The organism is Alkalibacter mobilis (assembly GCF_015594845.1).
In the GTDB taxonomy this organism is placed as follows: Bacteria; Bacillota; Clostridia; order Eubacteriales; family Alkalibacteraceae; genus Alkalibacter; species Alkalibacter mobilis.
The window spans coordinates 1-57,671 of sequence record NZ_JADNRK010000001.1; the positions used below are offsets into that span (position 1 = coordinate 1).

Below are 57,671 nucleotides of genomic sequence, written 5' to 3' on the forward strand. Positions count from 1 at the left end.
ATGACCTTATAGGTCTTTAACTGCTCTTGCGACAAAGTGATCCATCCTTTTTTCATATTTTCAGTTTAATAGAATGTGACATTTTATCAAGTGAATCTAAAGGTGACATTATCACAAGTTAACAACAATGTCTTCAAGCTGTCTTGACACAAAACATTACTCATGATAAAATCATGGAGTACTTAAATTTATCCAAATAGTATTAACATCAATTATCATTTTAATTGGAGCTCGTATTAAACGCAGTGCTTTCCTGATTAATGAATTGTGTGTTATCTGTTTTGATTAGATTTAGGAATCAAAATATTAGGAGGTACTCAATATGAGCGGTACAGTTAAATGGTTTAATTCAGACAAAGGATTCGGATTTATCACAGGAGATGACGGAAACGACGTTTTCGCACATTACTCACAAATCAATGTAGATGGTTTCAAAACTTTGGAAGAAGGACAAAAAGTTACTTTTGACATAGTTCAAGGACCTAAAGGACCACAAGCAGAAAACATTACAGTTGTAAGATAATTCAACTTATATATTTAAACGCTCCGTATTTATTCACGGAGCGTTTTTTTGTTTACTTTTCAAATGGAAATTTATGATCTAATCCCAGATCGTCTCTCACTTTTATCAATTCCTGCTGTACAGCCTCGCCTACCGGTACACCCTTGTCCTTTCTGTCCATCCAAGAAATATATTCTTTCTCTCCTGCGGTGTAGATCCTTTCTTCACCTGGAGCGACTTGAGATGATCTTAAACCTCTTAGTATTTCTCCAGCAGTTTTTTTGAAGGATTCCACCCCCATGAAAGCTTCTGTATCTATGGCTATGAAAAAATGTCCCAAGTGATAAGGTACTTTTTCTCCGGATTCTCCGATTCCGGTCAGCATTTTCATGTAACTTCCCGCTTGAAGCGCAGCTGACAAAATCTCAACCACTGTTGCATATCCATATCCCTTGTAACCGGCTAATTCTTCACCAATGCCCCCAAGAGGCGCAAGAGCCGCGTTTCCAGTTACCAGGTCTTCCAGTATCTGTTCACTGTCCGTAAGAGCACTTCCGTCTCTGCCGATGACCATACCTGCCGGCGTGTCCTTGCCTACTCTGGCAAAATATTCGATCTTTCCCCTTTGAGTTATGCTTGTAGCGCAGTCCAAGACAAACGGAAATTCTTCATCTGTAGGCAATCCAATAGTAAGCGGATTGGTACCCAACATGTTCTCTACACCAAAAGTCGGCGCAATGGAAGGGCGGGCATTTGTGCCGGTTATTCCTATCATTCCTGCCTTTGTAGCCATAGTGCTATAATATCCAGCAATCCCATAATGAGTTGAGTTCCTTACAGCAACCATACCCATACCGTATTTTTTTGCCTTTTCAATGGCCATCTCCATGGATTTATAACCAATTACCATTCCCATTCCGTCATGTCCGTCAACAACAGCGGTTGTAGGAGTTTCCCTGACTATTTCAAATTCCGTCTTTGGTTGTTGGATACCTGCATTGATCCTGTCAACATAAATAGGTTTGAATCTGTTGCATCCATGGCTCTCTATGCCACGTTTGTCACTTTCCATCAAAATGTCACTACAAATCCTGGCTTCGTCTTCAGGCACACCAAGTTTTACAAAAGCGGAAGTCATAAAATCATCTATTAGCTCCCAGCTTACATAAGGTCTTGTTTCCATTCAATCATCTCCTGTCGATTTTTTATTGTTCTTTGTTCTTATCTATTTTATCATCTTTTTTCATATATGCCTCAGCTTCAGACAATCTTTTAGTAACTTTATAAAATACGCTGCCTTCAGGATATTCGCCTTTTTCATTTTCTTCTCCTGCCGGCAAATCTGTCAGCAGTTCGATGCCTTCCTTGATCGTTTTTACAGTATAAATGTGGAATTTTCCTGCTTTGACCGCTTCAAGCACTTCATCTTTCAACATAAGGTCGGAAACATTTTCTTCAGGCAAAAGCACTCCCTGATCACCTGTCAAACCCTTAGAATTGCAAATGTCAAAAAATCCCTCAATTTTTTCTACTGCACCTCCAATAGGTTGTATCCTTCCCATTTGATCTACAGATCCGGTAACGGCAATATTTTGTTTGATTGGGACATCTGAAAGACTTGAAATTATCGCATACAATTCTGCACTTGAAGCACTGTCTCCGTCAACGCCCTGATAATTTTGTTCAAAAGTTATCTGGGCAGTCAATCCCATTTGTTTTTTTCGGGCAAAGGTTCCTCCAAGATAGCCTACAAGTGTATAAACACCCTTTGTATGTATACTGCCACTCATCCCTGTTTCTCTTTCTATATGGATAACTCCCGCTCTGCCCATATAAGTCCTGGCAGTTATTCTTGTTGGTATTCCAAAAGCATATCCGCTTAATCCTATAACAGAAAGACCATTGATCTGTCCAACTTCTCTACCGGTTGTTTGGATCCTAATTCTCTCGTTTGTAATATTTTCCTGAATTTTTTCTTCAAGTTTGTTGAGCCTGTACTTTCTCTCATCTATAGCTGTCTTAACATGCTTCGCAGTTACAAATTCGTTTCCGTTCATCTGAGCGAAAGCCGATGCCTCATACACAATATCCTTTATGTCATTGAATCTGGTCGAAAGTTTGTTTTGATCTGCTGCAAGCCGCGAACCGTATTCAACGATCTTTGCCAAAGCATCTCTGTCGAAGTGTTTCAATTTGCCCTCCTCGCACAAAGCACTGACAAATGATACGTATTGACAGACATTATCTTTACTGCGGGGCATCTCAATATCAAAGTCAACCTTCACTTTGAACAATTTTTCAAAATCTTCATCAGAACTGAAAATTGTATAGTATATGGGCGTGCCGATCAAAATGACCTTGACATCCAAAGATACGGGCTGTGGTTTCAGGGTAGTTGTTGGAACCAACCTGAATTGCTCTCCCATATTCTCAACCACAGCTTCTTTATATTTTAAAGCTTTCTTAAGAGCGTTCCATGACAGGGGATCCATCAGGAGATCCTTCGCCTGGATAATAAGATATCCGCCGTTTGCCCTCTGTAATGATCCTGCTTTCACCATTGTGAAATCCGTTGTCATGCTCATCATTTGACTTCTATATTCGATTTTGCCGAACAGGTTGTAGTAATTTGGATTAGACTCTATTACTACTGGAGCTCCCTTGGTCTTCTCGTTGTTTACAAATAGGTTGACCCGGTACTTTATAAATCTGAGCTCATTTTCGTCCATTCCGAAGCCGCCTTCTCCCATGAAAGATCCCCCTTGGAATGCTGCGGCGCCTTCTTGTTGATCATTTGGGATCCCTTCCAGCAAATGAGCTGAACTCCTGAAAATACTGTGATTTTCAACTACATCTTTTATGAACCCGTCCAAATATTCAATTATTTTTTGAATGTCACGATATTTTTCCTTTAATTTTTCAAAATAGGATTCAGCTGCAGAATAGGCGATTTTGCGTTCAAGTTCCAAGATCTGCAAATTGGCCTGTTTCTCCATACTTTGACCTTTTCTCATATTCTCATTAAAACCGTTTTGAAGTTCGTGCATCTTTTCTTCGATCTGTTTTCTTTCCTCCACGGAATAAGTCTCATATTCTTCCTGCTGAATAGGCTTCCCATTCTTGACAGGGAGAAATAGAACTCTTCCCTGCATTTGTTGCAGTGTGAAACCTTTTTCCTTGGCCTCCAACTCCATTTCATGATAGAGATCCATCAGGTTCTGCCTGACGCCTTGGACAATATTGTCACGTTGCTGTCTATACTCGTTGCTTTCAAATGCTTTTGGAATGATTATACGAAGTTCCAACACCAGGTTTTCAACGTCTTTTTTAAACACCTTGCCCATTCCGGCTGGAAGTGACACTACTATGGGATTATCCTTGTCATTGAAATTATATATATAACACCAATCTTTTGGTACGTCTTTCTTTTTAGCCATCTGAGATACGGCACTTTCAGTATAGGTACTCTTTCCAGTCCCTTGAGCTCCTGAGACAAATATGTTATAGCCCTCGGCTTCCATTCCCAGGCCAAATCCCATTGCTCTTACGGCTCTTTCCTGACCGATAAAGCTCTCGAAAGGAGCCACATCTTTGGATGAATTGCAAAAATCCAATTCATTTTCCTCTGAACATATTTTTTTAAGCCTCGCATAACCTATTTCAAACTTGCTTTCCTGACCCATTGTCTTACCTCCTCAACGTATTTGTGCAAAGTACAGTTCCTATATACCCATTTTGTCGAGAAATATTTAATTATTTCAACAAAAAAAGAATCCCCGCTACATAGAAGACAAATTTCCCACATTCACCTTCCCTTAGGGATTCTACAGACCAAATTATTTATTGTTAAATAATGCCCATCAATTTCAGCTGCTTAGAACAGCCAAAAGTTCGTCCATTGTCTTTTCCGATTCTACTCCGGTCAAAAAAGCCTGACCATTGATAACCGGCACTCCAAGATTTTCAAGGAGGTCGCAAGTTCCAACTATCACGTCCGGTCTTAAAGACCTGGCTTTGGATTCTGCCTCATCTGCAGTGCACTGAACTGTGGCACACTGAATTCCCTGTTGTTTGCACAAAGAACCAACTTTCTTTGCTACTATAGTTGAAGTAGCCATTGCAGTACCACATGCAACCAAAATCTTTTTCATTACCATTGGCATCACCTCGTAAACTTAGTTGAAATCGAATACATGTTAATAAATTATCGATTTCTCGTTTATATTTTAACATATATACAGGATATGTCTACAAGATTAGTATGTTTTTTTGTGTATTTTATTTAACCAGAGCATTTTCCATTGCCTTAAGGATGACCAGACTGCTGTACGTGGCACCAGAAACCGTATCTACATCCAAAGATTGAGCTTCCACCACCTTTTGCACAAGAATCTCAGCATCTTTTCCCTGACCGTTCTGATGCTTCGTGATTTGAACGTTGTCGATCTCATGGTCTGATACAGTTATCACCAGTTCAACGTCTATTGGAAAAACTTTGTAACTGCCTTTGTATTCCCCATCCTCCAACGTAGACAAATCAACATCTTTGATATCTTCTACAGACAGATTTTCAAAGTTTTTTTCTATGGACATGGTTGCAGCTTTTCCCGCTATAAATATTGCCATGGCCATGACCGCCACAACAATAAGAATTTTATTTCTTCTAGTTATTTTTTTCACTTGGCTCCACTCCTATTCTTTGTTTGAAATTGTATCTTACACCTAAATTCTATCCTTTTTTTTACAAAAGTCAATAATACTAAAATTAATTGATATTCAGCTCTCTTTCATTTCCTCAATTCTCTTATAAACTACTTTGTTTGACATATAAGCCCCGAAAACTCCCAGTAAATAAATCAATACGGAGAGCCCAATCAGAAACTTCCAGCCGCCACTCAACCTGTAAATTGCGTTTCCAGTGAAGTAATTTGAAGCTGCAGATGCACACAACACCGCTGATACAGGATATATTGCAACAGCTAATATGGATTTCTTTTCTGTCTCGTAATTTCTAAATATCAACCAGGCAACAAGTTCGGCGGTTATTCCGGCAGAAATTATTGCAATACTCATTATTAATGAAACCATGGACATCAACAGGCCAAAAACCAGATTAACAATTGTCATTACACCCATTTTCCTTATCTTCCTGACGGGAATGTACATCATAAAACTCAAAAAAGGTGCAAACACCACGAACTTGTACCCTGGTACCGGAAATAGACTTCCTGCAAGATAAAAAACATAGCCTACAACAACTGTTAGAGCTGCTACCAATCCGATCAAGGTTATATCTTTAACGCTGTACTTCATTCAAGACCTCCAAAATGATTTATTACTGGGTATAATTCTATCATATCTTTGAATCTGTCACTAGACTTACTCCTCAGTATTTATTACAATCTTATTAAGACAAATAACCTATGGGATGTGACAATAATGTTTATCTTAACGGACGTTCTATATAAAAATATTCTTAATATAAGACAACTAAATATTAAAAAAGGCAGCATAACCTGTATTGTAGGTGAAAGCGGAAGTGGGAAGTCAACTCTTATCAAGCTGTTGAACAATTTGATAAACATAGACTCAGGCGAGATCCTATACGACGAAAATTCCATTGACCAGATCGATCCAATAGAGTTGAGACGAAAAGTCGTCATGCTTCCCCAAACGCCTGCGATTTTTAATGGTTCCATTAGAGACAACATGCTTATAGGCTTGAAATTTTCTCAAAAGCCTATGGTCAAGGACGACGTTCTTAAAGATTTATTGAAAAAATTGAAATTGACTGCAAGTCTGGATAAGGACGCGGACCTTTTGAGTGGCGGCGAAAAACAAAGGATAGCACTCGCAAGAATATTATTGATGGATCCTGAAGTACTTCTTTTAGATGAACCTTCTTCTGCCCTGGATGAGATCACAGAGGAAATAATTATTCAAATACTGTTGGAATTTGCACGCGACAAGAACAAAACGATCATCATGGTTACTCACTCCAAGAAAGTTGTAAATCTGATTTCGGATAAAATAATCGAAATCAAAAGAGGAAAGGAAATATTTGAAGGAGGTGACGTGAAATGAACGGTGCGATGGATTTAAGCTTGTGGCAAATGGCTGCTTCATATTTGTTTATCGTAATTCTCCTTATCATCGTAAAGACCAGGGGAATATCAAGAGAAAGAGAAATTCTCATTTCTTCTGTCAGAATGACTCTGCAATTGGTCTTTACAGGATATGTGCTTGTCTTTATATTCGAAAATCCCAGCCCATTACTGACCGTTGCAGTAATAATTATTATGGAAATTTTTGCAGTAAACAACATATACAAGAGGTCAAAGAACTCTCTTTCTAGAAGCCTAAAAAGAATCATTGCATTCTCCATGGTATCAGGCACCATCTTCAGTCTCGTTTACTTCCTTCTTGTTGTCGTAAGGATCGCTCCATGGTATGATCCCAGGTACTTCATACCCATTGCCGGAATGCTGATCGGAAATTCAATGACCGGCATCAGTCTTGGAGTCAACAACATGGTCAGCAACATGTATACCCAAAGGCTATTGGTTGAATCGGCTCTGATGCTTGGAGCCACGCCTAAAATGGCCGCAAAAGAAATTACAGACACTGCTTTTGATTCTGCAATATTGCCTACCATTAACTCCATGTTGGGAATGGGAATCGTTTTTCTGCCTGGGATGATGACAGGTCAGATACTTTCCGGAACTTCTCCCGTCACTGCCATTGAGTATCAAATAGCAATAATGATGGGGATCTTGGGGAGCGTATCATTGAGCGTAATACTGTTCGTTCAGTTGGGATATGGGACCTTCTTCAACGAGAGGAGCCAGTTGGTCATCGAGAGAGAGGAGATCACTGAATAGATTCTTCACCGTGTTCAAAATGAAAACGGATCCTGCGTTTCGCAGGATCCGTTATTTTTTATTCTACTGTTACGGATTTGGCCAGATTCCTTGGTTTATCCACATCGCAACCTCGTGCAACTGACAAGTAATAAGCCAAGATCTGAAGGTAGACAACAGTTGCTATGGATGCTATGTCGTCTTCAGTATCTTTGATATAAAATACTTCGTCGGCTTCCTTCTCAATCGCTTTATTTTTCTCCTGTGCAAAAGCCAGTATGTATGCTCCTCTAGCCTTGACTTCCTTGATGTTGCTCATCATTTTTTCAAAAAGTTCTTCTTGGGTGCAAAGTGCAATTATGATAGTGCCATCTACCACCAATGCTATGGTACCGTGCTTCAATTCTCCTGCCGGGTATGCTTCAGAGTGTATATAGGAGATCTCCTTCATTTTCAAGGATCCTTCCATGGCTACATAATTATCCAAACCTCTTCCTAAAAAGAATACGTCTTCCACTTTGAAATTTTTGTATGCAAATTCTTTGATCTTTTCTTCCTGTTTGAGCACATATTCAATATCCTCTGGCGCTCTCAACAAAGCCTCCCTGATCTTGTCCGCATAATCTTTGGTGATCGTTTCCTTCAACAGCCCCAAGTGAAGTGCGATCATGTACACGCACACCAATTGGGTCGTGTATGCCTTTGTTGATGCAACAGCGATCTCGGGACCAGCCCAGGTATACATGACATCATCAGCTTCCCTGGAGATAGTACTGCCTATGACATTTGTTATGGCCATTACTCTTCCGCCATGTTCCTTCACTTGTCGCATTGCAGCCAGGGTGTCGGCGGTCTCGCCTGATTGGCTTAATACTATAAGCAGAGTTTTTTCGTCAATTATAGGATTTCTGTACCTGAATTCAGATGCTATTTCAGTTTCTACGGGGATCCTTGCATATTTTTCAATGGCAAATTTACCTACGAGTCCTGCGTGGTATGCAGTTCCACAAGCAACAATATACACCTTGTTGATTTCTTCAAGTTCTTCCTTGCCCAGCTTTATCTGATCCAGAACAATATCGTCATTTTCTCTGGATATCCTTGAAGTCATAGTATCTCTCAAGGCTTTTGGTTGTTCGTGGATCTCCTTGTGCATAAAGTAGTCGTAACCGCCTTTTTCTGCATCGGCTGCGTCCCAATCCACCTTAAAGACCTGTTTTCCAACTTCTTCTCCGTACTTGTCCAAGACCGTAACGTTGTCTTGAGTCAAAATTGCGATTTCATTGTCGTCCAACAGATAAACTCTTCTAGTATGATTAAGTATGGCCGGTATGTCCGAGGCTATGAAATTTTCTCTTTCTCCCAAACCAACGACCAAAGGGCTGTCTTTTCTTATTGCAATTATTTTACCCGGATCTTTTGTACTCATAACTCCAAGGGCAAAAGATCCCTTAAGTTTCTTTACTGCCGCTTGTACCGCACTTAAAATATCTGTATCGTATAGGTAGTCGATGAGGTGCGCTATGACCTCAGTATCTGTCTCAGACAAGAATCTATAGCCTTTTTCGATCAACTCCTCTTTTAGTTCCATGTAATTTTCAATGATCCCATTGTGAACTATGGCAATAGAACAATCTCCATTGCAATGGGGATGTGAATTTATATCTGATGGAGCACCATGTGTCGCCCATCTTGTATGACCTATGCCCATAGATCCCTTCACAGGATTTTTCTGTACTTCTTCGTCAAGGATTGCCAGACGTCCCTTTTTCTTTCTTATATTGATTTTATTGTCATCATAAACTGCCACTCCAGCCGAGTCGTAGCCTCTGTACTCCAATTTTTTTAGTCCTTCCACAAGAATCGGGCTGGCATTCTTGTCTCCTATGTACCCTACTATTCCACACATGTGTTTTTCCTCCTGATTAGTATTTTTGCACAACGAAAATAAACCCTTTGAATTTTGGGTCCTGGTGCATTTGTTGAATTGTAAACTTGAATTTGGTACTGATTTGAGTTATTTGACTTCGAAGGGATTTGTGCCCGCAGTCACCTGCCGGGTTTTGTCCTGAAGAATATGTTAAGTGGGATTTTAACACTTTTGGGGCATCCGCCGAATATTCGATAATCCCCAAACCTCGTCAACTCCATCGGAGTTCTGGCGCTTGTATTAAGTTTTTTCTTTTCACTTCCTTTCTTCAACTTATATTATAGATTTAAATTTATAAATTAACAAGCAAAAGTTCTTAATGCTTTGAATTATGGGCAAAGAATTCATAATCAGTTATGGATGATAAAATAAAAAAGCGCACCTTTGAAATTTGAGGTAACGCTTTTAAATAAACGTATGTGATTTTCATCAACCCAATCGGTCAACGATCATGTCTGCCAGATTTTCCGCCATCATCTTGATTTCTTGAAGATCTTCCCCTTCAAGCATGACTCTTACCAGAGGTTCAGTTCCGGAAGGTCTGATGAGGACCCTTCCCTTGTTGTCGAGACAGGATTCCATCTTCTTTATTTCACTTTGAATGGTTTCATCCTTGAGATAATCCATTTTTTTGCTGTTGGAAACTTTCGCATTAACTAAAACTTGCGGCATGATATTCATCATAGAAGCCAGTTCTCCGAGACTCTTGTTTTCATGTTTGATTATGGATGCAAGCTGAAGTCCGGACAAAACTCCGTCACCAGTTGTGTTGTAATCCAAGAGGATCAAGTGTCCCGATTGCTCTCCACCCAGATTGTAGCCGTTTTTCAGCATTTCTTCCAGTACATATCTGTCTCCAACCTTGGTTTTAACGGATTTGCATTTCTGTGAATCCAGCGCCAAATCCAAACCCATGTTGCTCATTACAGTAACGACAACGGTATCTGATTTTAGGCGGTTTTTCTTTTTCATGTGGTAAGCAAAGATATTCAACAACTTATCCCCGTCAACCAAAACTCCATTTTCATCTACAGCAAGCATCCTGTCTGCATCGCCGTCAAAAGCCAAACCAAAATCGGCCTTTTTTTCAAGAACTTCATTTTGAAGCCTCTCCATATGAGTCGATCCACAATTCAAATTGATATTCAGCCCGTCCGGATCATTCCCGATAACAATAATCTCCGCGCCCGCCTTCACAAAAGCCTCGGGACCGACTTCAAAAGCAGCTCCGTTGGCACAATCCAAAACGATTTTGAGACCCTTGAGATCTGTGTCTATAGTCTTTAAAATATACTCTTCATAAAGTCGGCTGGAATCGGCCATTTCAGTTACAGTTCCCACTTTTTCACCTGTCATTACCGGATACTCGAAATTGTTTTTGATAAGATCTTCGATTTGATCTTCTATTTCATCCTTAAGCTTCAAGCCCTGACCGTTGAAAAACTTTATGCCGTTAAATTCTGCCGGGTTATGGGATGCACTTATCATTACTCCTGCATCTGCTCCCAATTCTCTTGTCAGGATCGCTATAGCGGGAGTTGGTATGACTCCGACCTTGACAACCTCTCCACCAACGGACAGTATCCCCGCCAAAAGAGCTGCTTCCAGCATGTCTCCTGAAATCCTCGTGTCTTTACCTATAACGAATTTTGGTTTATGTGAGTTGGTAGCAAGTACATAGGCCCCAGCCCTACCAAGTTCAAACGCAAGTTGAGGCGTAAGTTCTGTATTGGCTACTCCTCTTACTCCATCTGTTCCAAATAATCTACTCATAATTCCTCCGAAATTTACCAATGATTTTTGTGGTTGTTTTTAAATTTGATTTGCATCAAGGCACGATCTGAAATATTGATTCAGCTATTATCAAATCTTCAGGCGTGGTTATCTTGATATTGTCATAATGACCTTTGACGATTTTGATTGGGAAAGGCAACCTCTCAACCAGCATTGCATCATCTGTTCCTACAAATCCGTCCTCCAGAGCCTTTTCGTGAGCTTTGACAAGTATCTCCCGACTGAAAGTCTGAGGTGTCTGGACAGTCCATAATTCAGATCTTTTTGGTGTGCTTGCCACTTCCATGTCCTCATTTACAACCTTGATGGTCTCCTTGACCGGAACAGCTACTATCGTAGCTCCGTATTCAAGGGTCATCTCAATCGATTTAAGCAAGGTGTTTTGGTGTATCAAAGGTCTTGCACCATCGTGCGTCAATACGATATCTGCTTTCTCATGCACCTTTTTTATCCCGTTATACATGGATTCCTGCCTGCTGGAACCGCCTTCCACCATATATTTCACTTTTTTTAATCTATTTGCTCTGATCACATCTTTTTCACATATGCTGAAGTCATTTTTATTTATGACCAAAATTATTTCATCGATCATTGCACATTTTTCAAAAGCAATCAGCGTGTGTGCCAAAACGGGTTTACCGTTCAGGAACAAGTACTGTTTGTTTATCCCCGCTTTCATACGTGAGCCGGTGCCCGCAGCCACAATAATTGCACTCACATAAGGCTTGCCCATATTTACCGCCTCTTTCCCCATTACATAAATAATCCTGAAACAATATTATATAACAAGATCAAGCCTAAAGCAAAAAAAACCTGCTTAGGCAGGTTTTTTATCTTCCAAGCTTTACTATTTATTTCCATTTTTCTTTGGTTTTGCAAAAATCATTCTTCCCGCTGCAGTCTGGAGAACGCTTGTTACCAACACTTCTATGGTATTGCCTACGTACTTTCGTCCATTTTCCACTACTATCATGGTTCCATCATCCAAGTAAGCAACCCCTTGATTTGATTCCTTTCCATCCTTGATGACTGTTACCACCATTTCTTCACCAGGAATAACTACGGGTTTTACAGCATTGGAAAGTTCGTTGATATTCAAAACGGGAACACCGTGGAATTCAGCCACTTTGTTAAGATTGTAGTCGTTAGTCACAACTTTTCCCTTAATGTCCTTTGCAAGCTGTAACAACTTGGAATCCACTTCACTGATTTCCGGATAGTCTTTCTCCGAAATCATCACCTCTACATCCAGTTCCTTCTGAATCCTGTTTAGGATATCCAGGCCTCTTCTTCCCTTTGTCCGCTTTAATGAATCTGCAGAGTCTGCAATATACTGAAGTTCCGCAAGAACAAATCCGGGAATTATCAAAACACCTTCCACGAAACCAGTCTGGCATATGTCAAATATACGTCCGTCAATAATCACGCTTGTATCCAATATCTTGGGACAAGTCATTTTTGATTTTTGAACCTTGACTTCTTTAGGTGTTCTTTTGAACAAACTTACGAGAAGCTCCGAATTCTTGTTTGTTATTGTGATCCCCATGTAGCCGAACAAGATGTAGATCAAAGTGATAAGTATCTCGTTCATCCCCGGAAACAATCTGAAATTGCTCAAAGGCAGGGATAACAAAGCAGCTATTATCAGTCCGATTATCAAGCCAAAAGTGGAGACCAACAATTCCTGAAGCGAAAATTTTGACAAAGAGCTTTCTACGATTTTGGAAATCTTCAATCCAATTTTTATAATTGCAGGTGAAATCAAATAAAAAATCAATCCTAGTATAATTCCGCTGGTTATATGTATGGCAACGCTCCAGGGAGCTACTGCGAAATCGCCCAACAACTCATTTACCATATCTATATTGAGGATCGCCATGGAAAGCTGATACCCCGTCAAAAATCCCAAAAAAGACACAACCCATCTAATTACCTTGATTACCATCGTCTCACCTCCTTTTAATATTTTTTTGTCAATTCATGAGTAATATTATAACAGACTTCTTTAAAAATAACTTAAAGAAATAGCTGTTAAAGAAAATTTTAATTTAAAAAAAGAATAGAACAAATCCTATTCTTTAAGACATTCTTTAATGAGCTCTTCGGCTTCTTCGTTGTTTAAATCTCTGACCAATGCCAATTCACTTACCAAAATCTGTTTTGCGTTATTGAGCATTTTTTTTTCGCCGGTTGACAAACCCTTTTCCCGGTCCATGATGTAAAGATCTTTGACCACATCTGCAATATCAAATATGTCTCCGCTTTTTAACTTTTCACTGTTTTCACGGTAACGCCTGTTCCAATTGCTATCCATGACGTTTTTGCTTTCATGAAGCACGTCCAGGGCACGCATGAGTTCCGCTTCCTCTACGATATATCTGATCCCAAGATCTTCGCAATTGTTTACTGGAACCATAATTTTCATATTGCCTACAGGAAACTTCAGTATGTAATAAGCTGATTTTTCGCCTAATATTTCTTTTTCTTCAATATCCTCGATGATGCCTGCACCATGCAGGGGATATACTATCTTATCTCCAATTTTGAACATATACAAACCTCCCAGCCTATATACTCCATTATAGTACAGCGAGGTCAGATTGTCAAAATAAATTATTTTAACACAGGTATGATATCATTGTCAAAGAAAAAAACATTTTTGTATTACTTCCTGTATGTTTTTACACTGACTCACTTCCAAAACACCATATTTTTGCTTTATCTGCAGGTTGTTTTTTGCGACAAAAGCCTTCTTGAAACCCATCCTGTCCAATTCTCTCAGTCTTTGTTCCAGTGAGGGGACTTTTTTGAGTTCTCCGGTAAGTCCTACGTCTGCTAAAAACGCCACATTTCCGGGTATTCCCTTGTTTTTGACAGATGAGACAATGCTCATTACAACACAGAGATTCACAGACTGCTCTTTTAGTTTGAGACCCCCGGTACTTTTTAAAACCACATTTTTATCGTAAAGCATTATCTCAGCCTTTTGTTCCAGTACAGATATCAAGGTGTTAAGCTGATCTTTTGGTATGGATTCACAAATCCTCGATGGATAGGGTGTAAATGAATGTGAAACCAGGCTTTCTATCTCCACTATTATGGATCTTGATCCGTCCCTTATGACAGTCAGGGCGCTTCCCCCCACCAGATCCCCCTCTTCCCGCTTTGTCATAAAAAACTCCGACGGATTATCTATGGATGAAAGACCCTTTTCTCCCATGGAGAAAAAACCTCTTTCCCATGTACTGCCAAACCTGTTCTTGGTGACACTTAATCCCCTTAATTCTTCCTCATCCTCTCCTTCTATGAGCAACACCGTATCTACAAGATGCTCCAAGGCTCTTAATCCCGCCATTTCATCCTTCTTTGTCATTTGTCCTACCATGATGACAGCTCTTGGTCTCCGTTGATCTTTGGCCAGATTGAGCATTGCATTGGCACACTCCATCGTCTGTGTCGGCGAACCTGCTCTTGATTCTGAAACATCGGGCATTATGAATGTCTGAATACTGTCCAGCACTATCAGGTCAGGATCTGATTCATTGACGTTTTCGATCACGTTGTTGAGGTTGTTGTCACAATATACCAACAATTTGTCATCCAACTTATCGAAAAGCCTGTCTGCTCTTCCCTTGATCTGGCTTTCGCTCTCTTCTCCTGACGCGTACAGAACTGTAAAATCTTTCCTTACCAACTCTCCTGCCACCTGCAGCAACAATGTTGATTTCCCGGCACCGGGTTTTGCCGTTATTATGGATATCGAATCCTTGACTATACCTCCGCCCATAACTCTGTCAAATTCCTTGATTCCGGTAACTATCCGCTCAGTCCCGTTGATTTTCACCTTAGATAGGGGCTGAGCCTTCCTTTGCGGTTTTCCTGCAGATTCTTTTTTCCCGCTTCCGGCCGTTTTCCTTATTTCTCTTTCTTCAAGAGTATTCCATTCTCCGCAGTTCGAGCAATACCCTTGCCATTTATATGACTCTGCACCGCAATTGGTGCACACAAAAACATTCTTGACCTTCAATTTTTCTCTTATTCCTCCCTACAACAATTCAAATTTAATGTCTGTGCCAAGCCTGATTATCTACCCTGCCACACTCAAGATCACATTGTCTGACTCTACCCTTTGGAGCATCGACCAAGTTCCTACTATCATTATCCATCTTGTGACTCAGCTATATATCTGTAAAAAATTTCTGCAGTTTTTTTGTGACCGGATTCTTCCAAATGAATTCCATCTGTTGATCCGGCTTCGACCATAGATCCAATATCTATGAAAACTACATTTTTTTCGGCAGCTACCTTTTCAAACTCATCGGAAATTTGTTTTACTTTGTCCATGGCTCCTAAAAATTGGGGCGAATTTTCTGACTCCTCCCCTAACCGTGGTGGAGAAGCGAGTACGATCTTAGGTGTATTTTCAGGCAAAACGCCTCTTATAACGTCTACCAGGACACCGGCTCCCTTGGCAATTTCCCACGCTCCAGCATTATATATGCTTTTCATGTCATTGGTCCCCAGCATTATCAAAACAATATCCAAAGGCTTGTGGCTCATCAAGCACACAGGCAGAGAATCTTTCCCGCTTTTGGCATGATTCCATTGAAAAGGGTCTTCAAAAACAGTAGTCCTACCATTCAAACCTTCCTCGATGATCAGATATTTTGATCCAAGCATTTTTTGAAGGATGCCTGTCCATCTAATGTCTCTAGAAAACCTGTTGCCGTCATTTGTATTGTAACCCCAGGTATTAGAATCTCCAAAACACAAAATATTCATTTTGATCACCCTTATCGAACTTCTTTCAGAATTCCGGTCAAAAACTTCCAAGTTTTTTGAGTAGATGATATGGAAAGTTTCTCTCTGGGGCTGTGGACATCCACTATGTTGGGCCCGATGGAAATCATGTCCAGTCCAGGGATTTTTTCTCCAAATATTCCACATTCTATTCCCGCATGAACCGCTACGATCTTTGGCTCCTCACCGAATATTTTTTTATAAACATTGGTTGCCAAATCTCTGACTGGAGATGTTTCCGCATAACTCCAACCTGGATAATCACCTGTAAATTCAATGGAAGAACCCATTTGATCTGATATGGCTTTATTGATAGCGATTATTTCTTCCTTTTTTGATGAGAAAGAGCTTCTGGCAGCAATTGATATCACAGTTTCATCTTCAGTTGTTTCAACGACTCCGACGTTGCTCGAACTGACGGGCATGCCTTCTATGTCTTCGCTCATGCTCATCACTCCATTTGGTACGGACAACAACATGGCTATGATCTGCTTGGTAGTTTCAGTCGTCATCATCACGTCAGTAGGCTCACCTGCAGTTTTTGCCGTCACTTGGATCCCACTATCCGCTTTTCTGTATTCATTATGAAAAGCTCTTTGGAATTCTTTTATTATAATTTCAAAATTTTCATTTTCAGACCTGTCAACTGCCAAAGTACAGAAGGCCTCCCTCGGTATTGCATTATCCTTAGACCCACCGGATATGCTTATTATATTCGCCTCCATCTCATCCTGTATCGCGTACAAAAGCCTGCCCATGAGCCTGTTGGCATTTGCACGGCCCTTGTTTATATCCATGCCTGAATGGCCGCCGGAAAGTCCGGTGATTTTTATTTCAAATATCTGTCTTTTATCCAATTCCTTGTTTTTTTCCCGCGCAAGCTCAATATGGTGATTTATTCGAATCCCACCTGCGCAGCTTGTCAGTATCTCATCGTCATCTTCAGAATCCAGATTTATCAAGATTTTTCCTTCTATCAATGATCCATCAAAATTCAAAGCTCCTGTAAGTCCGCGCTCCTCGTCTACTGTAAATACCGCTTCGATCATGGGATGATCTAAATCTTTGCTGTCCAAAACAGCCAATGCCATGGCCACTCCTATCCCGTTATCCGCCCCAAGTGTCGTTCCCTTGGCTTTGATGAAGTCGCCATCTATGTACAGATCCAGGGGTTGTGACTCAAAATCGAAGTTGGTGTCGCTGTTTTTCTCCCATACCATATCCACATGCCCTTGAAGTACCACTCCCGTATGAGTTTCTCTTCCCTTAGAAGCCGGCTTTTTAATCAAAACGTTGTTGAATCTATCCCTTTTGTAAAAAAGATTTCTATCCTTGGCAAATTCCACTAGATATTTGCTGATTTCTTCTTCCTTGCCGCTACCTCTGGGAATTTGAGATATATCGTAAAAAAACTCCATAGTTTTTTCAGGTTCTAAATTTAAAAATTCTTCTCTCATTTTTGACCCTCCTGTGTTTTAATACTTTCATTATATATTTTATCCTGCTTTTTATGAAGGTAAATCTAAAAAAAGAAAGCCCGAAGGCTTTCGCATGATTAATTATATTTTGTATAGTAGATTGTTGTGGCATCGGTCAATTTGTTCAAGGTCACATCTTTGTTCATAAGTTGTACTGACGATGTAGTAACCAAATCGGCCAAAGTTGCTTCTCCAGTTTTTTCTTTTGTGGTAACAGCAAAGTATATATTTTTGTCTGACTCATTCTCATTAAAAAATTTCAAATCAATAACATTGCTCCCCGTACTGTTACTGGAAACCAGATTCCCTGCTGCATCATATCCAACTATTTCCAACGTATCGCCACTCTTCGACATTCTGTAATAAGATTCTATACCATGAAAATTGACTGAATCATTTGAAATTTCTTTTGAAAACTTAAGTTCATCAGTAACCATATTTGCAACAAATCTTGCATTTTGCTGCATTGTAGTCTTATCCACTCCAGTTCCAAATGTTCTCCAACCTGTTCGATATATCCCGAACCCCAGCGTAATAGTTATTGTAAGTAGTGCCAAAACCACTATGAGCTCGATCAATGTTATTCCTTTTTGATTCTTCGTATTCTTCGTATTCTTCGTATTCTTCGTATTCTTCATATTAATCAGCTCCATTCTTAGTCGGGCACAAATGAACGCAGAACTTCCACTTGAACTCCTGGATCTTTTTCTGATTTGATCGTATACATTGTTCCCGAAACAGTACCTATGCCACCTAGATCCATAATATCTGCACTCTTGTAAAAATAAAGCTTCCCTTCAGATCCGCTGTAAACCTCTTGTCCATCAGCATAGTTGTAAATCAATGGTTTGCCCGTGACATTTTCCATTATATGCTGAGCTTCGTATAGCAATGTCGTATCTTCTCCCTCATTGGCTATGGATGTAATGCTCATGGAGAGCATGTAAAGACCTGCAATCAAAAGGATCGATATTATCATAATGGAAACTATGATCTCAACAATGGTGAATCCGGAGGCTCTGTTATTCTTCTTGAACTTATTCATTCCATCAACTCCCAATTCTACACTATTTTTGCCAATGATAATCAGTATAAACTTCTTCCCCCGGAATAGTTACCCCAGGCAGTTCTATTCCACCTTCAAAGGATCGGTATACTACAATAAAGTTACCGCTGATATCTATCTTCCCCACTATGATACTTCCGTCATATTCAGCCGAACCCGTTCCACCTGTCAGTGTGGCATAAGGTGCATATATCAAGTTTTGATCATAATCGGACTTCTGGCCATTGATTGTGATACCTCCTGTATAGGGCGATACCAACACACCGGAAAACTCAGACTTTGTACTTATCGCTTCCGGTGATGTATCTTTCAGAAATTGAAAGTAAGAGCACAATTCTCCGCCTTTGTTTCCCAAAATTTCTATATCACCATCAGATACTGCACCGCTTCCGTTGTAATAAATCTCAAGATCTGAATGATCGAGAGTTGCATCCATATTCACCTTTCCAGAAATCTTCATTTCCTCTTCTATGTAAATTTTAAGGGCTGCATCTCCAGAAATGTTAAAATCACTCCCCTGATTGGAGATAAAGGATTTCACAACCAATTCAACGTCAGATGTCAAGTTGATCGTTACATCTCCGGTAACAGTCAGGACACCGTCCACCAATGTTATCTCATCTTCAGCTCCAAATACTCCAGGCAAAGATGACGTCCACACAGTGGTGTCCGCATCAAAAATCTGATCGACAGTCTTAAGGACAAGCGGATCAAAGTCCATTTCATAATGAACGTTGTCTTTAGTGTCATCCACATTTACGAGTTTACCCTTTTCGTCATAGTAATAGATGTTCTCATCAATATCGATGGGATTTTCTTCATCCACGTAAGGCTGAGACGTTCCAATGTCTCCAACCACCTTGATGTTATTGCTTAAATCTATGCTTGTGAATGAAAATAATGCCGTCTCAGGAATAATGCTGTCTTCTTCAGTGATTTCGGATGCGTAAAATATCTGAACTTCCTCATCCACATCTTCGTGGGTTCCGACTGAAGTGATCAAGTATCCACCGGTAACCTTGGATATCTCCAGATTGACATCATCCACCCCATCACCGTTTATATCTGAGGCATACGTGTTTCCGACTCCACTGCTTAAATCAAATCCACCAGAAACAACCTGCTTTATCAACACTTCACCTGCTGACCTGGCATTCATATAAGCTTGTGTGTTTCGTTCAAAAAAGTTGCCACTTTTCACGTCAAGCACTCCCATTGACAACAAAACAGTCCCTGCCATTATCACTATTGCACCGATAATGATAACCGAAGGCAACACCATACCTTTGTTACTCCATATTTTTTTCATCTTGCATCCCCCATTACTTTTTATACAACCGGATAAAATTATCCATTTTCATTTTATCACAATAGATTTTTTTGTAAACTGTATGTCTTCTTAATATGTTTACCCCGCTTCTTCTTGTGTAAACTGAATTTATCCTGTAATGCAATCTGCTAAAATAAGAAAGATGCAGATATATTATCTGCATCCCAAATTTTGTACTACATTCGCTCTGGAGCCTTTATTCCCAATATCTCAGTTATGTTTTTCAGTACCACTTTTACGGCACTTACAAGTTCCACTCTTGCCTTCATCAGTTTTAGATCGTCGTTTCTTACCCTGCAGGCATTGTAAAAGCTATGGAAGTTGGAAGCCACATCCATGGCATATCTGGTAATTCTGCTTGGATCCATTTTCTCGACCGAAGTGATTATCTCAAATGGGAACTCGGCAAGTATCCTGATCAGTTCCTTTTCCTCTTTTTCTTTAAGCAAAGTAAAATCTGCATCGATTTTCCCCAAATCTTCTTCGACTTGTCTCAATATGCTGCTAATTCTCGCATGAGCATATTGAACGTAGAATACCGGGTTTTCATTTGACTCTTCCACTGCCAGATCCAAATCGAAGTCAAAATGACTTTCAGGAGATCGCAAGTTGAAGAAAAATCTTGCCGCATCCTTGCCTACTTCATCTATCAGATCTGAAAGCGTGACCATGTTACCTTGCCTTTTGGACATTCTTGCTGTTTCACCTTTTCTTACCAGTCTCACAAGCTGCATCAAAATCACATCCAAGTTGTCGCCTTTTAGTCCAAGAGCATCCAAAGCTGCTTTTATCCTGGCTACATGGCCGTGATGGTCGGCACCCCAAACATTTATACCCCAGTCAAATCCGCGAGTCCTGAATTTATTTACGTGATAAGCTATGTCTGCGGCAAAATATGTCGGGATATCGTTGTTCCTGATAAGAACATCATCTTTTTCGCATCCAAATTCAGTAGCTTTAAACCAGGTTGCTCCATCCTTTTCGTAGGTATGGCCTCTTTCCTTGAGCTCTTCAACTATCTCAAGAACTGCATTCGATTTATGCAGCTCGCTTTCCCTAAACCACACATCGTACTCAATTCCGTAACCCTTCAAGTCTTCTTCGATTTTTTTAATGTTCTTTTCCAAGGCATAGGCAATAAGCACTTCCCGTCTTTCCCTGCTGTCAAAATTTACGTACTTGTTTCCATGTGCCTCCGTAAATTCGTTCATATGGATGGTTATGTCCTCTCCCTTGTATCCGTCTTCCGGAAACTCAACAGCAACGCCGTTGATTTGAAGGTATCTTGCTTCAAGAGACTGTCCGAATTTTTCGATTTGATTTCCTGCATCGTTTATATAAAATTCCTTTACCACTTCAAAACCTGCCCATGAAAGAACCTGAGCCATGCCGTCGCCTATGGCTCCGCCTCTGGCATTTCCCATATGCATTGGGCCTGTGGGATTGGCACTGATGAATTCCACGTTTACCTTCCTGCCTCTACCATATTCTGTCTTTCCGTAGTCAGAGCCCGTATTTTTTACATCTTCCAGGATGCCGTAGATCCAATCCTCTTTTAAAGTGAAGTTAATAAACCCAGGTCCTGCTATGTCGATTTTTTCCACATGCGTCTTGCTCTTGTCATAATTTTCAACTATTGCCTCTGCAATATACCTCGGTGATTTTTTTGTAAGTTTCGGCAATTGCATAGCAATATTTGTTGAAAAATCTCCAAACTGCTTTTCTCTTGGAGTTTCCAGCAGGATTTCCGGTATTTCATCCAACTGGAACAACTCTTTTTCGATAGATTTTTTAAGACTTGCAGCTATTTCGTCTATAATTTCAGTTTTTACCTGACTAAGCGTGTAATTCATTCATCTACCTCCTAATGTTTAACATGAATGTTCAATTCATTTGCAGAAGCCATCAAGCCTTGGATTTCTACACTATAATCTACATGAATGTCCATAGGCAAGTCTTCCTTATCGTAATCGACAGCCAGCTTCTCAGTGTATATACTCATGACCATTTCCCCGTACGGAGTTGGATAAGTGTTAAAATTCTTTCTTCCTGCCTCAAAAGTCATATGTGAGTTGGTGGAACCCAATCTAATTATTGACATTTTGTTTTTGTCGATTTCTAGAGTCGTTGTAGTGCCTTTCATTCCAGACACTTCTGTTTCATCATAAATTATATAGTCACTGTGCGCTTTTCTATACATTTCTCCAGGTGTTACCAATTCTATTACATCCTCTTCACCCTCACTGTTTTTTGTGCGGCCGGTGATGGACAACCATACTTTCTTTTTTTCCATTTAACTTCCCTTTCTACAACTACTATTGCCTTATTCTAAAGCCAAGTCTATTAGTTTGACTATAAGATCGTGATAACTCAAGCCAGAGCTCTCCCATAGCTTGGGATACATGCTTATGTTGGTAAACCCGGGCATGGTGTTTATTTCATTTATGAATACCTCTCCCGTCGTTTTCTCAACAAAAAAATCAACTCGCGAAAGACCTCTTCCCCCTATTGCTTTGTACGCTTCTACAGCATAAGTCCTGATCTGCTCAGTAATTTCATCTGAAAGTTCAGCTGGGATTATAAGTAGGGATTTTTCGCCGTCCATATATTTCGACTGGTAATCGTAAAATTCTTTTGAAGGAACTATTTCCCCCAGCACGGAAGCTTGTGGGTCATCATTGCCCAAGACAGCACACTCCACTTCCCTGCAGTCAACATTTGCCTCTACAATTATTTTTCTATCGTATATAAAAGCCTCTTTTATTCCTTCGACCAATTCCTTCTTGTCATGAGCCTTGCTTATTCCTACGCTTGAACCCATATTTGCGGGTTTGACAAAGCAAGGATATCCTATTTCCCTTTGTATTTCATCCAGGATCTCATTTGGCGACTGATCCCAATCATATGTATCCACCGCCAAGAAATCTCCTTGGGGCAGACCGGCATCTCTGAATATTTTTTTGCACAAAACCTTGTCCATGCCCAATGCACTTGCCAACACATCACAACCTACGAAAGGTTTCCTTAGCAGACGAAGCAGACCCTGTACAGTACCGTCTTCACCGTTGGGTCCGTGCAATACTGGAAAAAATACATCTATGGAATTTATTACATCATCATGAAATATGGAAAACTCTTCAACTAAATTATCCTTGTCTTTGATCCAAGTTCCGTCTTTTATTTTACTTGTAGCACCTTTATATATAAACCAGTTTCCTTCTTTATCTATACCGATGGTCTCAAGATCGTATTTTTCATTGTCCATCGCTTCAATTACATTTGAAGCCGACATCAAAGACACATCGTGTTCCTTTGAATTTCCACCGAATATGATCCCAACTCTTGTCTTAACCACAAAACTTCCTCCAAACTCACGTTTAATTTAGTGATGCCCTATATTATAACACACTCAAACTAGTCATTGTATCCATATATCCCAGCTTCAAATTTCTTTTGATCCCCTCATTGGAAAAATCCAAAGTATCTCCCAAATCTGAACTGGGCAATATCCTGGTCACATTCAGTGACTTCTCATCCACTGGAAACTGGTCTTCCCTGCCATTCAATTTAATGATCAAAATGTCCTTGTAACCTTTTGAAACGAGCATTCTTGTTGGGAGGTTATTGAAGTATCCTCCGTCCAAATACCTTTTGCCAAAAATACTCTCTTCCTTAAATACGGGCAAGTAGCTGCTAGCCAGCAAAAATCCTCCTAATTGTCCCTTAGGTATATCCTCTTTGAACAATTCCAATCCCGTGTTAGTTTCCAGGTCAATGGTGACCAATCCAAAATCCTTATTCGATTTCCTGATTTTTTCTTCATCTATATTTTCTGCAATCAGCCTTTTGAATGGAGTTATGTCAAAACCTCCCGATCCAAATTGCTCCTCCAGCTCCAGCCTTATCCCCCGGGGATCTTCAGATCTGAACTCGTAGCTTTTCAACTTTTCCATAAGCAGGTCGTCATCAGCGATCACCTTCTCAGGTTTCATATTATTCCACAAATCATATGCTCTGTCAAAGTCGTCCTGCACCATCATCGCTCCATTTAGAGAACCTACTGAAGTACCAACAACCCCTGCATATTCAATACCCAGCTCACGGATGGCTTTCCAGGCTCCTATCTGATAGGCACCTTTGGCTCCCCCGCCTTCTAGAACTATACCCAACATCAAAATTCCTCCTAGAATGATACCACAAAATCACTATAATAAATATCGAAAAAATCACAATTACAAAACAAAATATATTAAAGTATGGGTGAAAACAGCCTCGAAATGGATTCCTTGATCTTAATGCCCACAGATCTCTTGTCATACCTGCTTTCATTGATCCTCATGGAGTCTTTCATGTCTTCTATAAAAATTTCCTTCATCTCATATGAAATTTCAGGATCGTAAATAAATGCATTGACTTCAAAATTCAAACTAAAACTTCTAATATCAAAATTACAGGTTCCTACTGAGGACAATTCGTCATCAACCACCATGGTTTTCGCGTGTAAAAAACCATTAGAGTAAATGTAAATCTTTGCACCGTATTTCAAAAGTTCTCCCACGTAGGAAAAGGTCGCCCAATACACAAACAAGTGATCGGGTTTGTCTGGAATCATTATCCTGACATCTACTCCTGATTTTGCCGCAATCTTCAAAGATTCCAAAATAGACTGATCCGGTACAAAATAAGGCGTTTGTATGTATATATACGACTTGGCTGCATTTATAAGTTTTAAATACCCTTGTTTGATCTGTTCGTTTGAATCGTCAGGACCAGACGACACGATCTGTATCCCTGCATTCCCTGCAGATTCTATTTTCGGCATGTAATTGTAGTCAAGATCTACTTCATCGTCGCTTGACGCTCTCCAATCCATTACAAACCTCAACTGGAGTTCGTAAACGGCGCTTCCGGTGATCCTCAAATGAGTATCCCTCCAGTAACCCATTTTCTTGTCAAGTCCCAAATATTCATCTCCAACATTAAATCCACCGATGTATCCGAACTTTCCGTCTATTACCGCTATCTTTCTGTGATTTCGATAGTTGGCCTTTAAATTTATATATTTTAAACGTGATGGAAAAAATTTGGCCACTTTTACTCCAGAGCTTATCAGATCCTCAAAATCGATTCGCTTCAGCAAAAAAGCTCCCATATCGTCGAAAAGCAGTTTAACTTCAATTCCCTCTTCCGCCTTAAGTTTGAGCGCTTTCATTATTCTATCTGCTATACCGCTGCTTTTGAAAATAAAATACTGGATATGTACGTGATGCCTGGCATTCTCAATGTCTTTCAGCAAAGCGTCAAACTTCTCTTTACCGTCGGTAAAAATTTTTACTTCATTGTTATTCGTGTATATGGCTTCACTCAGATTTTGATGAAAACATATGATATCTGCATATTTCTGCCTGGATTTTTCTTCGTCTATCAGCTGTGTCTGAGTCAGATCCCTCTTCTGTTGTTGAATGATCGTATTTGTCAGAGCCTTCTCGGTGGAAGTTAAATTAAAAATTTTTCTTCGGGTCAGATTCTGTGAAAAAAACAAATAAAAAACAAACCCTACGGCAGGAATCATCCAAAGCAACAACAACCAAGCGTATGTACTTTGAGGATTCTTTCTCTCAAGGAAAATAATCGTGAATGTCAATATGAAGTTAATTACAAGTACTAAACTCAATCCGTAAGATGTTGCAAGAAGCATCTGCCACCCCCTGAAATTAGTCGATCAAAACAATTATAACATATAGCTTTAGTTTCATATTATTTAATACATAAAAAAATCCGACTTTAAGCCGGATTTTCACATATTTGCTGCAACTTAATATTTCTCAATAAGTGTAGACCACGTCATACTCATTTCTGTCTTTGATCACTTCCACCTTTTTCCCGTCTGACAGTAATTGAGCGTCATACGTCGTATCCACCAGATACCATTTTCCGTCAAGAAGCACCTCATTCCAGGCATGGTATACATCGGGTTGAAAATCTCCATAACCCTTGACAAGTTTTGTCGGGACTCCCAGACTTCTCAGCATTGATGCCATCAGCGAAGAATAATCATAACATATTCCCCTGCCGGCATCCATGATCGCATCGTTATCGGGAAGATACGAATACTCCAATGCTTCTATCTTGTCGTAGTCATACTGAATATTGTTTACAATGTAATCGTATATTGCCATGAATTTTTCCGATTCGGATTTCATTCCTTCGGTCAACTGCAAAGCCAATTTGGTGCTGCTATCTTCATAGTTCCAATCAACTGACTGAACAGAATTAAGATAAACCAGGTTCTCATCCTCGATTTCCATACGGATATCGAATCTTTCCAACACTTTATAACTCTTTCCAGTGGTATTTTCCAACAATGTGATCTCGTAGTTTCCGTTTCCGAATTGAAGAGGGAATATTTCATATTTTCCATTATCCAAATAATTGTAATAAATCTGATCATGATCCTTTTCAACAGATATTTTGATTTTATTTTCTCCATTATAATCGAATCTTATTGCGACAGCCCCTTGGCTCAACAAACCGGAGTTTATTTGAACCTGTCCGGATTCTGTATTCAGAATTCTTGCATCTTCATCGTTCATGTCCATATCGAGACTTTTGTAACTTTGATGCGCTCCGCTGCTTAAAGGCACCTGTTCGTCGTTGATCATGTCAGCTTGATTTGGCTGCTCCATTCCCATGGCGATAATACCGGTTCCCAGAGCCAATATCACAAAAATGATTACAATTACAGTCAATTTTTTCATATAAAAAACTCTCCTTTCGGTAACCGGCTACCATACCTCTTGAGGTTTAGGCCCTTGGCTTTGCGTCCCGATCTTTCAATCAGTTTGCTATTATCGTAGAAAGTTGATTTTAAAAAACAAAAAACTTCCCCTTCGGTAACCGGCTGTCATCCCATTGCGGGGAAGACCCTTGGCTTTGCGTCCCAACCTTTCGATTGGTTTGCCTTTGTCGCTGAAAAGCGTATATTTTTAAACAGATATACTTATCCACTTACATTTTATCACCATCTTTTATGAAATGCAATAGCCATAAAAAAATAGATCATTTGATCCTAAAAACTCAAATTATTCATAAATCTGTTTAACTGTTGCTCTGATGGATAAGAATAATCTAGCACATTGAAGGAGGTAATTTGATGAATATATTAATAATAGGAAACGGCATTGCCGGATTATCTGCAGCTGAAGAGATAAGAAAGATCGATAATACTTCAAAGATCGATATATTGACCCAGGAACCCTACCTGACTTATTACAGGACCAAGTTGTCTCACTACCTTTCAAAGGATTTCACTTTGGAAGAAGTCTTAATACATCCTGAACAATGGTACGCTGAGAAGGAAATAAACGTCCACCTTGACACAAAGGCTGAAAACATCGATGTGAAGGAGAAAAAAGTGACAACAGACGGCGATGCCATTTTTGCCTACGACAAGCTTTTGCTGGCAAACGGTTCATCTAGTTTTGTTCCACCCGTTAAAGGCTCGGACAAAGAGGGTGTTTTCTCTTTGAGATCTTTGGCTGATGCTCTCGAAATACAATCCTACTCAAAAAAATCTAAAAAAGCCACTGTGATCGGTGGGGGGCTTTTGGGACTGGAGGCGGCCAACTCCTTAAAAGCTCTCGGACTTGAAGTTACAGTGGTGGAATTTGCTCCCCGTCTTCTGCCCAGGCAGTTGGACGAAGATGGGTCTGCCGTAGTCAAAAACATTATCGAGGGGCAAGGAATAAATCTTATACTCGATGCACAAGTGGAAGAAATCAAGGGTGATCCTGCTGATTTATGTCTTTTAAAAAATGGAGAAGCCGTAGAAACAGACTTGGTTTTATTCTCAGCAGGCGTCAGATCAAACATTCAAATCCCAAAAGATGCCGGCTTGGAAACCGACAGAGCCGTCATAGTGAATGAATTTATGGAAACAAGTGCCAAAGATGTTTATGCTGCAGGCGATGTGGCAGAATTTAATAAAATGTCATTCAACATATGGCCGATCTCAGTAGAGCAAGGAAAAATAGCAGGCAGAAACATGGCCGGCAAAAGGGAATCCTACGATCCCATCACTCCTTCCAACATGTTGAACATTTTGAATATAAAAGCCTTCTCTATCGGTGATTTCGGTTCAAATGACAGCACGATAACTTCTATAAAGGATGGCGATGAGACTAGTTTAAGAAAGGTTTTCTTCAAAGAGGGAAAGTTGGTTGGTGGAATTTTGATCAACGACATAAGTCTGGCTACAAAATTAAAGTCTAATGTAGGCGATGATTTTTCGGAGTTGTTGAAAAAGGATATTAACGATACAGCTAAATTAGATCAAATTGGCAAATAAGGGTGTTAAATTAAAAATTCGGAGGAAATCCTCCGAATTTTTTAACATTTTATTTAATAAATCACCTTAGTGTCATAAAGAAACTGAACGGTTCCTTCTCCGATCCTGCATGTTCATCCCTGTTCAGGAAATTTCTAACATGAAGGACCTGGTTGTCATAATACTGAGCTTGATTGTCGCATATATAAGCATAGTTGTAATCACCCTCAACGACCCATCCCATAAAAATGTATGTGTGGGTCGGTCTGCCGTTTTTGTCATCATTTGAATCCGTCGTAAAGCATATGTCGCCTTTTTTAAGTTTTGTATAATCTCTCTCCTTGACCCATCCGTTGGCAGTCAGGTAAGGCAAGAATCTATCGATATTGTTCATTGTTTTACTTACCGGCACTCCCACTCTTCTGAGAGCTTCTGATGCAAAATACACACAGGCATTTGAAGCATAGCCGTTATTAAGTCGTATGGCCGAAGAACTGACGCTGTTTCTATTGGATAGTGATGACAAATAATTATACAGTTGGTTGCCCACGTTGTAATAACCCTTTACTTCAGTAAAGTCACTGTAAATCTGGGTATCACCGACTGTTCTATAAGCTCTCGTTTTATAATAATTGGACTCTGTCCATTCAGAATTTGCATCTGAGTAAGATGTCCCGGTAACTTTCGTCAAGAGTTCAAAATTTCCACTGCTGCTGTTTGAGTGATATACTTCATATCCTGTTGCCCCCACCGATGATTTCCAAGAAATTTTTATTCCTTTGGGCTCGATCCTTGCGGCACTGAATCCAGCAGGCGTTAAAAGATTTGTCTTCGCCGATGCGTATGAGGAAAAATCACTTTCCAATTTTACATCTTCATCGGCCGCCAAAGCTTTGACTTTATAGTAATATGTCTTTCGATATTCCAGTTTTTTATCTGAGTAAGTGTTGGTTGTAGTTTCTACAACCCTGACATAGTTTCCATCCGGTGAATCTGATTTGAATATCTGATACTTCTGGGCACCATCTGATTTTTTCCAACTCAGGTCGATTTGATCATAGCCTCCTGTAACAGCAGCCATTCCCTTTGGAGTTTGAGGATTTTTCAGCCATTTGCCATAGATAGTGGTTTCTTCCACAATGTACTCTGAATCAAAATCCCACTTCTCATTAAATTCTTTGTCCTTGAACCAGTCAATAAATACATAACCGCTCTTTTCAGGTTTTCCCGGATATTCAACAAGACTGCCGTGTTCCACGATCTTGCTTTCAAATCCCAAACCGCCCTTGTCCTCAAAAAATATTTCATATTCGTTGATCGTCCAGTGAGGGTACAATTTAGTATTGCTTTCAGTAAGAGTAAAAGTTTCACCCTCCTCAAATACATTGGTGTCCTCACCGGGGCTTGTGCTCCACCCAGTGAATGTATAGCCTGTTCTTGTCAGTATCCCCGTGTTGTGCTTTGCAGTGATTTGAGAGCCCAAACCATATCTGTTTTCATCTGCCGGGAGGCTTCCATTTTCACTTTCGTAATCAAGATACTCTATATAATAAAAAGGAGTTGCACTGTATCCGAAAGTGTCACCGTAGCCGATTTTGTCATGGGCATAAACAAGTTCCAAATAAGGACTTGCATCGATAAAAACGTTTTCTCCCATTTGAGGGGCATCTCCCAAAAATTCTACTTTTTTCAAAGAGGTACATCCTCCGAACGCACTGTTCTCTATGGATTTGATATGGTCCCCTACAACCACCCTTTCCAATGTCTCATTTCCCAAAAAAGCATCGCTGCCGATGGTGCTAACCTTTAGTTCCACACCTTCGCTTGTTACTACTGCGGGTATTTCCAAGTCCTTTGCACTGCCTGTATATTCATTCAATATGGCATTTTCACCTCTGACATAATACGCAAAATCCCCTTGTGTCACCTGGGTGAAAAGAGTCTTCGCTATTACCAAAGCTCCGACTGCCATGGCCGCCATAGCTATTATCCCTAGAACAATTACCGTTTTCTTTTTCATACAACCTCCCTAGGTTCAATGATTTTTTTCAGTATAACATATAAAACTCAAGGTCTCAATTTCATATCGATATTATCTTTAAGATTTTTAACCTTGAGTTCAACTACAAGCGGAATGCTATGTTATAATTCTTATTATAAATATCTTACAAAGGGGATCGTTAAATGATAGAATCAGTTGAATCACGACAACTTATCCACGACGCAATAAATAGAAAATCTTTGTCGAAAGTTCCTAAAGGGGAATTGGTGCTGGACGACAAGGTCGTATCGGAAAATTTATCCGCGGAGCATGTGGAGTTTGAACACAGAAAGTACTTTGCTGGAGCATTGGGTTTGGACCTTATGACTCATTTTCCCAAATACCACAAGGAATCCGGCTACCCTGTCATAGACCTTCAAAAAGTGGAAATCGAAAAATGGGCAACCGAAACTGACATGTTTAACTTTTTTGTTTTGGATGGAGCTTTTGAAACCGGAATGGCATTTTTTGGATTTCACGAATTTTGCACCATGGTTATGACGGAAGATGAAGAAATAGTTGATTTCGTAGAATACGTTCAGAAAATAAACATGGAAACGATTAGAAAACTGGCAGATCAGGGCGCAGATGGAATTATACTGGCTGATGACATTGCCTTCCAAAATGGTCTGTTGATCAGACCACAAATATTCAAGGATAATTTTCTATCTTCCATGGAAAAACAGGTAGAATTTATGGACAAGCACGATTTGGTGCCTTTCTTCCACTCTGATGGAAATTATATGGCCATAATCGAGGACATCATAAACATTGGATTCAAAGGCGTACATTGCATCGACAAGAAATGCAATGTAAACCTGGAAGTGTTGAAACCCTACGCGAAGGATCTTTGTCTCTGGGGTCATTTGGACATTTATGACATCGAAGAAGCAAAAGACTCGGACGGTTTAAACAACGTGATCGACAACATCCAGAAAAATACTGAATTCGAAGGTTTTATACTCGGAACCAACAGTGGATTGTTTAGCGGCATAGATACAAAAATACTCAAAGATATCTATTCTGAAGCAGACAAAAGAAAAAGCCGGTCTTAAGACCGACTTTTTTTGTTATACTTATCTTTGTGATCTGTAGTTTTCGTCGATTTCGATCATCTTGTCAACTTTGGGCTGTGAGCTGCCTCCCGCAAATTCTGAATCCAACCATGCCTTCAATACAGTTTTCGCATTTTCAGCTCCAATGACTCTTTCGCCCATGGTTATAATTTGACAATTATTACTCTTGATCGATCTTTCAGCGGAAAAAACGTCGTGGGCTACAGTTGCTCTTATCCCTGGAACCTTGTTAGCTGTTATGGCCATCCCTATTCCCGTTCCGCATATTATTATCCCTCTGTCATACTCGCCATCAGCTATAGCCTTTGCAATTTTCTCAGCTATCAAAGGATATAATACACTTTCACCTTCCTTAACGCCAAAATCCGTCATTTCATGTCCCTCTCCTGCCGCAAATTCTCTCAAAGTGTCTTTCAGTCTGACCCCTGCTTCGTCACATCCAATTGCTATTTTCATTAAAATTCCTCCTTTATTTGACCCTATCAGATTATCAAAAAAACCGCAAAAAATCTGACAACAGATTATTTACGGCCTTCACTCTATTCACAAGGGCATTTATTCTTTTATCTGATTGTATCACTTTTTCATACTTATAACAAGGGATTTCATCCTGATTTCACGCTTTGAAAATTTATGTTTTCTCTTCTTTAAAGTGGGTAACAAAGAATTGTACACTAAAAATAGCCAACAACGAAAGGATGAATAAAAATGCTATACAATATAAAAGTTAAAACCATCGACGGTGAAGAGACAACCCTTGAAAAATACAAGGGAAAAGTCCTTTTGATAGTGAATACCGCCAGCAAGTGCGGATTCACACCCCAATTGGAAGGATTGGAAGCGCTTTACAAGACCTTTGGACCAGAAGATTTTGTGATCCTTGGTTTTCCATGCAACCAATTCCATGAAGAAGATCCGGGCACCAATGAAGAAATCAAAAATTTTTGCCAATTGAATTATGGCGTCACTTTTCCTCTATTTGAAAAAGTGGAAGTAAGAGGTGAGAATGCCCATGAACTCTTTGTTGAACTAACCAAAAGAGCTCCTTTTGAAGGATGGGATTTTTCCGATCCTGTCCAGGAAAAGTTTTACGGCATAAACTCAGACCTGTATCCGGAATTCACTGAAGATCCCAGTATCAAGTGGAATTTCACAAAATTTCTCATCGATAGGGAGGGCAATGTTGTCAAACGATTCGATTCATGGATCGAACCTGAAAAAATTGCTCCATCGATCAGAGAGCTGATATAGTTGCTTGCGAGACCGCCCTCTGGTCTCTTAAAAAAGTTGCCTGCTATTTATTTACAGGCAACTTTTTTTCTTGTTATTTCTGAAGATATTTTACTATCTCCTTGCTCTTGATCACTTTACCGCTAACAACGACCTTGCCGTCAACGACAAGTGCCGGAGTGTTCATGACACCATATGAAGCAATATCCTTAAGATCTGTAACTTTTTCAACGTCCACCTGAAGTCCAAGTTCCTTTACAGCGTCTTTCGCCTGTTCTTCCAACTTGTTGCACTTTGCACAACCTGTTCCCAAAATTTTAATTTCCATTTTGCACCTCCAAATTTTTTTATTAAAAGAATAAATTACCGAAAGCGTTAAATAAATACCCTATGATTATTATACCCATAGAAACAACACCTGTAAAAAATATCAACAATTTTCTTTTTACCACTTTGCTGAGCATTATAAGTGAAGGCAAAGATAAAGCCGTCACAGCCATCATAAAGGACAGCACCGTTCCTATACCCACACCTTTTAAAAACAAAGCTTCCGCAATGGGTAGAGTACCGAAAATATCCGCATACATCGGGATCCCTATGACAGTAGCGATCAATACACTAAATGGATTATTGCTTCCCAAAGCTGTTTCGACCATGCTTTGAGGTATCCAATTGTGAATAATCGCTCCGATACCCACTCCGATGAATACGTAAAGCCATACTCTTTGAACTATTTCCTTCACTTGATCGACGGCAAAATCAACTCTGTCCCTCTTTGAAAGTTCATTTTCCTCCGAATCTGCGCTTTCAATTTCACGCACGTAACTTTCTACATATTTCTCCATGCCTGCCTTGTCTATCAAAACTCCCCCAATAACGGCAAGAACTAGACCAACAATCACGTATGCAATGGCAACCTGCGGACCAAAGAATGACATAAGAATTATTATAGATGCCAAATCTACCAACGGAGATGATATTAAAAAAGAAAATGTTATTCCTATTGGAAGTCCTGCCGATGTAAATCCTATAAACAAGGGTATGCTGGAACAGCTGCAAAAGGGAGTTATCGTTCCCAAAAGCGCTCCCAATATATTCCCTTTTATCCCCTTGATGTTACCTAATAATTTTTTAGTTCTTTCCGGAGGAAAGAAGCTCTGAATATATGATACTCCAAATATCAAAACTGATAAAAGAATGAATATTTTAACTGTATCGTATACGAAAAAATGGATACTTCCTCCAATTCTGCTTGTTATCTCCAAGCCGAATATCCTGTTTATCAGATATTCAACTCCGTCATATAGCCATTCCATTTTTAAAAAATGCCTGTTAAAAAAATCAAATGCGTTCATATGCTTCTCCTATTCTCAAGTTATCGTTGTTTATGCGTATATGAGTATATCTGCATAAGTAAATATATCACTCAATTTTATTAATGTCAATAAAATATCAAAAGTTCGTGGTATAATAATATAAAAATTCCGGAGAAGACAGATGCCAAAAATAAGTAAAATCGAAGCTTTTATAAATGTAATAAAAAACTCTGAAAATGTATTTGCATGTCCAAAGTGCAACAGGCCCCTCCAATACGATGGGAAAGGGCTGAAATGCATAAACAATCATAATTTTAATATTTCGAAAAAAGGATACGTCAATCTTTTGCTCGGTACTCATAAATCCATTTATGGGAAGGAACTTTACGTATCCAGAAAAGCCACGGCAGACTCAGGGTTCTTTTCGACTTTAACTGACGAACTTGCAAAAATGGTGGATGAACTTTTCAGTTATTCAGAAGAATTGCTGATTTTTGATGCCGGTTGCGGCGAAGGTAGTATTACAACGGAACTGCACGTAAAACTCAAGAACAGGGTAAAGGAATTCCACGGGGGTGATATCGCCAAAGAAGGCATAGCTCTTGCCGGGGACAATCAGGCTCCGATACTATGGAGTGTCTGCGATTTGTCTGCCCTTCCATATCAAGACAAATCTTTTGATTTGGTCTTCAATATTCTTTCTCCATCAAACTACAAGGAATTTTCAAGGGTCTTAAAACAAAATGGCCTTTTGGTAAAGGTGATCCCGGGAAAAGAATATCTCCGGGAGTTCAGGGAAATTTTTTACAAATCTACGGATAAATCAGAGTATTCAAATCTTAAAGTTTTAGATCATTTTACCAAACACATGAACCTGATTAAATCCAAGAAATTAAGTTACAGCATAACCCCGGATGTGGATCAGCTTCATAATCTGATCAATATGACCCCTTTGTTGATCGATCAAACGCCGGATCTCAATCAGATTCGACAATTAAAAAAAATCCGGACTATAAGCCTGGATTATGAAATCTTGGTTGGGAACACGATTTGATCGTGCTCCCATATTTTTTAATTGCTTTTTATCTCTTCAATCGCTTTTAAGAATTGAGGATCTTTTGATATCTCGTACTCAGCGGAATAATAGTATTCCTGATCTATCTCCACTTCTATGTCCGGCACGATGCCTATACCATGAATATTCCTGCCGTTCGGCGTGAAATACTCTGAAACGGTGATCTTGTAACCTGTCCCGTCCTTCATATCGCTCATGCGTTGCACCACGCCCTTGCCAAATGAAGTAGTCCCAACAATAACCGCTTCTTTTGTATCTTGAAGGGCTCCGGCAAAAATTTCCGAAGCGCTGGCAGACCCCTCGTTTATCAAAACTGCCATGGGCAAGTCCAATTTTTCATTGTCAGTCGATCGCTCATACTCCCTGTTGCCCTGTTTGTCCTCCGTATAAACTATTACCGATTCGCCCATGATCTTGTCAAGGACTTCAACAACTGAATCCATTATGCCACCAGGATTGTCCCTAAGATCAAATACGATTCCTTCGACACCCTGTTTCATCAATTCATCCAGCTGAGAGGAAAATTCATCAAATGTATAAGATTCAAACTGCGATATCGATATATATCCGATATTTTCATAAATCATGCTGTCAACGCTTGTCATTATTATTTCTTCCCGAACAATTGTCTTCTCAACGGTTTCGCTGGTAGTTTTCTTGAGTACGGTCAGTGTCACTTCCGTTCCCTCTTCACCTTTTATCAACGAAACCACTTCTTCAAGACTAAGACCGGAAATATCAAGCCCGTCAACCTTTAGGATCTTGTCTCCTGATGCCAGCCCTGACTTTTGGCCCGGCGATCCATCGATTGGAGACACTATTGTTACAACGTTGTTTTCATCAACAGTTACCACCACCCCTATGCCTACATAGCTGTTTTGCAGCTGTTCGACATAGGCCGAAAACTGCTCCTCATCGTAATAAGTGGTGTAAGGGTCATCCACTGCGTCAAACATGCCGTGCAAGGCGCCTTCCAAAAGAATTTTCTCATCTATGTCCTTATAATACGAAGTTTGGATCTGATTTTTCAAATATAAAAACTTGTTTATGTAGTCTGCAGTATGAGCATCCTTGGCTTGTACGATCACCTTGTTTCCGACTGCGATGTTTATCATGTTTGAAAAAATAAAAGTTGCAGCATTCGACACTATTATAAGTGCAATTACAAGCATGACATACCATTTTTTATTGCGATTTTTATTCATATGATTTCTCCTCGACTGCAATTTGGCTTAGGTTATATTTTAACATAATATCTTTAAGTTTTATTAAGAATAAATAAAACTTTGACTCATTCGCCAAAGTTTTATCACTTTTATATAATTTACTTCGTTAAGGTGATACGTATCCCAAAGGATTTACAGTATTCCCGTTTATGCGAATTTCAAAATGCAGATGTATACCTGTGGACAATCCGGTGGTTCCCACCTCACCTAAAGATGTTCCCGGGCTAACTTTTGTACCCACACCAACGTATCTTTTCGCCAGATGCGCATAAACTGCCGATACTCTATTTCCATTTTCGTCAAGTCCCAAATCTATCGCTACCATATTTCCATAGCTGGAAGAATACCTTGAATCGATGACTTCACCAAAACCGATGGCGACTGCATCAAATCCCCTTCGCCCCTGGGTGCTAATATCTATTCCTGAATGAAATTTTCTATATCCGTATATAGGGTGGATCCTATATCCGTATGGTGAACTTATCCTAGAAACTCCGGGTACAGGCCATAAATATTTACTGTTGAGTTTTTCATTGATATTTTGCTTTGAGAGAATCTCCGTTTTGATCTTGTTGGATTCTTGCTCGAGAGCTTTGCTCTCCTCTTCCAATAATCTTTGATTGCTTTTAAGCTCGCCTATCCTGCTTTCCCGGTTTACAACAACTTTGTTAAGGCTGGATTTTTTTTGTCTGGCTTCATTTTGCTTGGCGACTATCTTGTTTTTTTCATCCTCTACTTCGTCTTTCTTAGCAGATATTTCCTGTTCAATAGCCTCAAGCTCGGCAAAAATTGTCTGATCGTACTCTATGACAGTCTTTATCATGTCTATTTTAGATATAAGATCACCAAAATCCTCTGCACTGAAGAGAACTTCCAGGTAACTGCTGTCACCGAACATATACATGACCCTGATCCGTTCATCCAAAACCTCTTTATACTCTATTCGCTTTTCTTCTGCGGCTTTCAGTTCTGCCTCCAACACTGCAAGCTTGCCTTCTATAACATTTATATCCTTTTGCAGGTCTTCTATCTCATCTTCTATAGCCGCAATATCATCATTTAATTTTTGTATTTCCTTCATGACATCGCTTATGGATGCCTTTGTAAGATCTAGTTTTTCTTGTGTTTCAGCTTTTTTGTCTTCGATCGCATCCAAATCTTCCTGCAGATCTTCAACCGTACTGGCTGTGATCGTCGATGAAAACATGGAAATACTGATTGCAAATGTCAGAAATATTACCAATAATTTTTTTTTCAATACGATCCCCCCTATCATACATCCAAAAATTTTGTGATAGAAAACAGGCTCCCTGCAGATCCCACCACAATTCCGTACAAAATAAAATACAAGGCAATTGAAGGCAGTATTTGACCGGGTTCGGCAAAGCTTATACCCATGAATAAAGTAGACTGCCCGGCAACTGCACCCAATAGATAATAATATAGGTTTCTCACTACCAAAATGGCTAAAATTGATCCAGACAAGCCAAGTATGGCACCTTCAATTATAAACGGTATCCTGATATACCAGTTTGTAGCTCCCACATATTTCATTATGCTTATTTCCTTGCGTCTCGAGTGAACCGTCAGCTTTATCGTGTTGTAAATTATGAACACCGATATGCCCGTAAGGATGACCAAAACCGCCAAGCTGAGCATATTGGTAAAATCGTTGAACTTCATTAAGGCATCAACATATCCTTCTCCGTAATTTACATAATCAACGCCTTCGAGTTCGAGCACGCTGTCGTTGACTTCTTTAATTCTTTCCGAATCATTTACTCTCAGTATAAATGACTCCGGAAGCGGATTGTCCTGTTCAAGCCCCTGCAGTATTCCCTTGTACTCTTCCAAATTTGTGGACATCTTATTTAAAGCATCTTCTTTTGATTCAAATCTGACTTCACTGATTCTGTCATCGGCCTTTAAAACTGTTTCCAAATCCGATTTTTGCTCTTCGGAAATATCTTCCAGAAGAAAAACTTTAAGTTCCAGTTGACTCTCCATGTCTGCAGTCATCTGCTGGATATTCAGTGCAATTACCAGGAATATCCCCAAAATGACCAGTGCAGCAATTACCGATATAACTGAAGCTATGCTCATCAAAGAATTTCTTTTGATGCTTCTTGCCGTATCTCTGAAAAAATATTTAAATGTATGTAGCTTCACAGTCGTATCCGCCTTTCTTATCACTGACGACCTTACCGCCATGAAGGGTTATAACTCTTGCCTGCATCATGTCTACGATATCTCTGTCATGAGTAGCCATGATTATCGTGGTTCCCCTATCGTTTATTGCTTTTAAAAGTTTCATGATCCCCAAGGAAGTTCTTGGATCCAGATTTCCTGTGGGCTCATCACAAATTATTATTTTGGGATCATTAACTATTGCCCGGGCAATAGATACCCTCTGTTGTTCCCCACCTGACAATTGTTCGGGATAGTAGTTCATCCTGTGAGTCAATCCAACCATGTTTAAAACTTCCGGCACCTTGACCTTTATGTCCTTGTGGGTTTTTTCGATTATTTCCATGGCATACGCCACGTTTTCGTAAACTGTCTTGTCAGTGAGCAATCTGTAATCCTGAAAAACTATGCCCAGTTTTCTTCTGTAAAAAGGAATTTCACGTTTTTTGAGCTTGGTTATATCGACATCTTCGATAAATATCCTGCCCTCCGTCGGATCTAATTCCTTCAAAATCATTTTGATCATCGTGGACTTTCCAGCTCCACTTTTACCTACTATAAAGACAAAATCTCCAACACATATATCCAGACTAACATCTGAGAGAGCCAAGTGTTTGGTTTTGTCGTATATTTTATTTACTCTTTCGAACCTGATCAATCTTTTACCTCCAAATTTGTCTTGCATTTGTAAACATCTTGTAACACACTAGATATTATATCAGAATAACAAGTATATAAAAACCGTTACTTGCACATTTAAGAAATAAAAAATAGGTATCTCATCGGAGATACCTACATTTTTGGAAATATATTTCATAAATGTTTATTTATGTCAATCATTTTGCTTTTCTTCAATCATTTCAATGGTTTCAGGATCCAATCTTCCATTGGTGTCAAGAGCATTGTCCGTCTGAAAACTTATTACAGCCTGATAGGTTACAGTGCCGAAAATACCGTTTGGCTCACCAATTTCATATCCCAGTAGATCCAGTTTCTTTTGAAGTTCGAGGATCTCGTCTCCCCTTTTGCCGGTCTTATATGTTAGTGATTCCCCAAGAAGAGAATCCTGTGTGATTTGATCCAATTCTCCGGAAATTTCGATGTCTCTGTCTTCTTGGTATTCTTTAACAGCTTCTTTTGTGAGGTTGCCGAATATCCCATCAGGATACTGGCTGAGATAATCCATATAGTACAGGATTTTTTGAAATCCAAGGATCTCGTCTCCTTTTTTGCCCGTGGCATAGATGATTTTTTCTGCATCAAGAGAGTCCATGGTTTCCTTGTCGAGTGCGCCTGTTTCATCAAAACCTTTATCAGCTTGGTAAGCCAACACAGCCTCTTTCGTTCCGGTCTGGAAATTTCCATCGGGCACGAAATCAGAGTAATCCAAGTAGTACAATATCTTTTGGTATCGATGAATTTCTTCGCCTGACGAGCCTTCGGAGTATATGATCTCCTCCTGCAATTCACCGTCATCTTGAGATTCTTTTGAATCAGAATCTTCATTTTCATCCTCTACTTCGGTCCCTTGATCCGACAAAGCGTATTTATCGTAAAATGCCAGTTTCATTTGGTCGCTGGAAAGGCTCAATCCATTAAGTTTGTTATCGATTATGTTTTTTCCTTCAAATGACGATGAAAGTGACAACAAAAACAAAAATATCAAACAGTATAGAAAAATCTTCCTTACAACTCTCATATATCTGTCTCCTCTGAATGTTATTGTTTAATTCTATCAATATTTACGCATCAAATCAAGAATCATATTACGATTCAGTCACCCAAACCATTTCATTTTTGTTTTCAAGGCTTTCTTTTTTTGATTTGTAAAATAACGCAGTCCCAACTTTTCCCGGACGTAATTCAAAATCTTCAAAATGGACTCTCTTGTAAATCTCTTTAGGCGTCATGCCTGTGAATTCCGGAATGTAATATTCTACAAATTCCTGTTCTTTCAACATTTCGAATGCAGTCTCCTTGTTAAAAGTACCTTTTTTTAGAAAAATCGGCAATGGCCATTTGGCAGAAATCAAGTAATCCATTCTCAGGAGATTATCTGTCAGATTTTCGTTATAGCCTTTTATTGCTAGAAAATCTTTGAATATTTCGTATGTCTTGTCCTTGCTTACACCGTTGTTGAAATACCCTTTTTCATCCCAATGCCTGGCCAGATCTCTAAAAAACATAAATGGAGTCTCATTTTCAGATTCAAATACCATCTCCAAAGTGTTTCGGAAGTTTCCCGTATTGTAATATCTTTCGAAGACCTCTTCCAATTTTTCAAGCAGCAGCAGATCTTCATAACTCATATGATCGTTGCATAAAACCTGGTATGGAGAATATCCCCTGTATTTGTACCCGTGCTTTTTCACAAGATCCATCATGGGTGATCCCTTCAGTATCTTTAAAAATCCAAGTTGGAGCATGTGGGGCTTTAAATCTATTATTTCATTGAATGAATGGGCAAAATCATCCAAATCCTCAAGAGGCAGTCCTGCGATCAAATCCAGATGAACGTGGACATTGTTGAATGACAGGATCCGTTTTACATTGTTCTTTATTTTATCAACATCAGACACTCTGTTTATCTCATTTAAAGTTTTCCGGTTTACCGATTGAACTCCAGCTTCCAGCTGGATTGTTCCCGGGGGTGCCTTTGAAAGGATCTCAATGGATTCTTCATCCAACAGATCCGCAGCCACTTCGAAATGAAAATTAGTGCTCGCATTATTTTCAATTAAAAACTTAAATATTTCCTTGGAACGATGGCTTTTGCAATTGAATGTTCGATCCACAAACTTGACCTGCTTTACCCCGGAATTTATAAAGAAAGCCAATTCTTCCTTCACCATATCCAGGTTTTTGAATCTTAATTTCTTATCGACGGACGACATGCAATATGCACATGAAAACGGGCAGCCTCTACTGCTTTCATAGTAAATTATCCTATTTTCAAGGTTCTCGATATCAACAAGTCCATATGCAGGTTTCAACGTATTCATGTCTAAAATGTCGATCCCTCCATTTACATGTATTTTCCCATCCATTAAATATGCTATCTGATTTATTTTACTTAAATCGGAATCAGAAACCAAGGCTCTCAGGATATTTTGAAATACTATTTCACCCTCTCCCATCGCCAAAATATCCGCTCCCGTTCTAATCAATTCCTCTTTCGGATTGAAAGAGACTTCCGGCCCGCCAATTACAACTATAGAGTTCGGCATAACTTTTTTCAGATCCGAGATTATCCTGATGGTTTGATCCACATTCCATATATATATGGAAAAAGCGTACACTTGAGCTTTTTCCTCAACCAATCTGCCCAAAATTTGTTCAAGGCGATCGTTGATGGTAAATTCGCAAATGTGTACGCTTGTATCATTCACATCACAATTTTCTTTTAAGGATCTGACAGCAAGATTCGTGTGTATGTACTTGGAATTTAAACTTGCAAGAACAACTTTCATGATCTTTATCCTTTTCTTTGTGAATAAGTTTATATTATTATAGTATTTCTTTGATTTTTCCTACCAAGTTGTCAACATTGAATCCGTAATTGTGGATTACTTCTTCTCCTTTAGCGCTGGCGCCAAATTTATCGATGGCCAGATATGTACCTTTGCTACCTACAAATTCAGCCCATCCGAATGATGAACCCATTTCTACAGAAATCCGGCTTTCAACTTCCTTCGGAAGGATCGACTCCATATACTCGGATGATTGTTGCTTGAATCTGAACATTGAAGGCATGGATACGACTCTTACGTCGATTTTTTCATCCCAAAGGACTTTTTGTGCATCCAACGCCAAACTAACTTCACTTCCGGTTGCTATCAAAATTGCCTGAGCCTTATCTTTTTCAGGCGATATCACATAAGCTCCTTTTTCAACTCCCTCGAAACTTGCATTATCCAAGGTGGGTACGTTTTGTCTTGTGAACAGGATGGAGGTTGGTGTCTTGTCAGATTCCAATGCCAGTTTCCATGCTGCCTTGACTTCATTTGCATCGGCTGGTCTTAATACATCCATATTCGGCATTGCTCTAAGTCCTGCAAGCTGTTCGATAGGCTCGTGAGTAGGACCGTCTTCTCCGACAGCCACACTGTCGTGTGTAAATGCAAATATTGAACCGATACCCATAAGTGCAGACAACCTCATTGCAGGTTTCATGTAATCGCTGAAAATGAAAAATCCTCCTGCGAATCCTTTAAGACCGTGCAATACCAATCCGTTTACGATAGCAGCCATGGCATGCTCTCTTACTCCGAAATTGATATTTCTTCCTGCAGGGTTTTCAGGACCGAAGTCTCCGTCGATTCCTTTTACTTTGGTTGAAGACGCCAAATCTGCGCTTCCGCCTATCAAAAGTGGATTGCTGTTTTGCAATAATTTAAGAATGTCTCCGGATGATGCTCTAGTTGCCAAGGAATCTCCCGGTGTGTATTGTGAAAATATTTCATCGTAATCTACATCGATATTCTTTCCATTGATCAAAGCATCGATTATTTTTGCTTCTTCTGGATTATTGTCGCAGTATTCCTTTACGACCTTGTTCCAGTCTTCGTATTTTTTTATTCCCTTTATCTCATTTGCCGCTTTGAAATCATCGTAAACTTCCTGCGGTATATCAAATGGTTCTTTTTCCCAGCCTAAAGTCTCTCTTGCGACTTTGGTGTTTTCTTCCCCTAATGGATTACCGTGAGTAGCACTTGTTCCCGCTTGCGGCGAGCCAAATCCAATAACTGTTTTTACTTCGATCAATGTTGGTCTGCCTTGATTTTTCTTGGCTTCATCAATGGCAGCAGAGATATCATCTACATTTTCTCCGTCCTTTACTAGAATATAATTCCAGTTCATGGCTTTGAATTTTTCTGCAACATTATCTATATTTGCCATCTTTACCGGTCCGTCAAGTTGGATGTCGTTAGAGTCGAACAAAACTATCAATTTTTCAAGACCCAAATGTCCCGCCAATGAAACAGCTTCCATGGCAACTCCCTCTTGAAGGTCTCCATCTCCACACAGTACGTATGTATGATGATCCATAACGGCAACTCCGTCTTTATTTAATTTTGCTCCAAGATATTTTTCTGCAACTGCCATTCCCACAGCCATGGAAATACCTTGTCCCAAAGGTCCTGTAGTCGCTTCTATTCCTTCAGTGTGTCCAAACTCAGGATGTCCCGGTGTCTTTGATCCCCATTGTCTGAAATTTTTCAATTCGTCCATGGAAAGATCGTAACCTGCCAAATGTAGAGTTGAGTATATCAAGGCAGAACCGTGACCTGCTGATAAAACAAATCTGTCTCTGTCGATCCAGTTTGGATTTTGCGGATTGTAGGAAAGGTGTTTTGTAAAAACCGTATACATTGTAGGTGCTGCGCCTAAAACTATACCCGGGTGTCCACTGTTTGCCTTGTTGACCATGTCCACTCCAAGCATTCTAACCGCATTAACTGACTGCATTTCTTTTGACATTAAACATTACCTTCTTTCATTTTTTATTACCCCTGATATTTGTTGCTCCCCTAAAATGTATATTACATAACTGTAAATTCATAAGTTGTTGAGAATACCATTCTACAATAGGATATAATTAAAAACAAGACTTGAACAATAATTAACTTGGAACTTTAGTCCCCGTATTTATAGTTCCACAACTTTTTTTTGGACAATGAGGCGGCCACAGCTCCCGCTTTTATGGCCATCCTTATTTCAGCTTCTTCGGTCATCAGACCACCTGTTATTATCGGAATATCCACTCTGTTTTTTATTGCTCTGATTACTTTTGGGGCTATTCCCGGCATAATTTCGATGGCATCTGGTTTTGTCTGCCTCGCCATGTTTATGGCTGAGGCGATGGAAGTGGTGTCTATTAGGAACATCCTCTGTATAGTATTCATTTCAAGTTTTTTTGCCTTTGCAATCAAGTTCTTTCTGGTAGTTATGATCCCTGTAGGATCAGCAGTCTGTTTTAAGTATTCCAGAGCATCGTCATCCTGAGCCAAACCGCCGATCAAATCAAAGTGAATAAACGAATATTTTCCCCTGTCCTTTGCAGCGTTGATTTTTTCTTTGTAATCTGAAATATTTGCTTCCAGAACAAAAATTATCCTTGCTTCGCTCTCCAAGGCATCCTTAAATTGGTCCTTTGTCCTGCAAGCGGGTATTATGGGATAATCCTTCAATACTTCTCTTATATCTTCCACTTTATCAACTCCAAATTTATACGTTGAATCTAAAGAGAATAACATCCCCATCTTTGACAACGTACTCCTTGCCTTCGGATCTGGTCCAACCCATCTCCTTGGCTTTTACATCCGACCCTGCTTCCATAAGTTTTTCAAATGCCGTAACTTCCGCTCTTATAAAGCCTCTTTCAAAATCCGTATGGATTTTACCTGCAGCTCCGGGCGCCTTGGTGCCTTCGGTTATCGTCCAGGCTCTTACTTCCTTTGGTCCGGCAGTCAAATATGTTATCAAACCCAGCAATTTATAGCCTGCTTTGATGATTTTGTCCAAACCTGACTCCTTTAGTCCCATTTCTTCAAGATACTCATCCTTTTCTTCAGGTGGCAGTTGAGATATTTCCTCTTCTATCTTGGCACATACCTTTATGACCTCCGAGCCTTCTTCAGCTGCATATTCCTTTAGCTCTTTGACCATTTCGTTGTCTTCTGCTTCAGTGATGTCGTCTTCGGAAACATTTGCAACGTATAAAATGGGTTTGGATGTCAAAAGTTGAAAGGACTTTACCAGTTCCCACTGATCTTCTTCAAAATATTTGGGTCTCACCATTTTGTTGTCTTCAAGCAATTCCTTTATCTTGTTAAGAACATCAATCTCCATAAGTTGATCTTTTGTACCTGATTTTAAAAGTTTTTTGCTTTTCATCAGTCTCTTTTCGACCACATCCAAGTCGGCAAAAATAAGCTCTATATTTATCGTCTCTATATCTCTAAGCGGTCCTACACTTCCTTCAACGTGAACCACGTTGTCGTCTTCAAAGCATCTCACCACATGGGCAATTGCATCGACTTCCCTTATATGGGACAAAAACTTATTTCCGAGTCCTTCTCCCTTGCTGGCTCCTTTTACAAGTCCAGCGATATCCACGAATTCGATCGCAGTCGGGATAAGCTTTTCCGAATTATACAGCGTGGCCAGTTTTTCCAGTCTTTCATCAGGTACTGCCACAACTCCCACGTTTGGTTCGATCGTACAAAACGGGTAATTGGCTGACTCTGCTCCAGCTTGAGTTATTGCATTAAAAAGGGTGCTTTTGCCCACGTTGGGCAGACCCACTATTCCGATTTCCATTATTGTTGTTTCTCCTTTATTAGTTGATTTAAGCTTTTTTTCTTGACTGTGGAATTATATCACAGTTTAGCCTTTTTCAATAATTCTTACTGCTTTTTCTATCAATTCTTCCATTCTTTCACTTTTGCCCGTTAAAAACAAATATCCTATCACTGCTTCAAATCCCGTGGCCCTCTTGTAAACGACAACTGAAGTATTTTTGGGTACGGTTGCAGTCGCAGCATTTCTCCCGCGTTTAAAAATAAAGAGTTCATCATCGTGTAATTCCTTCTCCAATTCTCCTACTGCAGCAGATTGGGCTGTGGCCCTTACGTACTTTGTACACAGGCGATGCAGATCCCCAACTTTCATTCCCGGATGATTCAGCACCACGTACCTTCTTATGTAACTTTCATATATTCCGTCTCCCATAAACGCAAGATTTACCGGTTGAAATGACTTTCCTTCGATCCTGGATATATTATCAGGATAAAAATCTCTGTTTTTGGCAATCAGTTGATTTTTTTCCATTTTACCCCTTCTCTCGTGTCTTCAAGAATTATCCCCTTTTCCTTAAGTTCATCTCTGATTTTGTCGGAAAGTGCAAAATCCTTGTTCTTACGCGCAGCTTGTCTTTGTTCGATCATATTTTCGATTTCTTCATCCAGCAGTTCACGGTGTTTTTTGACCAAACCCAAAACATCTGTCAGTTCATCGAATATTTCCAAAACTACAGACAAATCACCCCTAGATGAATTCTCATCAAGGCTGGAATTGGCATCCCTGGCCAAATCAAATATCACACCCAAGGCTCCTGCAGTATTTATGTCATCATCCATGGCTTCCTTAAATTTCTTTCTATACTCCTGTGCTTTTTTCTCCCAGTCTTTTGATACGGGATCCGAGTTTTTGGAATTTTCATTTAGAAATACGAGATTGTTTCTTGCGTTGTACAGTCTTTCAAGTGCAGCCTTTGATTGTTCCATAAGCTCCCTGCTGAAATTTACGGGACTTCTGTAATGAGCTGACAACATGAACATCCTAACCACTTCCAGATCGAAATCCTCGGCGATCTCCCTAACCGTGAAAAAGTTTCCTTTGGATTTGGACATTTTTTCATTGTTGATGTTTATATATCCGTTATGGACCCAGTAGTTGGCAAATTTCTTGCCACTGGCTCCTTCTGATTGAGCGATCTCATTTTCGTGATGGGGGAATATGAGGTCCTGACCGCCGCCGTGTATATCAATGGTTTCCCCAAGGTATCTGCACGACATGGCTGAACATTCGATGTGCCATCCCGGTCTTCCTTTTCCCCAGGGACTGTCCCACCAAGGCTCCCCTTCCTTGTATTTTTTCCATAAGGCAAAATCAAGCGGATCCTCTTTTTCTTCATTCACCTCTATCCTGGCTCCCGAATCAAGATCTTCCAGAGATTGCTTCGACAACTTTCCATACTCTTCAAATTTCTTGACTCTATAGTATACATTGCCGTCCACATTATAAGCCAGACCTTTCTCTACAAGGGTTTCTATCATTTCAATGATAGCTTCAACATTGTCGCTAACCTTGGGATGCACTGTCGCTCTTCTTACTCCAAGACCATCCGCATCCTTGTAGTATTCCTCGATGAACCTTTCTGATACTTCTTTGGAATCTACCTGTTCCGCAATAGCTTTGTTAATAATTTTGTCATCCACGTCAGTAAAATTTTGCACGTAATCCACCTGGTATCCGATATATTCCAAATAGCGTCTTAACACATCGAATACAATAAATGGTCTGGCATTTCCTATATGAAAAAAATTGTATACGGTGGGCCCGCATACATACATTTTCACTTTACCCTCTTCTATGGGTATGAATTTTTCTTTTGCGTTGGTAAGTGTATTGTACAGTTTCAAAACAACACATCCTTTTCACTGTTTTTTCTTGAGCAAGGCTACACTGTACGCTCTGATCCCTTCTTGTCTTCCCGTCAGTCCCAACTCTTCTTCGGTAGTGGCTTTAACATTTACATTGTCGTGATCGGTTCTTAAAACATCTGCAATTTTTTTTCTCATTTCGGGAATATATGGAGCCAGTTTAGGTTTCTGTGCAACTATGGTGGAATCTATGTTTCCAATTTCAAATCCTTTTTCCTTCATTAATTCATACACCTTGCTCAGCAAGATCAAACTGTCGATCCCGGCAAACGAGTCGTCAGTGTCAGGAAACAGACCTCCAATGTCACCAAATCCCAAGGCTCCCAATATCGAATCCATTACAGCGTGAACCAGAACATCCGCATCTGAATGCCCCAACAAACCTTTTTCGTGAGGTATGTTCACCCCTCCAAGTATCAACTTTCTGCCCTTTATCAATCGGTGTACATCGTAACCGTGTCCTATTCGCATTATTTTCTCCAATCCCGGCTATTTATTCTCGTGAAATTCTTTATAAACCCTGAATGGTTTCGTCACTACCCTGAAAGGCAGACTGACCAAAAAACCTGTCAGATCTTTTTCCATCTCTTTTGTCATTCTTACAGGTTTGCTTAGTACCCTGACTACAAATTCTTCTTTAAAATGCTTGCGCACATAATCATGATCGATTTTTATCTCTACACCACAGTTATTGCATGTGACACTGTGGATATGATTGTTTTTATACTCGATAGTGTGGCTTGTTTCATTGTCACAGTGTATGCAAAACAGATATGCGTCCATTTTAGAGTTAGACATTTTAACCGCCCCTTGTCAGATTAGTTTTAATTTTTTAAGAACTTTTGCTACTCCTGCATTATCATTGGTATCCGCCGTCATCATCGTCGCCCTTTTTATATCTTCCCTGGCATTTCCCATGGAAATCGACAAACCGCACATTTCAAACATGCTCAGATCATTTCCTCCGTCGCCGATGGTAATTATTTCATCCGTATTTATGCTGTAATGACCGGCCACCCGATTTACGCTGTTGCCTTTGCTTGCTTCTTTGTTCATAATTTCTACGTACATTGGTTCGGGTCGGATTATATTGAGCTGATCGTGATCCAGTTCGTCCCAGATTATATCTACCCCATGGTGTGGGTCTTTGTATATGTCCATCTTAATGACATTTTCACCCAAAAGATCAGCAGCAATTTCCTCCATATCGTGAAAAAGACTTTTTGAAAGGACTTCGCTGTTCTTCACCATTGGATTGTCAAAATAGTACGTGTCGTAAAACTCCAAAGTCCTGTAATAATAAGTGTGGTCTTCTGTAATTATATTGAAACCCAAACCCAAATCCTGGCATCTTTTTGCGTATTTAAAAATTTTGTTTTTCTCTATATAAAGATTTTCATGAATTTCTCCGTATGCCATTGATGCACCGTTGGCTCCCACGAAATCCGGTTCAAATCCGATCGCTTTGGCATATGATACAGCCGACTCCATGACCCTGCCTGTGGAAAAAACCACTTTGATCCCGTTTTCCTGCAGTTTAAACAAAGCTTCCCTGTTTTCTTCGGGTATTACCTTTTGACTGTTGAGCAGAGTACCATCAAGATCCACTGCGAACATCTTGTATTTCATACATTAACTTCCCTTCTTTAAAACTCAACTTACATTATTTTATATCTTATTTGCCCTTTTATCAACCTTTTCATAGTGTCTCACCTATAACAGGAAAGCCGCGGAATCAACCCGCGGCCTTTATTATACTATTTTTTTGGTAAATGTATGCACTCACCGTGAACATCGTGAGCCGCTTCCATTACTGCTTCCGAAATGGTCGGATGAGCATGAATTATGTCTCCCAACTCTTCTATGGTGCCTTCCAATTTCATGACCGCCGTAGCTTCCGCCACTAACTCCGTAGCATTGGGGCCAACTATGTGGACGCCAAGGATCTCGCCGTATTTCTTGTCTGTAATTATCTTGACGAAACCTTCAGTCTCTCCCATGGCTATGGCTTTACCGCTGACATTCATTGGGAACTTGCCAATTTTTATATCGTATTTTTTCCTGGCTTCCTCTTCGCTTAAACCAACAGACCCAATTTCGGGTATGGTGTATATGCAGCTCGGAACATATCTGTAATCCATTTTCTTCTTTTGTCCCATTGCGTTTTCAGCCGCTTTCATTCCTTGAGCTGATGCCAGGTGAGCCAATTGGATCTTGCCTGTAATATCTCCAACTGCGAAGATATTTTCTTTTGAAGTCCTTAGATAGTCATCCACCTGGATCACTCTATCTTTCTTTATATCTATTTCTTCAAGTCCTGCCATGTTTGCTTTTCTACCAATTGCGACCAGAACTTTTTCGGCTTCTATTTCAGTGTCATTCGCTCCGCTGACAGTTACCTTGAATCTGTCTCCCGCAGCCTCAACTTTTTCAACTTTAGACTCAGTCATTACTTCAACACCTGATTTTTTCAGTTGTTTCTTAAGTTCAGCGGACAAGTCTTCATCCATGTTCGGTATCAATTTTGGCATCATTTCAACTACCGTCACCTTGGTTCCAAATGAGTTGTAGATGGTAGCAAACTCACATCCAATAACTCCTCCGCCTATTATGACAAGCTCTTCAGGTATTTCAGTCAAATCCAATATTTCAGTGCTGGTCATTATACCCGGCAGATCCAATCCCGGAATTGGCGGTATCATTGGAACCGAACCTGTTGCAATGATCAATTTATCAAACGAAATTTTCTTGCCTGCATCTTTTCCATCCGTCACTTCAAGGGTGTTGTCATTTTTTACAGTTCCCAAACCGTCAAAAATGGCAACCTTATTTGATTTAAGAAGGCTTCCGATCCCTCCTGTCAAAGTCTTGACTACCTTGTCCTTGTTTTGCTTTACTTTAGCCATGTCGATTTCAGGCTTTGCAACAATAATGCCTCTGCTGGCAGCATGATCGATTTGATGAAGGATTTCTGCATTTTTAACTAGCGTTTTTGTTGGTATGCATCCTACGTTCAAACAAGTTCCACCAAAATATTGTTTTTCTACGATGGCAGTCTTTGCTCCTAACTGAGCAGCTCTTATTGCAGCTACATAACCGCCGGGTCCTGCACCCAAAACAACTACATCGTAGGCATCTTCAGATTTTGGTTGGCTTGCCGCTTCCTTCTTCTCTTCTTTCGGCGCTTCTGCTACAGCTCTTTCTTGTGGCTTGTCTTGAGATTCGGCTTGTACAGGAGCTGCATCAGGAACATTCTCCCCTTCTTCGCCCATATATCCTATGATTGTCAAAACCGGAAGCACATCGCCTTCATCAGCCAAAATTTTCAGGATGGTTCCTGAAGTTTCAGCCTCGACTTCCATGTTTACCTTGTCTGTTAGTATTTCAAGAATGGGGTCTCCCGTCTCGACCTTGTCGCCTTCTTTGACGAGCCATTTTATTACTGTTCCTTCGACCATGTCCATGCCCGCTTTGGGCATAATGATTTCAGTTGCCATTGTATCGACTCCTTTCAATTTCATCTTCCGCCATTTACAGCAGCATCAATGTAGGTTCTTCCAGCAAATCTTTCAAATATTGAAGGAACTTGGCTCCTTCAACACCATCCATGACCCTGTGATCCATTGTAAGTGTCATGTTCATTACAGATCTGACTTTCGGTTCTCCATCAACTACTCTCATTCTTTCCAGAATTGTTCCAACACTTAGTATGGCACTATTAGGTTGGTTTATTATGGATGTGAACGAAACTGTATCGAACATCCCCAGATTGCTGATTGTGAAAGTACTTCCCTGCAGCTCAGCAGGAGTTATTTTCCCTTTGGTGGTTCTAGTCACCACATCTGTTCTGCTTGCCACAATATCGGTCAATGTCATCTTGTCAGTGCCATTAATTACCGGCACCATCAACCCACTGTCCAGTCCAACTGCCAACCCTATGTTAACGCTGTCGTTCATCAAGATGCCTTCGTCGGTCATGGTTGCATTTACCAAAGGATATTTTTGCAATGATTTTGTGACCGCCATTATCATAAGATCCGTATAAGTTATTTTCAACTCTTTTTCTTTTAGGATTCTGTCTTTCAACGAGCTTCTCAATTCTATTGATGCAGTCATGTCCGCTTCGATGGTCAGTGAAACTGTGGCTGCCTTTTGTTGACTTTCGATCATTCTCTCGGCAATAATTTTTCTTATACCAACAAGCGGGATAAGTTTTTTACCAGATACTTTTTCAGTTGCAGCAGTTTTTTCAGATTTTCCAACCGTTTCAACCGGTGAAGTTTTACTTAGTACATCGTCTTTGGTGATCTTGCCCTGATAACCTGTACCCGACACTTTTTCCAGATCGATGTTTTCCACGTCTGCAATTTTTGCTGCCAAAGGCGTTGCTTTAACAGATTTGTAAGCTTCCACATCTGCCACATGAACTCTTCCTTTAGGGCCGCTTCCCTTTACTGCTTTCAAGTCTATGTTTTTCTCCCTTGCAAGAAATCTGGCGGCTGGTGTTGCTCTGACTTTACCGCCTTCGGAAACATAAGTCTCTGGCTCGGGCTTTTCTGTTTTTAATTCTTTAGTTTCAACGGGTTCATCTTGAACTTCGTCCTCTTTTTTAGATCCAGTTTGTGCCGGGGCTGCATCAGGCACGCTTTCCCCTTCTTCGCCCATATATCCTATGACTGTCAAAACCGGCAGCACATCACCTTCGTCAGCTAAAATTTTCAGGATAGTTCCTGAAGTTTCGGCCTCGACTTCCATGTTTACCTTGTCTGTTAGTATTTCAAGAATGGGGTCTCCGGTCTCGACCTTGTCGCCTTCTTTGACGAGCCATTTTATTACTGTTCCTTCAACCATGTCCATGCCCGCTTTGGGCATAATGATTTCAGTTGCCATTGTATCGACTCCTTTCGATTTCACTGTACTGCGTTAATTTTTATCGGATGCTTCGACTAGCCCAGCATGACGATTTCTATAAAATCAATGTTTTCTTATTTTCTGTTCATTATCTTGTAGATGGCATCCTTGATCATTTCCACACTTGGAACTACCGCTTCTTCAAGATTTCTGTTATATGGGATAGGAGTGTCAAGTCCGGCTACTCTCACGACAGGAGCGTCAAGGAAATCAAAAGCTTCGCTTTCAGAAATCATTGCTGCGATCTCGCCCCCAAGTCCGCCTGTTTTGGCTGCTTCGTGAACTACCATTGCACGTCCGGTTTTCTTGACAGATTCTACAATGGTTTCAGTATCCATTGGATACAGGGTTCTAGGATCGATAACTTCAACGCTTATTCCATCTTTTTCAACAGCTTCAACTGCTTCCATTACTCTGTATAAAATCGTCCCATATGTAACTATGGTAAGATCAGTACCTTCTTTTCTTACATATGATTGTCCAAGGGGCAATATGTATTCATCGTCTACCGGAACTTCACCTTTCATCTTGTAAAGGATCTTGTGTTCGAAGAAACACACGGGATTATCATCCCTGATAGCCGCTTTTAAAAGTCCCTTTGCTTCTGCAGGTGAAGATGCTGAAACAACCTTCAAACCTGGAACGTGACACAGCCAAGCCTCAAGGCTTTGGGTGTGTTGAGCCGCTGCACCTGTACCAGAGCCGGTGGGAAGTCTTAGAGTCATCGGTACTTTTGCCTTGCCTCCAAACATGTATCTCATTTTTGCCGCCTGGTTTACCAGGTTATCCATGGCTATCGTAATAAAATCACTGAACATCATTTCAGCTATAGGCCTTAACCCAGTAGCCGCAGCGCCTGCAGCCGCTCCAGTTATGACCGCTTCGGATATTGGAGTATCTCTTACTCTCTCTTCTCCGAACTCGTCCAACATTCCAACGGATACCCCAAAAGCCCCGCCGTACAAACCGATGTCTTCACCGATGAATATTACATTTTTATCTTTTCTCATTTCCTCGCTCATTGCAAGGTTAATGGCCTCTTTATAAGTCATTTCTTTCATTTCCATGTTTTCATCCTCCTCGATTATTACGCGTACACGTCTTCTGTAACTGACTCAACCGGTGGTTCCGGACTCTCTTTTGCAAATTCTACGGCCTTTTCCATGTTCTCCTTGGCCTGCTTTTCAACTTGATCCATTTCTTCTTCCGTAGCCATTTTATTGTCTATCATGAATTTTCTCAGTCTTGCGATAGGATCTTTTTCTTTCCACTCGTTTACTTCTTCTTTTGTCCTATACGCCTGGGCATCGCTCTTTGAATGGCCCAACCATCTGTAAGTTTTGCTTTCTATCAATACAGGTCCCTTGCCGCTTCTTACTCCTTCAGCAGCCTTTTGTACAGTTTCATATACTTCAATTGGGTCATTGCCGTCGACTATTATTCCAGGTATGCCGTAAGATTTCGCCCTGTCTGCAATGTCCTTTATATTCATGTGGTTTGATATGTGAGTAGACATTCCGTACAAGTTGTTTTCAATAAAGAAAATCACAGGCAGTTTCCAAATTGAAGCCAGGTTCAAAGCTTCATGAAATGATCCTTCATTTGTTGAACCATCTCCTGCATAACATAGGACAAGCTTGCCTGTTTTATTATATTGTTGAGTCAGTGCCGCTCCGACTGAAACGCAATACCCACCGCCAACTATACCATTTGCACCAAGGTTACCGTTTTCTATGTCGGCTATATGCATCGATCCGCCTTTTCCCTTGCAGTATCCATCGATTTTACCTAATAATTCAGCCATCATTCGGTTGATGTCCAATCCAAATCCTATTGCCTGGGAGTGCCCCCTGTGGGTAAGGGATGCCAGGTCACCCTTTTCAAGAGCCATTCCTGAAGCAACACCTGAAGCTTCTTGTCCAACTGACAAGTGAGTCGTTCCATGGACCATGCCTCTTGAGAAGAAATAAGCGACCTTCTCTTCGAATAATCTTGCGTGGTTCATTCTTAAGTACATTTCCATTAAAGTTTCTTTTGATAATGACATTTTACTACCTCCTTGATTTCATGCTACTGTTTTTTTAAAAGTGCTTTGGCTGTGTCGGAGTCAGTGATAAGTACATCCACTAATCCGCCTTTAATACCACCATAAATCGCATTGATTTTTTCTCTGGTTCCCGATACACAAATTTTCATGGGTATTTTTTTCAAGTCTTCAATATCCGGACACATGAGTCTGTCGTAAAAATCAGCTTCAATCAAATTTCCCTGGATATCAAAATATCTAAACAAAAAATTCCCTACAGCTCTTTTGCTGTTGAGGTACTCCAGTTCCTGGTCTCCAAGCATGTTCTCCTTAAACGGAGACACGGATTTGCCCAAACTGGCTATACTTATCATTGCCATGTCGCATTTTTTCGCCATGTCAAATATTTGAGCGATGGAGGATTCTTGCATTAGAATATTTTTGGTTTCACTGTTGTCTACAAATAGCGGATTATGCATAAGATATGGTTTTGCCCCAAGTTTTAATGAAATATCCTTGGTGATTTCACCCGATTGGCTCGACAACTGATTCTTTAATTGACCCTCAATGAACTGATCTGCAGAAAATACTCCGCCGGCAAGTTGTACCACCGACAAATTGTAATTAGTCTTTTCCCTCAAAATATGTTGAGAAGCATATGCCAGAGTCCTTCCCCAGGCAACACCAAGCACCATATCGTGCTTTAAAGTTCTATCAAGATACTCTGCAGCGGCGATTCCCAATGAATCCATGGTCATGTGAGCAGTATCCCTTGTAGAAACCACTATAACTTCTTTCAAGCCGAAAGCTTTCTCAAGGTTTTGCTCAAGATCTATATAGTCGTCAAAGGAATCATCAATTACGATTTTCACTACTCCTTCGGGTATCAGTTTTTGAACTATCCTGCCTACTTTCTGTCTTGACAAGCTCATTCTTTCAGCTATCTCTTCCTGTGTAAGTTTGTCATTATAATAGTATTTTGCTATTTTGATCATCTGTCTTCGCTTTTCTTCTTTGGTCAATATCTCACCGCCTTTTGAAAAGTGAGAATATGCTCACCTATCGAGTATTTGCTTACTTAATTGTATGATACCACTATTTTCTGGGCACTTCAACAATATCTGAAATTTTTTTTAATCAACAGACATTATTCTTATACCACTTTAGAGAGTTATTAATCTCTTTTGAGCTTTTTCTCACTATTTGCAACCCAATTAAAAAAGCAGGCGCCTCAGGCACCTGCAAATTATTAAACTTCAATTATTCTGTTTCCTCTTCTTCTTCACCGATCAGCACAGGCTCGGTTCTTTCCTCTTCCTCACTCTCCTCTTCTTCAACTCTGAATTGAGACAAGGAAACAACCACTTCTTCAGGATCGTTCAGTATCTTGACACCTTCTCCCGCAACAAGTTCCGCAACGGTAAAGTGTTCTCCTACTTTTAATTCGGCAACATCCAGATGAATGCTCTTTGGTATGCTGTCTGACAAGCACTCAGCCTCTACATAATCCAGATGATGGACCAAAGCTCCTTCGTTGTGCAGACTTTCCGCATTTTCCAAATGAACCGGCACTGCCACCACAACCTTTTGATCTTTTCCTACCTGCATAAAATCCGCATGCAAGACATTTCCCAGTATTGCATCCTTTTGAATATCTTTCAACATTACATGATAAGGTTTACCGTTCATTTCCAAATCAAGAATTGCATTGCTGCCCAGTTCTTTTAGAATGGTATCCATATCTTTTCTGCTTAAAGATATGCTTTCAGGGGTTTTATTCTTTCCATAAACTACACCGGGGATAAAATCTTCTCTTCGCAGTTTGTTGGACGCCCCGGAACCAGTCTCGTCTCTTTTAACGCAACTTATTTTCATAATTTTTTCCTCCCGTATGTTAGTCTTACTGCCTCATTATACCATATTTTATAAAATAATTCTTCTGCTTTACAAATTCTCTGATCAACCGGCCTTTTTATATCTAATAATGTTTTCTTCATTCAAAAATTCATAAGCGTCGTTTATTTCTTGAAATCTCTTTGTCGCATCTGCAGATTTATTGATATCCGGATGGAATTTTTTGGCCAGACTTCTATAGGCGCTCTTGATTTTTGAAGTGTCAGAATCTGTATCTACATTCAATATTTTGCAACTCTTCTCGTATTCCTGTTTGAACATGCTTTCTGAATTTTGAAAACCGCCAAATCCCCCAAAATTTTCCCGCTGGTTACTTTGATAACCACCGTAATTCGTGTAAGAACGCTGCCATTGGTTTCCCTGTTGACTGTTCCATTGCCTGAAGGTTTCCTGCCATTGACGCTGTTGTTCAAATCTTTGACGTTCCCTTTCTTTTCTTGACTTTTCTTCCTCGGTTCTTCTGAATTCTTCAGCATAACCTGAAAATCTGCTGTATCTTCTCTCTTTCCCGTCAATGTATTCAAAAGCAATATCCTCAAAATACCCAACAATAGAATATTGGGCGTACTTTAAAAAGTATGCCAGCCTTCTGCTCAATCCGGGGAAGAATATCAAAAATCCCAAAGTCAACAATATTTTGCTGTCGAACAACAACAGCAGTCCAAAAGGTCCTGTAAACAAAAAGAAAAACAGACATCCCCCTGCCCCCAGCAAACCAAAGAGACTTCGCCCCAGTCCGCTTACAAGGTTCGCCATAAAATTAAACGACTTGATCAATATTTCCAAAACCCGAGACACAAATGATACCGAGTATTTTATGATCCTTCCTGCAAATGTTTTGATTTGATCCATATTGAAAATTACTCCTTCGCATAAAAGTTCTTTACGTCTTTTTTATTGATTTGGTGTTGCATTTTGGACAAGTTACAATTATCTTGTTTTTTCCCTTTGGCACCCTCAATGTGGTACTGCAACTTTCACATTTAAAGTATTTATAATTTTTTCTGTCTCTTATTCTTGATTTCAGTTTCTGTAATTTAGAGTAAAGAGGGCTGATCCAAATATGAAATTTGTAGTTTTCCATTCTTCTCTTGTTTATATCTTTTGAAAATATTCTGTACACGGCAATTCCCAGTGGCAGGTAACTGATGTACAACAATATTTCAGTTGAGAAAAGATTTCCAAGCAAGGTCATGATCATGGCAAGTCCCAAAATATAAAACGACAGTTGGTCTCCTCCGTATCTTCCCTGCATTATTTTCTTTATTCCATTCATTCGATCACTTCTTTCAAATTCGTATGATAAACAGTATACAGTATATATTTTTTTTCTGAAAATTAGCTTAATTTCAAAAA

General features: G+C 39.9%; 55 protein-coding genes and 2 riboswitches. Of the genes, 7 read left to right on the top strand and 48 right to left on the bottom strand.

The window, feature by feature from the left end; translation table 11 throughout:
- Positions 1 to 322 precede the first annotated feature (322 nt).
- Complete coding sequence (locus tag IWB18_RS00005; RefSeq protein WP_195681531.1) at positions 323 to 523, top strand: cold-shock protein; 201 nt, start codon at positions 323 to 325, stop codon at positions 521 to 523.
- A gap of 52 nt (positions 524 to 575) precedes the next feature.
- Here IWB18_RS00005 and IWB18_RS00010 read toward each other — a convergent pair whose 3' ends face one another.
- The 5 genes from IWB18_RS00010 to IWB18_RS00030 form a co-directional block, all read right to left on the bottom strand.
- Positions 576 to 1,685, bottom strand: a complete 1,110-nt coding sequence (locus IWB18_RS00010) for an Ldh family oxidoreductase (protein ID WP_195681532.1) — start codon at positions 1,683 to 1,685, stop codon at positions 576 to 578.
- 22 nt (positions 1,686 to 1,707) lie between these two features.
- The gene (locus IWB18_RS00015) at positions 1,708 to 4,185 is read right to left on the bottom strand and encodes an ATP-binding protein (RefSeq protein WP_195681533.1); all 2,478 of its coding nucleotides are present in this window, start codon (positions 4,183 to 4,185) and stop codon (positions 1,708 to 1,710) included.
- A 183-nt stretch (positions 4,186 to 4,368) separates the two neighbouring features.
- Positions 4,369 to 4,659, bottom strand: a complete 291-nt coding sequence (locus IWB18_RS00020; RefSeq protein ID WP_225877710.1) for a PTS sugar transporter subunit IIB — start codon at positions 4,657 to 4,659, stop codon at positions 4,369 to 4,371.
- Positions 4,660 to 4,780: 121 nt separating this feature from the next.
- Complete coding sequence (locus IWB18_RS00025) at positions 4,781 to 5,182, bottom strand: FMN-binding protein (protein ID WP_195681534.1); 402 nt, start codon at positions 5,180 to 5,182, stop codon at positions 4,781 to 4,783.
- Between the two features lie 96 nt (positions 5,183 to 5,278).
- Complete coding sequence (locus tag IWB18_RS00030) at positions 5,279 to 5,815, bottom strand: MptD family putative ECF transporter S component (RefSeq protein WP_195681535.1); 537 nt, start codon at positions 5,813 to 5,815, stop codon at positions 5,279 to 5,281.
- A 126-nt stretch (positions 5,816 to 5,941) separates the two neighbouring features.
- Between IWB18_RS00030 and IWB18_RS00035 the strand changes: the two genes are divergently transcribed.
- Positions 5,942 to 6,586: an ABC transporter ATP-binding protein gene (locus IWB18_RS00035; RefSeq protein ID WP_195681536.1), complete on the top strand. Its 645-nt coding sequence runs from the start codon at positions 5,942 to 5,944 to the stop codon at positions 6,584 to 6,586.
- A complete protein-coding gene (locus tag IWB18_RS00040; RefSeq protein ID WP_195681537.1) occupies positions 6,583 to 7,383 on the top strand; it encodes an ABC transporter permease in 801 nt (266 codons plus the stop codon). Before IWB18_RS00035 ends, IWB18_RS00040 begins: the two co-directional genes overlap by 4 nt.
- A gap of 58 nt (positions 7,384 to 7,441) precedes the next feature.
- Here IWB18_RS00040 and glmS read toward each other — a convergent pair whose 3' ends face one another.
- The 17 genes from glmS to IWB18_RS00125 form a co-directional block, all read right to left on the bottom strand.
- The gene (gene glmS, locus IWB18_RS00045) at positions 7,442 to 9,271 is read right to left on the bottom strand and encodes a glutamine--fructose-6-phosphate transaminase (isomerizing) (RefSeq protein ID WP_195681538.1); all 1,830 of its coding nucleotides are present in this window, start codon (positions 9,269 to 9,271) and stop codon (positions 7,442 to 7,444) included.
- A gap of 450 nt (positions 9,272 to 9,721) precedes the next feature.
- Complete coding sequence (glmM, locus tag IWB18_RS00050; protein ID WP_195681539.1) at positions 9,722 to 11,065, bottom strand: phosphoglucosamine mutase; 1,344 nt, start codon at positions 11,063 to 11,065, stop codon at positions 9,722 to 9,724.
- A gap of 55 nt (positions 11,066 to 11,120) precedes the next feature.
- Positions 11,121 to 11,804 (bottom strand): 2-C-methyl-D-erythritol 4-phosphate cytidylyltransferase, encoded by a 684-nt coding sequence (gene ispD, locus IWB18_RS00055; RefSeq protein WP_332310638.1) that lies wholly within the window; start codon positions 11,802 to 11,804, stop codon positions 11,121 to 11,123.
- Between the two features lie 129 nt (positions 11,805 to 11,933).
- Positions 11,934 to 13,031: a PIN/TRAM domain-containing protein gene (locus IWB18_RS00060; protein WP_195681541.1), complete on the bottom strand. Its 1,098-nt coding sequence runs from the start codon at positions 13,029 to 13,031 to the stop codon at positions 11,934 to 11,936.
- Positions 13,032 to 13,157: 126 nt separating this feature from the next.
- Positions 13,158 to 13,637, bottom strand: coding sequence for a CarD family transcriptional regulator (locus tag IWB18_RS00065; protein ID WP_195681542.1), 480 nt, complete (start codon positions 13,635 to 13,637; stop codon positions 13,158 to 13,160).
- Positions 13,638 to 13,727: 90 nt separating this feature from the next.
- The gene (gene radA / locus IWB18_RS00070) at positions 13,728 to 15,113 is read right to left on the bottom strand and encodes a DNA repair protein RadA (protein ID WP_195681543.1); all 1,386 of its coding nucleotides are present in this window, start codon (positions 15,111 to 15,113) and stop codon (positions 13,728 to 13,730) included.
- Positions 15,114 to 15,244: 131 nt separating this feature from the next.
- Positions 15,245 to 15,868, bottom strand: coding sequence for an SGNH/GDSL hydrolase family protein (locus IWB18_RS00075; RefSeq protein ID WP_195681544.1), 624 nt, complete (start codon positions 15,866 to 15,868; stop codon positions 15,245 to 15,247).
- Positions 15,869 to 15,879: 11 nt separating this feature from the next.
- Positions 15,880 to 17,343, bottom strand: coding sequence for an aminoacyl-histidine dipeptidase (locus IWB18_RS00080; RefSeq protein WP_195681545.1), 1,464 nt, complete (start codon positions 17,341 to 17,343; stop codon positions 15,880 to 15,882).
- Positions 17,344 to 17,441: 98 nt separating this feature from the next.
- A complete protein-coding gene (locus tag IWB18_RS00085; protein WP_195681546.1) occupies positions 17,442 to 18,002 on the bottom strand; it encodes a PilW family protein in 561 nt (186 codons plus the stop codon).
- A gap of 17 nt (positions 18,003 to 18,019) precedes the next feature.
- A complete protein-coding gene (locus IWB18_RS00090) occupies positions 18,020 to 18,409 on the bottom strand; it encodes a prepilin-type N-terminal cleavage/methylation domain-containing protein (RefSeq protein WP_195681547.1) in 390 nt (129 codons plus the stop codon).
- 22 nt (positions 18,410 to 18,431) lie between these two features.
- A complete protein-coding gene (locus IWB18_RS00095) occupies positions 18,432 to 19,739 on the bottom strand; it encodes a hypothetical protein (protein WP_195681548.1) in 1,308 nt (435 codons plus the stop codon).
- Between the two features lie 197 nt (positions 19,740 to 19,936).
- Complete coding sequence (gene argS, locus IWB18_RS00100; RefSeq protein ID WP_195681549.1) at positions 19,937 to 21,613, bottom strand: arginine--tRNA ligase; 1,677 nt, start codon at positions 21,611 to 21,613, stop codon at positions 19,937 to 19,939.
- Positions 21,614 to 21,624: 11 nt separating this feature from the next.
- Positions 21,625 to 22,053 (bottom strand): DUF1934 domain-containing protein, encoded by a 429-nt coding sequence (locus IWB18_RS00105; RefSeq protein WP_195681550.1) that lies wholly within the window; start codon positions 22,051 to 22,053, stop codon positions 21,625 to 21,627.
- Between the two features lie 30 nt (positions 22,054 to 22,083).
- The gene (locus IWB18_RS00110; RefSeq protein ID WP_195681551.1) at positions 22,084 to 23,115 is read right to left on the bottom strand and encodes a D-alanine--D-alanine ligase family protein; all 1,032 of its coding nucleotides are present in this window, start codon (positions 23,113 to 23,115) and stop codon (positions 22,084 to 22,086) included.
- A gap of 43 nt (positions 23,116 to 23,158) precedes the next feature.
- Positions 23,159 to 23,932 (bottom strand): patatin-like phospholipase family protein, encoded by a 774-nt coding sequence (locus tag IWB18_RS00115; protein ID WP_195681552.1) that lies wholly within the window; start codon positions 23,930 to 23,932, stop codon positions 23,159 to 23,161.
- 77 nt (positions 23,933 to 24,009) lie between these two features.
- Positions 24,010 to 25,458, bottom strand: a complete 1,449-nt coding sequence (gene cls, locus IWB18_RS00120; RefSeq protein WP_195681553.1) for a cardiolipin synthase — start codon at positions 25,456 to 25,458, stop codon at positions 24,010 to 24,012.
- Positions 25,459 to 25,585: 127 nt separating this feature from the next.
- Positions 25,586 to 26,518, bottom strand: a complete 933-nt coding sequence (locus IWB18_RS00125; RefSeq protein WP_195681554.1) for a transglutaminase-like domain-containing protein — start codon at positions 26,516 to 26,518, stop codon at positions 25,586 to 25,588.
- Between the two features lie 15 nt (positions 26,519 to 26,533).
- Positions 26,534 to 26,617, bottom strand: a riboswitch (cyclic di-GMP riboswitch).
- Between the two features lie 32 nt (positions 26,618 to 26,649).
- Positions 26,650 to 26,732: riboswitch (cyclic di-GMP riboswitch) on the bottom strand.
- A 181-nt stretch (positions 26,733 to 26,913) separates the two neighbouring features.
- Here IWB18_RS00125 and IWB18_RS00130 point away from each other — a divergent pair.
- Positions 26,914 to 28,107 (top strand): NAD(P)/FAD-dependent oxidoreductase, encoded by a 1,194-nt coding sequence (locus tag IWB18_RS00130; protein WP_195681555.1) that lies wholly within the window; start codon positions 26,914 to 26,916, stop codon positions 28,105 to 28,107.
- A gap of 61 nt (positions 28,108 to 28,168) precedes the next feature.
- Here the strand turns inward: IWB18_RS00130 and IWB18_RS00135 are convergent, their stop codons facing one another.
- A complete protein-coding gene (locus tag IWB18_RS00135) occupies positions 28,169 to 30,106 on the bottom strand; it encodes an InlB B-repeat-containing protein (RefSeq protein WP_195681556.1) in 1,938 nt (645 codons plus the stop codon).
- A gap of 164 nt (positions 30,107 to 30,270) precedes the next feature.
- Here IWB18_RS00135 and IWB18_RS00140 point away from each other — a divergent pair, with 164 nt between their 5' ends.
- Positions 30,271 to 31,182 (top strand): uroporphyrinogen decarboxylase family protein, encoded by a 912-nt coding sequence (locus IWB18_RS00140; RefSeq protein WP_195681557.1) that lies wholly within the window; start codon positions 30,271 to 30,273, stop codon positions 31,180 to 31,182.
- A 21-nt stretch (positions 31,183 to 31,203) separates the two neighbouring features.
- Here IWB18_RS00140 and rpiB read toward each other — a convergent pair whose 3' ends face one another.
- Entirely contained in the window at positions 31,204 to 31,659 is a 456-nt protein-coding gene (rpiB, locus tag IWB18_RS00145; protein WP_195681558.1) for a ribose 5-phosphate isomerase B, read from the bottom strand.
- Positions 31,660 to 31,911: 252 nt separating this feature from the next.
- On the opposite strand from rpiB, the gene IWB18_RS00150 reads away from it, so the two are divergent.
- Positions 31,912 to 32,454: a glutathione peroxidase gene (locus tag IWB18_RS00150; RefSeq protein ID WP_195681559.1), complete on the top strand. Its 543-nt coding sequence runs from the start codon at positions 31,912 to 31,914 to the stop codon at positions 32,452 to 32,454.
- Between the two features lie 73 nt (positions 32,455 to 32,527).
- On the opposite strand, the gene IWB18_RS00155 is transcribed toward IWB18_RS00150, so the two are convergent.
- Complete coding sequence (locus tag IWB18_RS00155) at positions 32,528 to 32,761, bottom strand: thioredoxin family protein (RefSeq protein ID WP_195681560.1); 234 nt, start codon at positions 32,759 to 32,761, stop codon at positions 32,528 to 32,530.
- 22 nt (positions 32,762 to 32,783) lie between these two features.
- The gene (locus IWB18_RS00160) at positions 32,784 to 33,788 is read right to left on the bottom strand and encodes a permease (protein ID WP_195681561.1); all 1,005 of its coding nucleotides are present in this window, start codon (positions 33,786 to 33,788) and stop codon (positions 32,784 to 32,786) included.
- A 142-nt stretch (positions 33,789 to 33,930) separates the two neighbouring features.
- Between IWB18_RS00160 and IWB18_RS00165 the strand changes: the two genes are divergently transcribed.
- Positions 33,931 to 34,803 carry a putative RNA methyltransferase gene (locus IWB18_RS00165; RefSeq protein ID WP_195681562.1) on the top strand — a complete coding sequence of 291 codons (873 nt, stop codon included), beginning with the start codon at positions 33,931 to 33,933 and terminating at the stop codon, positions 34,801 to 34,803.
- Between the two features lie 17 nt (positions 34,804 to 34,820).
- On the opposite strand, the gene IWB18_RS00170 is transcribed toward IWB18_RS00165, so the two are convergent.
- From IWB18_RS00170 to IWB18_RS00275, 22 genes are all read right to left on the bottom strand, one after another.
- Positions 34,821 to 36,029, bottom strand: a complete 1,209-nt coding sequence (locus IWB18_RS00170; RefSeq protein WP_195681563.1) for a S41 family peptidase — start codon at positions 36,027 to 36,029, stop codon at positions 34,821 to 34,823.
- Positions 36,030 to 36,156: 127 nt separating this feature from the next.
- Positions 36,157 to 37,308, bottom strand: coding sequence for a murein hydrolase activator EnvC family protein (locus IWB18_RS00175; RefSeq protein WP_195681564.1), 1,152 nt, complete (start codon positions 37,306 to 37,308; stop codon positions 36,157 to 36,159).
- 14 nt (positions 37,309 to 37,322) lie between these two features.
- Positions 37,323 to 38,219, bottom strand: coding sequence for a permease-like cell division protein FtsX (ftsX, locus tag IWB18_RS00180; RefSeq protein ID WP_332310639.1), 897 nt, complete (start codon positions 38,217 to 38,219; stop codon positions 37,323 to 37,325).
- A complete protein-coding gene (ftsE, locus tag IWB18_RS00185) occupies positions 38,200 to 38,895 on the bottom strand; it encodes a cell division ATP-binding protein FtsE (RefSeq protein WP_195681566.1) in 696 nt (231 codons plus the stop codon). The genes ftsX and ftsE overlap by 20 nt, the downstream gene beginning before the upstream one ends.
- Positions 38,896 to 39,069: 174 nt before the next feature.
- Complete coding sequence (locus IWB18_RS00190; protein WP_195681567.1) at positions 39,070 to 39,936, bottom strand: peptidoglycan-binding domain-containing protein; 867 nt, start codon at positions 39,934 to 39,936, stop codon at positions 39,070 to 39,072.
- 67 nt (positions 39,937 to 40,003) lie between these two features.
- Positions 40,004 to 41,707, bottom strand: coding sequence for a B12-binding domain-containing radical SAM protein (locus IWB18_RS00195; protein ID WP_195681568.1), 1,704 nt, complete (start codon positions 41,705 to 41,707; stop codon positions 40,004 to 40,006).
- A gap of 37 nt (positions 41,708 to 41,744) precedes the next feature.
- Entirely contained in the window at positions 41,745 to 43,718 is a 1,974-nt protein-coding gene (tkt, locus tag IWB18_RS00200) for a transketolase (RefSeq protein ID WP_195681569.1), read from the bottom strand.
- 155 nt (positions 43,719 to 43,873) lie between these two features.
- Positions 43,874 to 44,500, bottom strand: coding sequence for a glycerol-3-phosphate responsive antiterminator (locus tag IWB18_RS00205; RefSeq protein ID WP_225877711.1), 627 nt, complete (start codon positions 44,498 to 44,500; stop codon positions 43,874 to 43,876).
- The gene (gene ychF / locus IWB18_RS00210; protein WP_195681571.1) at positions 44,466 to 45,560 is read right to left on the bottom strand and encodes a redox-regulated ATPase YchF; all 1,095 of its coding nucleotides are present in this window, start codon (positions 45,558 to 45,560) and stop codon (positions 44,466 to 44,468) included. Before ychF ends, IWB18_RS00205 begins: the two co-directional genes overlap by 35 nt.
- Positions 45,561 to 45,626: 66 nt before the next feature.
- On the bottom strand, positions 45,627 to 46,070 hold the full coding sequence (locus IWB18_RS00215; protein ID WP_195681572.1) for a Mini-ribonuclease 3: 444 nt from the start codon (positions 46,068 to 46,070) through the stop codon (positions 45,627 to 45,629).
- On the bottom strand, positions 46,052 to 47,443 hold the full coding sequence (gene cysS / locus IWB18_RS00220) for a cysteine--tRNA ligase (protein WP_195681573.1): 1,392 nt from the start codon (positions 47,441 to 47,443) through the stop codon (positions 46,052 to 46,054). Before cysS ends, IWB18_RS00215 begins: the two co-directional genes overlap by 19 nt.
- A gap of 15 nt (positions 47,444 to 47,458) precedes the next feature.
- The gene (gene ispF, locus IWB18_RS00225; protein ID WP_195681574.1) at positions 47,459 to 47,935 is read right to left on the bottom strand and encodes a 2-C-methyl-D-erythritol 2,4-cyclodiphosphate synthase; all 477 of its coding nucleotides are present in this window, start codon (positions 47,933 to 47,935) and stop codon (positions 47,459 to 47,461) included.
- An 18-nt stretch (positions 47,936 to 47,953) separates the two neighbouring features.
- Positions 47,954 to 48,262 carry a bh protein gene (locus IWB18_RS00230; RefSeq protein WP_195681575.1) on the bottom strand — a complete coding sequence of 103 codons (309 nt, stop codon included), beginning with the start codon at positions 48,260 to 48,262 and terminating at the stop codon, positions 47,954 to 47,956.
- Between the two features lie 15 nt (positions 48,263 to 48,277).
- Positions 48,278 to 49,093, bottom strand: coding sequence for a Cof-type HAD-IIB family hydrolase (locus IWB18_RS00235; RefSeq protein WP_195681576.1), 816 nt, complete (start codon positions 49,091 to 49,093; stop codon positions 48,278 to 48,280).
- 128 nt (positions 49,094 to 49,221) lie between these two features.
- Positions 49,222 to 50,985, bottom strand: a complete 1,764-nt coding sequence (gene lpdA, locus IWB18_RS00240; RefSeq protein WP_207740697.1) for a dihydrolipoyl dehydrogenase — start codon at positions 50,983 to 50,985, stop codon at positions 49,222 to 49,224.
- Positions 50,986 to 50,995: 10 nt separating this feature from the next.
- On the bottom strand, positions 50,996 to 52,354 hold the full coding sequence (locus IWB18_RS00245; RefSeq protein WP_195681577.1) for a 2-oxo acid dehydrogenase subunit E2: 1,359 nt from the start codon (positions 52,352 to 52,354) through the stop codon (positions 50,996 to 50,998).
- A 95-nt stretch (positions 52,355 to 52,449) separates the two neighbouring features.
- Complete coding sequence (locus tag IWB18_RS00250) at positions 52,450 to 53,436, bottom strand: alpha-ketoacid dehydrogenase subunit beta (RefSeq protein ID WP_456298272.1); 987 nt, start codon at positions 53,434 to 53,436, stop codon at positions 52,450 to 52,452.
- Between the two features lie 26 nt (positions 53,437 to 53,462).
- On the bottom strand, positions 53,463 to 54,422 hold the full coding sequence (locus tag IWB18_RS00255; protein WP_195681579.1) for a thiamine pyrophosphate-dependent dehydrogenase E1 component subunit alpha: 960 nt from the start codon (positions 54,420 to 54,422) through the stop codon (positions 53,463 to 53,465).
- A 23-nt stretch (positions 54,423 to 54,445) separates the two neighbouring features.
- Positions 54,446 to 55,423 carry a sugar-binding transcriptional regulator gene (locus IWB18_RS00260; RefSeq protein ID WP_195681580.1) on the bottom strand — a complete coding sequence of 326 codons (978 nt, stop codon included), beginning with the start codon at positions 55,421 to 55,423 and terminating at the stop codon, positions 54,446 to 54,448.
- A gap of 238 nt (positions 55,424 to 55,661) precedes the next feature.
- Positions 55,662 to 56,276 (bottom strand): 50S ribosomal protein L25, encoded by a 615-nt coding sequence (locus tag IWB18_RS00265; protein WP_195681581.1) that lies wholly within the window; start codon positions 56,274 to 56,276, stop codon positions 55,662 to 55,664.
- Between the two features lie 84 nt (positions 56,277 to 56,360).
- Entirely contained in the window at positions 56,361 to 57,167 is an 807-nt protein-coding gene (locus IWB18_RS00270; protein WP_195681582.1) for a J domain-containing protein, read from the bottom strand.
- A gap of 31 nt (positions 57,168 to 57,198) precedes the next feature.
- Entirely contained in the window at positions 57,199 to 57,591 is a 393-nt protein-coding gene (locus tag IWB18_RS00275; RefSeq protein ID WP_195681583.1) for a hypothetical protein, read from the bottom strand.
- Positions 57,592 to 57,671 lie beyond the last annotated feature (80 nt).

Bases quoted from the DNA above. Each gene is read 5' to 3' on its own strand.
- IWB18_RS00005 (WP_195681531.1), top strand. From the start codon at position 323: ATGAGCGGTACAGTTAAATGGTTTAATTCAGACAAAGGATTCGGATTT.
- IWB18_RS00010 (WP_195681532.1), bottom strand. From the start codon at position 1,685: ATGGAAACAAGACCTTATGTAAGCTGGGAGCTAATAGATGATTTTATG.
- IWB18_RS00015 (WP_195681533.1), bottom strand. From the start codon at position 4,185: ATGGGTCAGGAAAGCAAGTTTGAAATAGGTTATGCGAGGCTTAAAAAA.
- IWB18_RS00020 (WP_225877710.1), bottom strand. From the start codon at position 4,659: ATGGTAATGAAAAAGATTTTGGTTGCATGTGGTACTGCAATGGCTACT.
- IWB18_RS00030 (WP_195681535.1), bottom strand. From the start codon at position 5,815: ATGAAGTACAGCGTTAAAGATATAACCTTGATCGGATTGGTAGCAGCT.
- IWB18_RS00035 (WP_195681536.1), top strand. From the start codon at position 5,942: ATGTTTATCTTAACGGACGTTCTATATAAAAATATTCTTAATATAAGA.
- IWB18_RS00040 (WP_195681537.1), top strand. From the start codon at position 6,583: ATGAACGGTGCGATGGATTTAAGCTTGTGGCAAATGGCTGCTTCATAT.
- glmS (WP_195681538.1), bottom strand. From the start codon at position 9,271: ATGTGTGGAATAGTAGGGTACATAGGAGACAAGAATGCCAGCCCGATT.
- glmM (WP_195681539.1), bottom strand. From the start codon at position 11,065: ATGAGTAGATTATTTGGAACAGATGGAGTAAGAGGAGTAGCCAATACA.
- IWB18_RS00060 (WP_195681541.1), bottom strand. From the start codon at position 13,031: ATGGTAATCAAGGTAATTAGATGGGTTGTGTCTTTTTTGGGATTTTTG.
- IWB18_RS00065 (WP_195681542.1), bottom strand. From the start codon at position 13,637: ATGTTCAAAATTGGAGATAAGATAGTATATCCCCTGCATGGTGCAGGC.
- IWB18_RS00075 (WP_195681544.1), bottom strand. From the start codon at position 15,868: ATGAATATTTTGTGTTTTGGAGATTCTAATACCTGGGGTTACAATACA.
- IWB18_RS00080 (WP_195681545.1), bottom strand. From the start codon at position 17,343: ATGAGAGAAGAATTTTTAAATTTAGAACCTGAAAAAACTATGGAGTTT.
- IWB18_RS00085 (WP_195681546.1), bottom strand. From the start codon at position 18,002: ATGAAGAATACGAAGAATACGAAGAATACGAAGAATACGAAGAATCAA.
- IWB18_RS00090 (WP_195681547.1), bottom strand. From the start codon at position 18,409: ATGAATAAGTTCAAGAAGAATAACAGAGCCTCCGGATTCACCATTGTT.
- IWB18_RS00095 (WP_195681548.1), bottom strand. From the start codon at position 19,739: ATGAAAAAAATATGGAGTAACAAAGGTATGGTGTTGCCTTCGGTTATC.
- argS (WP_195681549.1), bottom strand. From the start codon at position 21,613: ATGAATTACACGCTTAGTCAGGTAAAAACTGAAATTATAGACGAAATA.
- IWB18_RS00105 (WP_195681550.1), bottom strand. From the start codon at position 22,053: ATGGAAAAAAAGAAAGTATGGTTGTCCATCACCGGCCGCACAAAAAAC.
- IWB18_RS00115 (WP_195681552.1), bottom strand. From the start codon at position 23,932: ATGTTGGGTATAGTTCTAGAAGGCGGGGGAGCCAAAGGTGCCTATCAG.
- cls (WP_195681553.1), bottom strand. From the start codon at position 25,458: ATGCTTCTTGCAACATCTTACGGATTGAGTTTAGTACTTGTAATTAAC.
- IWB18_RS00125 (WP_195681554.1), bottom strand. From the start codon at position 26,518: ATGAAAAAATTGACTGTAATTGTAATCATTTTTGTGATATTGGCTCTG.
- IWB18_RS00130 (WP_195681555.1), top strand. From the start codon at position 26,914: ATGAATATATTAATAATAGGAAACGGCATTGCCGGATTATCTGCAGCT.
- IWB18_RS00135 (WP_195681556.1), bottom strand. From the start codon at position 30,106: ATGAAAAAGAAAACGGTAATTGTTCTAGGGATAATAGCTATGGCGGCC.
- IWB18_RS00140 (WP_195681557.1), top strand. From the start codon at position 30,271: ATGATAGAATCAGTTGAATCACGACAACTTATCCACGACGCAATAAAT.
- rpiB (WP_195681558.1), bottom strand. From the start codon at position 31,659: ATGAAAATAGCAATTGGATGTGACGAAGCAGGGGTCAGACTGAAAGAC.
- IWB18_RS00150 (WP_195681559.1), top strand. From the start codon at position 31,912: ATGCTATACAATATAAAAGTTAAAACCATCGACGGTGAAGAGACAACC.
- IWB18_RS00155 (WP_195681560.1), bottom strand. From the start codon at position 32,761: ATGGAAATTAAAATTTTGGGAACAGGTTGTGCAAAGTGCAACAAGTTG.
- IWB18_RS00160 (WP_195681561.1), bottom strand. From the start codon at position 33,788: ATGAACGCATTTGATTTTTTTAACAGGCATTTTTTAAAAATGGAATGG.
- IWB18_RS00165 (WP_195681562.1), top strand. From the start codon at position 33,931: ATGCCAAAAATAAGTAAAATCGAAGCTTTTATAAATGTAATAAAAAAC.
- IWB18_RS00170 (WP_195681563.1), bottom strand. From the start codon at position 36,029: ATGAATAAAAATCGCAATAAAAAATGGTATGTCATGCTTGTAATTGCA.
- IWB18_RS00190 (WP_195681567.1), bottom strand. From the start codon at position 39,936: ATGAGAGTTGTAAGGAAGATTTTTCTATACTGTTTGATATTTTTGTTT.
- IWB18_RS00195 (WP_195681568.1), bottom strand. From the start codon at position 41,707: ATGAAAGTTGTTCTTGCAAGTTTAAATTCCAAGTACATACACACGAAT.
- tkt (WP_195681569.1), bottom strand. From the start codon at position 43,718: ATGTCAAAAGAAATGCAGTCAGTTAATGCGGTTAGAATGCTTGGAGTG.
- IWB18_RS00205 (WP_225877711.1), bottom strand. From the start codon at position 44,500: ATGGGGATGTTATTCTCTTTAGATTCAACGTATAAATTTGGAGTTGAT.
- ychF (WP_195681571.1), bottom strand. From the start codon at position 45,560: ATGGAAATCGGAATAGTGGGTCTGCCCAACGTGGGCAAAAGCACCCTT.
- IWB18_RS00215 (WP_195681572.1), bottom strand. From the start codon at position 46,070: ATGGAAAAAAATCAACTGATTGCCAAAAACAGAGATTTTTATCCTGAT.
- ispF (WP_195681574.1), bottom strand. From the start codon at position 47,935: ATGCGAATAGGACACGGTTACGATGTACACCGATTGATAAAGGGCAGA.
- IWB18_RS00230 (WP_195681575.1), bottom strand. From the start codon at position 48,262: ATGTCTAACTCTAAAATGGACGCATATCTGTTTTGCATACACTGTGAC.
- IWB18_RS00235 (WP_195681576.1), bottom strand. From the start codon at position 49,093: ATGAAATACAAGATGTTCGCAGTGGATCTTGATGGTACTCTGCTCAAC.
- lpdA (WP_207740697.1), bottom strand. From the start codon at position 50,985: ATGAAATTGAAAGGAGTCGATACAATGGCAACTGAAATCATTATGCCC.
- IWB18_RS00245 (WP_195681577.1), bottom strand. From the start codon at position 52,354: ATGGCAACTGAAATCATTATGCCCAAAGCGGGCATGGACATGGTTGAA.
- IWB18_RS00250 (WP_456298272.1), bottom strand. From the start codon at position 53,436: ATGAAAGAAATGACTTATAAAGAGGCCATTAACCTTGCAATGAGCGAG.
- IWB18_RS00255 (WP_195681579.1), bottom strand. From the start codon at position 54,422: ATGTCATTATCAAAAGAAACTTTAATGGAAATGTACTTAAGAATGAAC.
- IWB18_RS00265 (WP_195681581.1), bottom strand. From the start codon at position 56,276: ATGAAAATAAGTTGCGTTAAAAGAGACGAGACTGGTTCCGGGGCGTCC.
- IWB18_RS00270 (WP_195681582.1), bottom strand. From the start codon at position 57,167: ATGGATCAAATCAAAACATTTGCAGGAAGGATCATAAAATACTCGGTA.
- IWB18_RS00275 (WP_195681583.1), bottom strand. From the start codon at position 57,591: ATGAATGGAATAAAGAAAATAATGCAGGGAAGATACGGAGGAGACCAA.